Here is a 57,671-nt window from a genome sequence, read left to right on the forward strand (position 1 = left end):
TCTATTTCCGCCCTTAAAAATATCCTGGAAAAACACCCTGAAGATAAGGGCTTGATACATACCCACAGTCATAAGCTGGCCACCTACATCAGTGAAAACCTACAAGATCCACGTATAATCATTTACAGCCCTCAAAGTAACAGGAGACGAAGCCCAAAAAGGGAGGTGGTTATCAGGAAATTTATTGAATCCGACAAACCATTGGTACTGGTGGCTCCCAGTGTGGATGAAGGAGTTGATTTCCCTGATGACCTGTGCCGTTTCCAGATTATATATAAAATGCCATTCCCCTACTTGGGGGATAAACAGATCATGACCCGGATGAGGAGGGATGGGTACTGGTATGCCTATAAGACTGTGGCCAGTTTAGTACAGGCTTATGGTCGTGGTATGAGAAACGAGGATGATTACTGTGATACCTATATCCTGGACCAGGATATTTATGGTGTTATGCGTGATAGATGGCGTAAATGTTTGTATTTCATCCCGGAATATTTTGAAGAAGCTATTGTTTGATTCATTAAATAATTACCAAAGTAACATATCATCCCGTTTTTTAAGACTCTCCTCATAAAACTTCAAATCCACTTCCATCCAGTTTAAATTTACCCCGGCTATCACCTCCGGGGATGGACTTTGACCACGTTTTTCAGCTTCTGTCAATATCCTATTTCCTATTTCTCCCAGATCCCTGGCCAGGGGTAAAGGTTCTCCACGGTAATTACCAGATTCAATTGCCCTATCCATTCTTAAAAGATTCTCACTCCAAACCATAAGAAAGTACAGTTCACTGTCTAATTTGAGTAGCTTACTTACTTCAATCACTTCATCCACACTGGATATTTTATTTTTAACCTGGACAGATATCTCAGAAGACAGTTCTTCTGCCCTTTCAGAGTCACCACCCTCAGAGTATAATTTGCGAAACTCAGACTGCAACAGGGCAATTTCATCCAGAAAATCACTATCGGGGAGGTTTTCAAGGTCACGTTCCAGTAAATCCAGATTTATCCATTCTCTAACATTAGAATCAGGGGCCCTGATACCACTTTTAATGGTGGCTGAATTAAGAGTCTTTAAGGGTTCACCACCCAGTATCTGCCTGTTTTCATTTACAAATTCAAGAACCACATCCTCATTGAAGGTATCAATGCCCACAAGGGAACAGATATTGCCCCGGGAGGTGTTGAGATTTTCTTCTGCAAGTTCTAGATCAGTTATTAGATGATTTTTGATCTTTTCCATAATCTGAGCTAATTCTGCCTCAGATATAGAATCTTTAGAAACCAGACTCTCAAGCTCAACAGTGAGTTTCAAATCTGGATATTCTTGCAAGTTTTTTATGATTTCATTTAAGGCTTCTTTGGTTGATTGAGTTTTTTTAGTTTCATCCATTAAAAAAACACTCCTGTAGTAAAAACTCTCATTAATAGTAAAAAACACTTCTGTAGTAAAAATTCTCATTAATAGTTGAAGATGTTACTCGTCTAACTTAATACAATCAATTGTATCATAACATATTATCTCCCATATAATCATAAAAACTTCTATCATGACGATATTATCCCCTATATAATTATAAAAATAGAATTGAAAAGCTTTAAATTTTTCCGGTGATTTGTGTAAATATAATCATCTAACTGATAGTAAAATGGAATTTTTATAAACAAGTTATCCCTTATTAAAAATATCCAATTAAACTAGGGATTATTTACTAAAATTAAAGGGTAGAAAACAATGTCATACCTGGTCTGCTATAAATGTGATGTCTACTATGAAGTGGAAACTGAGGAAGAAATCAGGGGGCTAACCCACTGTGAGTGTGGTGAAAAACTCTATTTTTTTGAAAATTTAGAAGATTCATACGGTGATGTGGACAGTGAAGCTATTTATGAAGCTTTAAGTGAAGTAGATGACGCATTTATTGATTTAGAAGAAACCAGTGCCACCAAACCAGGTGAAATTAACAATGGACAGGGGCGGGAAAAATTAGCCAATGGGAAAACTTACACCCAGAAGAAGGCATCACAGTATGAACAGATCCAGGATCATGGACAGTTACTGACTTATGCTGGGGTTATAATCTTTATCATATCCTTCCTGGCATTACTAACTACACTTAATTTTATTTACTTAATATCTACCCTGGCCGGGGTTTTACTATCAGTTTATGGTAACAACCTCATCAATAAAGGCAAAGAGGAAGGTTATAGCTGGCAAAAGGGGAATAAGGGTGAAATAATAGTTGCAGACTGCCTGGATACATTGCCTGAAGATTACTTCGTCTTCAATGATGTGAAGTTACCAGGAAAAGGGGGTAACATCGACCACATAGTTATTGGACCCACAGGTATCTACGTTATTGAAACCAAAAACTACACTGGAAAGTACCGTATAAAGGGCAACCAGTGGTTTTACTATAAAAATGGACATCCTACAGAAATAAAAAAGAACCCTGGAACCCAGGTCCGTAAAAACACCCAGGATCTCATTAACTTCCTTAACCAAAAAGATATTTCAACCCGTGGTTCGTGGGTCACTGGCCTGGTGGCATTGATCTGTCCCGATTTCAGGGTACAGGAGACACCCCAAAACTACCGGGTTCTCCTACCCAAAACTGTCCCTGAATATATCATGAATGGTAAGAAAGAAACCAACACAGAATTACTGGGTAAAGCAGCCATGGCACTGGAGCCTTACTCTGTGGAACTTACATTCACACGCGGATAAATTCAATAATTCGTAAAGTGTCCATTACCACTTTGAAATTTAAATAATTATATTAAAGGTAGAATTAATTAAAACTACAGTAAGAATTAGTAAAAATGCAATTAAAAATGTTTTTTCTCGTTTGTACATTTTATCGCCTTTATTGTTTTATTAAATTTATCCATTTTTAATTTCTTTAGATTAATCCCAGTATTGCCATCAAAACATTCCAGAAATCTTCTAATTAGCTCTAATAGTCTTATTTTGTTTAATAAAAAATTTTTAGTGGTTAATTTATGTAATACATTCTTTCTGGACTGCTACTGTATAAACCATCACTGTAAGGATAGAAAATTTTATGGATGGTGTTAATGTTGTAGTACACCTGGAATGCGCTCAATTTTTTGGAAGTGTATTGACTTACATCTTCATCGGTGGTGTTATTGGTTAGGGCCAGTGATGCGGGTCTGGATGCGTGATAGTAATAGATGGGGAACTCCCTGTACTCCAGGTTGGGGTATTTCATCTCCATCATTAACATGCCCTGGTAACAGGCCATGTGGTCACTGTTACCATCCCCTGTAACAGTGTAGAAAACAGTGCATCCCTGGTTCAGGTAGAGATCTTCCATGGTGGTGAATACCTCGGCAGCAGTTAATGTACCATCATCATATCCCTGTATATTGTAATCATCACAACCATAAATGGTCATTACCCTTTTAAACGAATCTTCTCTTATCAATTTTTTAGTGTAGCTGGATGATGAATTTGCAGGAATATCAATTTTATAGTAATTAGTTACATTTAGTAAGGTTGCACCCTGCCCATCACCGGATGCCATTAGTTCAAAATGGATTTTGGTTCCATTGGCCATGAGTTTCCCAATGGTTCCACCAGCACCAATGGTCTCATCATCTGGGTGGGGGATAATAAATGCCACTTTCTCGGCAGATGAAGATGTATTGGTCCCGTTTTGTGTTCCATTGGTTTGTGAAGTATCACTGGCTGAAAGTACGGGGAATAATGTAATTAATAACAGGAGTGGTATGGTTATAAAAAGAATGTGAAATGTTCTTTTCATTTTCTAACCCCATTACATTGATTTTCAGCCGGCTTATTAGAATGAATTAATGATATTTTCATTATTTAACATATAATACGATATTTAAAGTATTTATTCCATATTTACGCCCATTCACACCCAATTCTTTCCCGGATGTTTTTTTAAAAAAAGTACACATTAAAAACAAAAATATATTTACACTAAACCTTTAAAGAGAATGATATAAAAAAAAGTTTTAGTGGCTTTTTTGGAGGGGAAAAACATGCAAAGAACTCTTTTAATCTATGAAAGTAAGTATGGGGCAACTGAAAAGATAGTTAAATATTTAACACCCATTCTGGGTCCTGCTAACTACTGCACCACAGACCAGTTCACTGATTCATATAAAGATTTTGACTTTTTCGTTATTGGATCTGGAGTCTATAGTGGTAAACTGGACCCTGAAATATATGATTTTGTTGATAATAACCGGGACTGGTTAAAAGATAAGCCTGTAGCTCTTTTCTCTGTATCCCTCAGTCTTAAAGATGGGGATGAAAATCTTAAGAATCTTTCAAAAATCATAGGTAGTACAGTCAACCTGAAATCCCTTGGTGTTACTTTAACCCTCAGTGATTTAAGTGATGAAGATTCCTATGCACTGGATATTTTCAGTCAAAAAGTTGGTTTTCCATTAAAGGACATGGATAACTTCAACCTGGAAGAAGTCACCAATTATGCCCTGGAACTTAAAGAAATTAAGGAAAGTTTAATATCCCCGGCTCCTCAAACCAGAAAATTCATTGAAGAGTTCTTAACCAGCCATAATACCTGCACCCTTTCCACCGGTTACCAGAACAGGGTCAGATCCACCCCAATAGAATACAACTACTTCAATGGTTACATTTACCTTTTGAGTGAAGGTGGAGAGAAATTTGCCAATCTCCCCCTTAACAACCAGGTCTCGGTGGCGGTTTATGAGGACTACACTGGATTTTTTAACCTGGCGGGTATGCAGATAACCGGTACATCCGAGATAATCAGTGAAGGTAGCCCGGAATATGAGGATGTTCTCCGGATGAAAGGGCTGAAAATTGATTTTATAAAGCGTAACCCTGTTAAAATGAATATGATAAAGATCACCATTGGTAAGGTTGAATTTCTTTATTCAGAGTTTAAAAAGCTGGGTTATGAAGCAAAACAAATTCAAAACTTTAAATAAACCTATCCCAACGGATTTTTAATTTAATTCCCATAGATTTAATTTAATTCCCGATGATTTAATTTAATTATGATGGATAATCTTAAAGCAGTGGTTAAATGAAAATAATGATTGCATATTACTCATGGCAGGGACATACCCGCAAGGTGGTTGAAGCACTGGCAGCGAAGTTAGGTGCTGAAACTGAAAGGATTGAACCCGTCAAACAATCTAGCATGGCCACCAAGGCCATGAAAGCATACTTTTCTTTAAAATCTGATATTAATCCATGCAGAACCGATCTAAGTGATTTGGATCATCTTATTGTTGCCACTCCAGTCTGGGCTGATCACCCCACTCCTTATGTGATGAAATACATTTCCCTGCTAACCAACACCAGTGAAAAGACTTTCTCAATCCTGGTGGAAATGGGAGGTAGGGGAGCTGATATAACAATAAAGAAGGTTAGAAAAGCATTGGAGAAAAAAGGCATGAAGTTTGTAGCATCTGCAGTGACTGTAGAACGAGATGTTGATGATGATAACTTTGAATCAACAATAACTGATATGGCTGATTTAATTAAAAATATAAGTATAGTTTAGATAATTTTTTTAAAATATCAAATCTTTGATAATATTCTATACTTGATAATAAACTATCTTGATAATAAACTATCTTGATAATAAACTATCTTGAAAATAAAAAGTATAATGGAAAATAAAAAATAAGTAATTTTCAACAGTTATTTGCATAAACTGTTGATTATAGCTTAGTTTCTAATTATAAGCTTAATTACTAGCGATTACTGTTGCAGAATCATCGTGAGCAGTAGGTTGACCTACCCATGCCTGGCCAGAGTAATCAGCATCAACCCAGCTGTTACCATTCCAGACCTCAACAGACCGGTGGTTGTTAACGTAGCTGTTTGCGTACTGAACAATCCGAGCTCTTTGACCGGATGAAGTTAACTGACTGTACATTGCATTACTTACATCCCAGCAGTCACCACTGTAACCACTGCTACTGTAGCTTCGAACAGTAGTTGCATAGGTCTTTTTAGAAGATGTTGAAGTTTTTGAGCCCGTTGTACTGACAGTACTGCTATCTTCACCAGCTGCAGCCTGAACCTGAGCTACATGTTTATCCCATGTTTCCATAGCTTTGGTAGTGTCGTTACCCACAATACCGTCAACTATTAATCCGGATTCTGTCTGGAAATCCCTGACCGCTTTATCAGTGTTAGCACCGAAGTCACCATCAATATTTCCGGAGTAATATCCGTAATCAGTTAACCATTGCTGGATTTGCTTGACCTTGTCACCAGAGGCGCCAAGTTTCATTATTTGTGATTGGTTAGTAGAATTATTAGTTCCCAGAACTTTTGTTGTGTTCTCTCCGAAGGGTTTATTGTTCTGAAGCACATTTTCTGCTGCTTTCACATCAGCACCAGTAACTCCTATCTGAAAACCATTAGAAGAATTTCCTTTATTTAAATTTGTATTTTGGCCATCGACAGCTCCCACAATAGGGACTACTGCGATAACCATGCTTAACATGCATAGAATAGCATAGCTAGAATGTCTATTAATTATATCGCCTCCACGCCCCGAAAATTAGATTTTTTTTAAGGACTCATCTTGACTTAACTAACATGGAAACAACTTCCCTTATAAAGGTATGGAATTTTTTTCAAAAAAAAGGAGACGAGAGACTGTTTTTATGAATTTAAGACCCATTTTAGGATTATCGCTTTAACTGACTACGGATAAGCTGGTTGCGTTACTATTTTTAGCATATGAACTCATTTTAAAGTTCATTTCCCTTGAATAAGGACATTCTATTCTTTTCTATCACTGAATTTCTTTTTATTACACAGTCTAAAAAATAATGAATAGGGCGTTATTTATATAAAGAACCCATAATCACAGAATTTAATCATAATAAACGAGAACATGGGTTAATGTAATTTAAGTGGTTTTAAGGTCTTTTCTCTTCAAATAAGAAAAATTGATATTTTAAAATAATTTTAACACTTTTAGAATCATGAATATAGAATCTCATAAGTCCCATTATTAAACCTGAATTAATTAAAAAAATTATTTACCACAAGTGTCTGGAAAATGTCAGAAATATATAATTCATATTGAAGGTCATCATTCGGATTTATATATTAATATCATCCCCAAATCCACGGTACCGGTCATTGCAATTTAAAACAATCAAATTCTGAAGTGTACGCGTCATGGCGGTGTAAACCACTGAATCCAAGTTTTTATGGCCACCATTCCAGTGTTCAGGTATTAAAAGAATAACATTAGGTGATTCCCAACCTTTAAATTGGTGTATTGTACTTATCTTTAGTCGTTCATCGGTTATGGAGGAGATTTTTTTATTACGCCACCTGGATTCATTTCTGGTAAGGAATACATGGTCACAGGGTATGGAATAATTATCGAAAAATTCCACCAGTTCGGTTCCCATATGATTTTTGGGAAGGAGTATCACAATCTGTGATGGTTTAAACCTCTTTTTCGAATGCCTCATCTGGTGATTGAATGTCTTATAAGCTTCATAAACATTAATAAGCCATTCTTTTGCCAGAATATTTTCCCATCTAAAAAAAGATGAACGATCATTAAAAAGTAAGGCCTGTTCATTATCAAATTGCACTGATGAGGTTAATCCAAACTCTTTGCTGAATTTATTGGCCAGCTTAGATATCTTCCCGGGCAAACGGTGGATGGTGTTAAGCTCGGACCACCTGCCACGGAACTGGACATTTTCCATCTTACCATCAATCCAGGATAATTCACGCCCGTATATATTCTGCTTCTCATCACAAACCAGAAAAAGCTCATTCCGATTATTTAAAAACTTCGACAGGAAATTATACCACTCCCAACTGTAATCCTGTCCTTCATCAATTAATATGGCGTCGTATTTGAATTTTTCAAGGATTTTACTCATAATGGGGTTTTCCATTATTTTCTTAAGTTCCCCTTCCAGTACCGTAACAATATTATCAAACCGGGATGGTGTGGTCAAAGATAATTCATTTAACAGGTCCTTGCAGAATCCATGGAAGTGTCTGAAGGTGATGTTGGACCAGTTGAAATTGTAGGGACTGTCATTTATCATTTCTTTAATGAAATACCATAAATTACGATTGTAGGTAACTACCAAGACTCTTTTATTTTGGGCAGCTAGTTTAGCTGCCCTGTGAGCTAATACCAGTGTTTTACCACTACCAGCTGCACCACGGAGCCTGCGGTGTCCTGGTTTAGGTATGGTGAGTTGTTTTTGTTGTGGTGTAAATTCAATGCCAGTTCTCCTGTCACGGTGGTTGGCTGGATTCAACCATTTTTCCAGTTTTTCAGCCCATTCTGGATTCATAAACCGGTCTTTTCGAAAGTCATAGCCCGGGACAATCAAATAAAGACTATCTTCATCCAGGTCATCATATCCTACCACTGTAAGGTAAGGGTACTCTTCATAGAGAACCTGTGCCGGGTAACTTTCCATATTGTGCAAGTATATGCCGATTTTAAATATTACAAATCTTCTCTGGTCTTCATCCAATTGTTCACTGATTTCCGGCACCAGCTCCTGGATTAATTTGTTGCGATAGTAGTCAAGCTGCTTTTTATTGGCCTCTGCTGTGTTGCTGTCCTGATCATCACCTATAACCTTGTAGATCATGAGCCCACCTTCCGGGTTCAAAAGAACAACATCAGGGTTGGAACCGTTATAAAAAGGACGCCAGTAAATTTTCCAGTAATCTGGTAAGTTATCATCTAAAAAATGAAGAAATGTGAATTCCCCTTCATTTAAAGGTTCTTGCAATCTTTCGAGTTTCTCCCATGATGGAAATAACCTTCCCTCCAATATATAAACCCCCAAATATATTAATCAGTCATTTGGATGTAACTGTGCTACAGAATTATTATTACATAACTTTTATATAAAAATTATTACTAATTTATCTAACTATCCAAAAAAAGGGAGTGGTGAAAAATTTAATTATTAACAATAACATAAAATCTATGTGCATATAAGAAGGTTTATGAAGGATGCCTCGTTCTGGAGTGCATACGAAAAATTAAAATAAAAAGGGGGAATTTGGAATGAATGAGAAGAAAGGTGTGGACACCATGTTCAATGACATGATTAAAACCATTAAGGAAAAACAGGTGGATCTGGACAATGCCATTGCCGAGTACACTGGTGCACCGGTTAAACCAGCCATGGATGTCATGGAAACTGAAGATGATATCACTGTTAAAACTGATCTACCTGGCTTTAATCGTGAAGACATAAAAATCGACCTCACCGAGGACACCCTTGAAATCACCGCTGATTTTTCTAAACAAACCGAAGAAGAAGGTGAAGAAGAGGGAGTAACCTTCCACCGGAAAGAAAGACGGTTTGGATCAGCTGCCAGGACTTACATACTCCCAGCCAAGGTAAAAATTGATGATGTCACCGCCCAGTTCAAAGATGGAGTTCTCACGGTAACCATGCCCAAACTGGAGAAGAAGGAAACCTTCAATGTCAAGATCGATTAGATTATTTAACTACCCTTCTTTCTTAAAAAAAACAGATTGCATTTAATATCCGTGAAACCACTTTAAATAATTATTTAGTACGAAATTAGGTCATTATTAAGTGGGGTTCTATCAATTTAAGTTTGTTCATTTTTTTATTCCCACTAGTGGGTTGCCTTTTTCAATTAAGTTCAGTGTTATCTCCTCAAATTCATCCCAGAGTCCTGGTGCTTCTTCATGGAAACGATTGGATCGAGAAACTTTTGATAGTTTAACTCCACTGGAAGCATAAGTACTGTTATACTCCCTGTCTTTAGCATCTAAATCTATTAATTTAGAATAAATAGATTTAAGAAGCTCTAAACAATTGTTAAATGATGATATGGAAATAATTTCCTTATCAATGAATGTTATTGGTAAAAAAGAGGCCTGTTTTCTCCACATCAAATCATTCCATGATGGCATTGGCATTTTAATCAGCCAATGTGCAAGTGTGATCTTTAATTCCCCCTCCTCAACATCATCTTCTTCAAGTTTGTTTAATTTAAACCAGAAATCCTTTAATAATTCCATATTCCTTTCATTTTCAAGGGAAATTAAGGTACGAGTTGAATTAATTTTCCTTCTCTTAGACCTTCTATCCCTGCGAAGATTACTTATCTCACTTGATGCAAGCCCCATAATTACTCCTAAAATGGTGGATATTATGGGAATATATCCTGTAATATTCAACGTAAAAATCAGCTCCTTAAATAATTTTTTATATAAATACTCTATTTTCCTTGAAATACTCAAAAATTCATTGAAATACTCAAAGCGAATTTAATTCCTTAACTAAAATTTAAATTCATTCACTAAATATAATCCAATGAATAGTTAAATTGATTTTCTTTATAAAAGAATAAATAAATAAAAATTGGACAATAATTAGGATGTCAACATTTTTTTAATGTACGAATCAGAATCTAATGGACTTTTTAAGTAGATTCAGTACTTTATCAATATTTTTTGTACTTCTTAATTAATTTCTGTACATTTCCAGTAGTTTCTGTGGTTTCAAATCAATTAGTGATCCCTGTTCATCACCAGCATTATACTGCTTATGGTGCCTATTAGTTTCTTTTCTGCGCGGATGGTTTTGGCCACTGCCACCTTTTCATATTTAACCAGGGATTCTTTCTTATGTTTAAGCCCGGCAATTGATATTATGGCCATGCCCACACTTAAAAGAGCCCCAAATAATACTACCAAGTGCAGTCCAGTGGTGAGATCTGCTGCTGCAGCCCCGTAAAGCTGACTGGCCTGCATTAGCTCTGGTGAAATTGCAAGGTGAATTAAAAGCCCGGCATAGCAAACTGCAAAGACCATACCCAGATTTCTGGTGGTGGCAATAATACCCGATGCCACACCAGCCTTTTCAGATGGTAACTGGGACATCAATGCCCGGTTGGTTGGTGACTGGAATAGTGCTGCTCCCAGTCCCAGAAGGGCCAGTCTGATGAAAACATCCCCTGCAGTGGAGTTCACAGTTAACTGGGTCATGGAAATTAAGGCCACGGCTGATACGGCACCACCCAGAAAAGCCGGAACACGAGAGCCGAATTTATCGGCTAACATTCCACTTAAGGGTGATACTGTCATCATTACAACTGGTGAAGCTGTTAACACCAGACCGGTGGTGAACTGATCCAGGTGGAGGACTTTCTGCAGGTAGAATGGCACTGCAAAGAACATCATGTACATGCAGAGGTAGTTAAAGTGGAGACTTATATTAAAGGCACTGAAGGTCTTCTTCTTGAAGAGTTTAAGGTCTAAAACCGGGTTTTCACTTCGAAGTTCCTGGTAGATGAATAACACTAAACTTATCAGGGCCATGGCTCCAGTGATGGTGGCAGTACTGTAACTGGCCACTTCTACCATGTTCAGTGTGTAAACTGTTAAAAACAGGCACACAAACTGCAGCACTGTTCCGGGTATATCCCATTTAACCGTGCTTTTCTGGCTGCGTTTTAAGATGGTATAACAGAAGATGAAGTCCAGAATTCCCACAGGTAGGTTCACCAGGAATATGGATCTCCATCCCAGAAATCCAGATAATATTCCTCCAATTGCAGGACCCAGTGCTAGACCAGCAGCTATAGCAACTGCGTATATCCCCAGAGCTCTTCCCAGCATGTGGGAGGGGAAAGATTTTCTAACCAGGGCCATGGACACACTGATCATCATGGCTGCTGCCATTCCCTGCAGGCCACGGAAAATGATGAGTGATTCAATGGAGGGTGATAGACTACAAAGCAGTGAAGTACTGACAAATCCAAGTAGACCTGCCAGGTAAACTCTTTCCTGACCCCAGAAGTCTCCCAGCCTGGAGAAAAATAGTACAAATCCCAGGAGTGTGATGAGATAGCTGGTTAAAACCCACTGGACAGTAGACAGGCCCACTCCAAAGTATACTGAAATGGTGGGTAGGGATACATTGATGATGCTGGCGTTGATGGGAACCATCATGGTTCCCAGAGATAGTGCTAACAGGATCTGCCATTTTTTTTCAAAACCAGAAATGGTATCATGACCTGAAAATGGGATTTAAAGAATAAGTTTTGGATAATCCCTGATTTCCATTGGGTATTCTCATTTCTACAGTTAAAAAAAACCTGCTAAAATATTCTAAAAAGTTTTGTTGCGTTTTATTAATATTAGAATTATATTTACTGGTAAATTTCAATTAAAAATACACCTTCATAATACACTATTAGTACACTATTAAATAAGTTGGTCATCACTTATAAAGGTTGTTAATTAGTTCATGTTGAATCTTTTTTCATATACAACCCGGAGTTGTATTTATTACACCTGTTTTATATTAAATGAGTTGCAGTAAATTATATTATAAGAATATTTCTTAATATTTTAAGAATTAGTTTTATGGGTGTGTTAAATGAACTTGGAAGAATTGTCTCAAATTACTGAGTTGAAACTCCTGGGGATGGGTCAGGCCCTGCCCCACATCCTGCAGAGCATCTCAATGGCAAAACAAAGCATATTGATAGTTGGGCCCTGGCTTGATTCTTATTTTACAGGTGAAATCATTAATTCATTAACCTCCCCTGAAATAAAGTTAAGATTTATTGTCCGTATAGATAAGGATGACTCTATTGATGGAAAGACCCTTTCTGCCCTTAACTTAGCCCGTGAAAAAATCAACGACTTCCAGGCACGAACCCTCCCTAACCTCCACTCCAAAGTTATTCTAATTGATCAGGAAATATTCTACATGGGCAGTACTAACTGGTACTGGTACAGCCTCCATGAATCACTGGAAGTTACTTTAACCGGTGAAACATCCATTATACCAAATATAATCACCCAAATGAATAGTTACTGGGATAAAGCTACTCCCTTAACCCTGGATGATTTGAAGGATTACCATGATCTTGAACCAATTATGAAGGATATTAATGGATGGTTTTTAAAGTAAAGACAGATGAGTGTCGAAAATTATATAAAAAAGACGTTAATAGAATGAATAATTAAATTCGGATGAATAAAGTAAATTGGACGAGTAAGGGAAATTAAGATGAATAAAGTTGGATGAATAAGGGAAATTAAGAGGAATAAAGTAAACTTGGATGACAATGTAACTTTAGATGAATAAAATTTATTGCTAGATCAGGAATTAACATGATTAATAGTAATAAAAAGATAGTTAAATTTATATCTATTACAATCCTAATTATCTGTTCTAATTCACTTATTTAAAACTATTAAAATGATTATGAATTAAATGAAAAGGTTGAATTATAATGTTGGATATCGCTTTTAAAGATTTTAAGGCCAAAAAAGGCCGTACTGCCATGTGTATAATTGGGGTTATGGTGTGTGTTTTACTCATAGGCACCGTAAACCTGGTTTTATATGAAATGGAATCAGGACTCAAAGGAGACCTGGGAACAGTTAACGGAAAATTGTACTTTGAAAAAAACGGAACCAGTTTCCCACCCTATGCCAGTATAATCCCGGAAAGTCTGGGAAATGAAGTCCTGGATCGCTCGGAGGTTAACCATGATAAAAGTACCAAAGCACTCTTTGCACCCATTCAGGGAAGTAATGATACCCGTTACACCATGATCGTGGGGGTCACACCGGGTAAGGAGCAGGCCTTCATAGAAAACACCACTGTAACTGGTAAAAGTTCCTTGGTGGGTGAAAGCGATAATGCAGTTATCATGGGATCAGAGGCTGCCAAGACTTACAATGCCACTGTGGGTAGTGACATAACTGTTCAGGGAAACCAGTACCATGTGATTGGTATTATGAAACAGGTAGGTACAGGATGGCCCCTGACCATTGACAGTTCCATGGTCATGTCTCTTCCACATGCCCAATCTGTCATGGAAATGCCCAGCCTCATATCCACGGTTATCATCATACCCAGTGGATCCATAGACAGTGCAGAAACCAGCCTGCAGGATGCCTATCCCAGCTACAGCATTTACTCACAAAATGATACCCAGAAAACACTGGATGATAACCTCAGCCAGATCCGGATATTCATGAACATGATCAGTCTCTTTATCTTCGTGGTATCGGTGATTATCATCATGATCGTGATGATGATGTCGGTTAAGGAAAGAACCAGGGAAATAGGTACCATGAGGGCTATTGGAACGCGGAAACGATCAATTTTGGCACTTATAATTTATGAATCCCTGATCCTGAGCCTGATCGGTGGTGTTCTTGGAATCATACTCATGTCCCCCACCTTCAGTATACTGGGAGTGTTAATGGGCGCATCTGATGTGAACTTCCTGAGTTTCAACATACCCAGTGCCATCGTCACCCAGGTTCTGGTGATTGTCTTTATAATTGGAACCTTCAGCGGGCTCATACCTGCCTATCTGGCCACCCGTATCAGCCCTATAGATGCCCTGAGATATGAATAGTTGAAAGAAAGGGAGAGTTATCAAATTTAATATTAAGTGAGAAGGTGTTAAATATGAATGGTTTAATTAAGGGAGAAGGACTTTGGAAGACCTATAAATTGGACAGTACTGAGGTCCACGCCCTGAGGGGATTGAATATATCAGTTGATGAAGGTGAATTTGTATCCATAATGGGCCCATCTGGTTCTGGTAAATCAACTCTCCTCAACATGATTGGGGGTCTGGACACTCCCACCCAGGGAGATCTCTTCATTGATGGGAAGAATATATCCTCCATGAATGATGGTGAACTGACCCGGATGCGGGCAGAAAATATTGGCTACATATTCCAGACTTTCAATCTCTTACCTGCTTTAAGTGTCCGGGATAATGTTGGGTTTCCCATGAGGAACCTCACTGGTGATAAGAAGATGGATAAATCCTCCAGAATTAAAAGAGCTGAAGAATGTATTGAGATTGTAGGTCTCACACCCCGAATGAATTACCTCCCTTCCAAGCTCTCTGGAGGAGAAAGACAGCGAGTGGCAATTGCCCGGGCCCTGGTTAATCATCCTAAATTCATCCTGGCAGATGAACCAACAGGAAACCTGGACTCTGAGGCCACAGAAAACATAATCAACCTCCTGCACCAGGTAAATGATGAAGGCACCACCGTGGTCATGGTTACCCACGATGTGGATACCACCAAAAATACCAGGGTAATGAAGATCAGGGACGGAGTTATTGAAGAATAATTCCCCCATATTTTTCAAAATTACCCATTATTAATTTTAAAATTTTACCCATTGTTTATTTTTAAATATTGACTATTTTTTTTAAAAAAAACATAAATATTACATATATTATATTAAATATTATCATTTTATTATTTACACATATCTGACAATACAGTATGGACAGAAATTTGCATTTTTAACCTCCAATATGGTTATAAAATGTTAATCAATATGGTTAAAATTCAATAATGTTTAAAAAGTCAGTTAGTAACCTTTATAGTCATTTTATTAGGGTTAATGAGTAAGTATAAATTCTTCCATGGTTAAAATATTAAAAACAAGACTAAAAAAATAGACACGTGTCTTGATTTAGAATGAGATGTAACTTGAATTAACTATCTATCTTGATTTAGAAGATAATTTATCCTGATTTGGAAGATAACTTATCCTGATTTAGAATAAATTTAAATAAATCACACTAAATAATTGGAAGAGGGATCAAACTATGAGTGAATGGACTGAAGTTAAAAGAGATGAAGAGAAGGTGGAAAAACCCACATTCTGGGAACCAGCAGCAATCGGAGAAACAATACAGGGAAAATACATTGATCTGGAGGAGGATGTGGGTCAGTTTAAGAGCAACCTTTACACTATCCGGACCACTGAGGGTGAAGTTAAGATATGGGGCTCTACTGTCCTGGATGAATTGATGAGAAAAGTGAACCTTAATAATGAAGTCCGCATAACTTTCAACGGCAAACAACCATCCAAGAGTGGTAAAAATCCTTGGAAAGATTTTAAAGTAGAATACCGTGAATAATATTATTTAAAAAGCCAAATTTTTAAAAAATTAGATTTATTTAAGAATACAGATTAATTTCATACATCTATATTCAATAGACATGTTTATTTCAATTTTATTTCAATAGAATGTTATTTCAAAGTAATTATTTGAATAGAAATACTTAAATTAATTTGAATCAAGAAATAAGAGATTATGTCAACTATAATTTTCACAATAGGCCACAGCAACCACCCATTTTCCAGGTTCATAGAGTTAATCCAGAAACAGGGTATCCAGATGGTGGTGGATGTTCGAAGTAGACCTTACAGTAAATACACTCCCTATTACAGTAAAAAACCTCTGGAAGAAGGATTGAAAGAGTACCAGGTTGAGTACCTTTATTTGGGGAATAAGATTGGTGGAAAGCCAGATGATGCCAAATTCTACCATGATGGTGAACTCCTCTACCACCTCATGGAAGAGGATGAAAAGTATCAGGAAGGACTTAAAATACTCCTGGAGATTTCTCGGGACAATCGAATTGTTATTATGTGCAGTGAAGAGGATCCATACCACTGCCATCGCCACCACCTCATCAGCCAATCACTACTTAAAAACAACTTCCAAATAACTCATATAAGGGGTAATGGTAATCTGGAGAAAGTTAGAAGTGATTACCAGACCAGATTATTCTAAATTAACGTGATTACCCTACCAGATTATTCTAAATTAAATAATACGATAAAGGGTTATTAATGGATAATTATGAAATATTTCTTATTTTTTGGAAAATTTCTTTTTGTTAGGAAATCATGAATAATTCCTTTTAAGAGAGAAATTTGAAATATTCATTTAAAGAAGAAAATAGGAATATTTCTTAAAGAATGGAATTATGTGTATAATTTCTTTTAAGAGGGAAAACCGGAAATATTCATTTAAGAAAGAAATTATGAAATTGTTGTTTTTTAGAAAGGAAATTATAATATATCTGTTTTGAAATAGTAGACTAGAGAAAAATTTAGAATACATGTTATTTACTACAAATCCTGATTTAAATGCTTAAAAACGTCCTTGATACACTGGAAGGTAACCGTATCTTTCGCAGGAAAGTGGAACATATTGAAACACTCAATCCACGGAAGGCAGAGTACGGTGAAGTAGAGGACCTCCCGGAGTCAATCCAGAAATACCTCAAGGACAGCCAGATAAGACTTTACAAGCACCAGGTTAGGGCTACAGAACTCATCCGGAATGGGGAAAATATCCTCATCACCACCCCCACTGCTTCCGGGAAAACACTGGCCTTTAATCTACCCATCATGGAAACCATGGCCAGGGATGAGGAAGCCACTGCTCTTTACATCTACCCAGCCAAGGCACTGGCCAATGACCAGTTAAATGTTCTCAAACACCTGGAATCATCCTGTAACCTTAAAATCAATCCGAACATTTATGATGGTGACACTCCCCGAAATATTCGCCCCTGGATCAAGGAAAATTCACGTTTGATTTTAACCAATCCCTACATGTTACACCTTATAATGGGATGGAACCACCAGTGGACACGTTTTTACAAAAACCTCAAATATGTGGTGATTGATGAAGCCCACCATTACCGTGGTGTGTTCGGATCAAATGTGGCCTTCCTTATCCGTAGGTTAAGACGGATATGTAACCATTATGGTAGTTATCCTCAGTTCATTCTATCATCGGCTACACTGGCTAATCCTGATGAGTTCAGCCGCAACCTGGTGGGGACATCCTTCCAGGAAATTAATGAAGATACTTCCCCCAGTGGAAAGAAGCACTTCATTCTTTACAACCCTTACGCCCGGTGGGGTGATCTATCCACCCACCAGGAGACCAGTAACCTGTTCCAGTTAATGGTTTTAAATGACCTGCAAACCCTGTGTTTCACCATCAGCCGGAAAATGGCAGAACTCATAGCTATGTGGGCTAAAAGAGAATTAAATCAACATAACCCCCAGCTGGTTAACCGTATAACCGCATATCGTTCCGGTTACCTGGCCAGTGAAAGAAGGAAAATAGAAAATGGCCTTAAAACCGGTAACCTGGTGGGTGTGACCTGTACCAATGCCCTGGAACTGGGAATGGATATTGGGAGTTTGGATGGGGTTATAATCAGCGGGTACCCTGGAACCATGATCAGCACCTGGCAGCAGGCAGGAAGAGCAGGAAGGGGTGAGAACGAGTCCATGGTGGTAATGGTGGCATTTGAAAACGCACTGGACCAGTACCTTATGAAGCACCCTGAATTCCTGTTCCATAAATCCCATGAAAATGCGGTAATCGACCTGCATAATAAAAAAATCACCAATGGCCACCTCCTGTGTGCAACCAAGGAGTTACCCCTGACTGTGGATGAATTTGAAAAATACTTTGATGCTGATTTTGATGCCCTGGAGGATCTGCGCCAGCAGGGACTTCTCAAGGAAACTGGTGTGGGTCTGGTTTATACCGGACGCCAGGAACCAGCCATGAACATCAGCCTGGATCAAATATCCAGTGATAACTTCAAGGTATTCCATGACCAACACCTGATGGAGACAATGGACAGGCAGCACGCCTACAGTGAAGCTCATGAAGGAGCAGTACTCATCAACCAGGGTGAAACATACACTGTGGATAGTTTTAACCTGGCTAAAAGAACCATCAATGTTAAGAAGATGGATGTGGATTACCATACCCAGGCCCTGAAGAATGTGGATGTTTCCATTGTAAAGGAACTTAACACCAGGGAAATAGGTAACTTCAGGGTCTCTTTTGGTGAGGTGAAGGTTACCCAGGATTTCTACAAGTACAAGGCCATGATCTACGGTAAAACCCTGTCCACCCACAACCTGGACCTACCCCCATTGAAGTATCACACCCGTGGGCTGTGGTTCACCATTCCAGGAGTGGTGGCAGACAGTCTGGAGAACATATTCACCAAGAAAGATGCCTTTGCCGGTAGCCTGCACGGAGCAGAACACGCCCTCATATCCATGTTCCCCTTACTGGTACTCTGTGACCGTTTTGATATAGGTGGTTTATCCACCAATTACCATCCTGAAACAGGTAAGGCCACAATCTTCATCTATGATGCTTATGAGGGTGGTATTGGTTTGGCTGAGAAAGCGGTGGAGGTCATGGAGAAACTGGTGGAAGTCACCAGGGACATGGTTAAAAGCTGCCAGTGCCGTAAGGGCTGCCCCACATGCATTTACTCCCCTAAATGTGGTAATGATAACAAACCCCTACATAAAAATGGTACGATTTTCCTCCTGGAAGCTATTTTGAAGATGATGAAGGGTGAAACAGTTGATCTATCCAATGAACCGGGCTTTGAGCTTATACCTAAAAGTAGTGGGTCATTTAAATCACCTGCAATGGGTAGTGAGGGTTACCAGGAGTTTGAAAACCCTGAAAACTTAAACCGTAAAGGTGAATCATTTTATCTCAATGGAAATCTCAATGAAGCAGCTCGATGCTTCCAAAAGGTATTGGAAATGGATGAAAATAATATCTCTGCCCTGAAATATCAGGGAATTATCCTGGCCAAACAGGAAAAACCTGAAAAAGCACTTGAATTTTTCGAAAAAGTACTCTTAATCCAATCAGACGATCCAGAAACCCTTTATTATCAGGCAGTTTTATTTAACGAAACAGAACAATATGCGGAGAGTAAAAATATATCAATGAAACTACTTAAGGCCCGACCAGACTGGGATGATGCCTGGTCTGTCCTGGCAATTGCACTCCATGCACTGGGGGATAGGGAAAAAGCCATAGAAGCTTACAGCAAAGCACTGGAACTTGATCCACTTAACCATGATGCTGCAATAAATTTGAAAGACTTGCTGGATAGTTAAGCACGTATTAAAAGATTTTTCATTAATAAATGGGTTTATAACATTTAATAAAGGCTAATAAACACTTAAAATAATGGTTAATGTTCAGTTAAATAAATGATTCATAAGAACTAATGCGTATTTTTTTAATCTCCGATAATTTTAATAGCCAACCATTTTAAAAATGTAACCATGAAAATTAAAGGTTCTTCTGAGGCCACAAGTTGTGACTGTATTCTGGAAAAAGATGGTTTACTTCTTAAATACAAAGGTTTTTTCGGAGGGGATAAGGGAGAAGAGTTCATTAAGTACAGTGACATGCACAACATTTCCCTGGAAAAAACCGCAGGTTTAGTTTCATCCCCCATAATAATTATAGACATCCCTAACGGTACTAAAAAGGTTGTCTTGCTTGGTAAACATTTTAAAATGTTCTATGAATTACTGGAAGCAAACACCCCACATATTCCCAGTGAAAAATCCATTGAATACGAAGAACCTGTCGAAAACTCTTCAATTCTTAAATCCATAACTGGAAAAGATAATAAGAAAATAGATGAATCATTAGATGTAGATGAATCAAATCACTTTAAAAGCATTACAGAAGCAAAGAAGCTCCTTGATATGGGAGCTATTACTGAAGAAGAGTATGATTTAATTAAAAGTAAACACTTAAAGAATATGTAAACACACTATTTTTCAACCTTTTTTTAAATAATGTTCCGGTACGTAAGTAATATGAGTAATATTAAGACTTTTTAGGACAATATAAGATAGATTACAATCCATTTAAGACAATATAATCAATTAAAATCTTTAAGATATGTTTAAATGAAAATACCTTCTTAAATGGCAATAAATTTTAATAAAAAACATGTATAAATGAAAAATAACATTTTAAAATAAAAATAGTCTGTTTAAATAAAAATCAATCAAAAGTAAATCTGAAAGTAAAAACGGTCTGAAAATCAGAAATATTAACAATCAATAAGTATAGTTCAGGGAGAGGGATCATAAATGGAACAACCATTAGATTATCAGGAAAAGACTGCAGGGCGGAATATGGTAACGGATGTGCCAGTATTCAGTGAAAATGACACCCTGAAAGATATTGAAGATTTTCTCATTGACCGATCATCTCAGTTTAACAGCCTTGATTATATTTACCTTACTGATAAAATTAACACCCTGGTTGGGGTTATTTCAATCAAAGATCTTCTGGTTACTGTGGATAAAACCCTGAAAGCCAGTAAAATCATGGTGAGTAACCTGGTCACTGCACAGGTAGACACAGATCAGGAGAGACTTGTTTACCTGGCTCTATCTCATGGTCTCAAATCAATACCTGTAGTGAATGAAGAGGGTGGATTTATGGGTGTGGTTCCTTATGATACCATACTACAGATATTCAACCACGAGGTACAAAGTGATGTGTTCAAGTTTGGAGGTATATTCCACAGAATAGGAGATGAGTACACCAGCATACACTCATCAGCCATCCACATGATTCGTTCACGTCTTCCCTGGTTAATAATTGGGGTTATCGGTGGAACACTTGCTGCTTCTTTAATTGCACAGTTTGAAGAACTTTTAAGCAGTTTCATTGCCCTGGCCAGTTTCATACCAGTGATGGTTTATATGAGTGATGCTGCTGGAGCACAGACTGAAGCACTTATAATACGCAGCATGGCCCTGGACACAAAACTCAACGTAAGGAAATATTTAACCCGTGAAGTGGTGGTGGCAACTGTCCTCGCAGCAATTTCAGGACTATTTGCCGCATTTATGGCATACGTCACCAGACAAAACCTGATTCTCGGTGTTATCATCTTTTTTGCCCTTTTTTTAAGCATCATTGCATCAGTTACCATAAATACACTGGCACCACTTATTTTAAGAAAATTCAAATATGATCCTGCACTGGCCACAGGTCCTCTGGCTACCATATTCAGTGATATCGCCACCCTGGCCATATATTTAGCAGTAGCCATGACTTTACTTGGAAATTAATAAATTCAGATTCATTGGACTATATGTAATGTTATTAATGTTTATTTTTTATCAATAGTTTATTCATAAGATGATACTGGATGGCTAGTTATGAGATGACAAAAGTTATAATGTCAAACGAACATAATACTCATATTTAATATGAATATTGAGATGATCCATTTATGAACAACATGGAAACAGTTATTCTCATTGTAATATTTTTCGTGATACTGGTAACTGGCCTGGTAATGTGCATGTTATAAACTAATCTGTATTAACTAAGCTTTTGTCAATTTGCTTGATTGGTAAAGTTGACTGTAATTTCCCAATAAATTTTTTTAAATACATATACTAGTAATATTCCCATATTTTTTGGTGATCCTGGAAAAAAATATTTAATTCATCAAAACAGTGTTAAAATAATCAGGACATATATACTGAACCATTGAAATAGGAATGTTTTGATGTTTTTTATTTTTACAGATATTTTATACCAGTCAAATGAGGTTTTATACCAGTCAAATGAGGTGAATGAAATTAAATAAATAATATGTTCCAGGATTTGAAATGTTTTAATTTAATGAAATATTTAATTCAAATAAAAAAAAATAATTCTATCGTTTCAAATCTTCCTGTTTACTTTTTTCCGGATTCCAGTAAATTTATGAAACTATCTAGCCCATCTTTTCCTGAATCAATTATATCAATGGCAGAGTCCAGTTCATCATCTTTAGATCTCTGGTCAACTATCAATCTGCGGATTATGAAACCTATTATACCCATTACAGCCAGGAATATTAAAAAATAAAAAATCAAAGCGAATGTATACTGTAACTGGGTTAAGTTATCCAGTGTGAGGAAGGTCAGGGTGAAAAGAACTAAAAATGCTGATGTAAAACAGCTAGCAACCACCAGTAACAGTTTCTGGTCATCGTTCTTATCACGGAAGGCTGAATAGGCTGCTATGGATAGGGAAGATCCTGCCAGGCTGAAAACCAGGAATTCTGGTATTAAGTGAATTATATCCATTTTTTTAATCCCCTACTGGTTATAACATTCCAGATTTAGCACATCTTCTTTAGTTAAGGGTTGTGCATAGTTTAAAATGTTTTCGAATGCAGTATTGTAAGTGTTTAATAATTTTTGGTTGCATTTTTTAATTCCCACTGAACCCCGTATTTCTGTGTGACGGTGCGGTTTTTCAACGTACAGATGAGAGTTGTTAAATATCATAAAATGTTTGGTGGGCCTTATTGGTAAAATAAAATATTTAACATTGGGGTTTTGGTCAAGTAAAGTGTAAATCTCAATTTTATCCTCACAGAAGACGTTTGGTCCTGAAATGATCATAATTGACCCAAAATTATGATTTGCTGCATGTTTGACAATTTCCTGGGTGTTTTCACTGAATTCTCCCACAATTACCCGGAGTTCCAGTTCACTGTTATTATCGTAGGATTTTTGATTTTTAAGATATTCAATAAGGTTGAATCTCCAAATTCTCTTTTTATAGCGTTCATCACTGTGAAATAATACGATTTCAGCACCATAACGTTCGTTGCAATTAGGGTTATGCCTGTAAACTAATTTAAACAGGATGAAAACTGCTACTAATGATGTAAGACTTATAATGGCCAGTGCCAAACCAGGGTCAAGGAGAATTTTGAATCACCTTCCAATAATTCACTTTTAGTGTTATGTGTTACACTTGAAGTGTATGTCTTAATGGTATATAAAATCATCCCCCATCAAATTATAAGTTATGATAATAATTCAAACCTCAAAAAGTTAATAAAAACAATTTTTTCTATTAATGCCTGTTTTTCTATTTACATGGGGGTTTAAAAACTAACCAAATTAGATTTAAATCCATATTAATCTGCAATAAAACTAAAATTAGAAATAAGTCTATGAATTTATAATAAAAAATTAGATTAAAGCTTTTTCAAAGCTTCTTTAGCTGCATTCTGCTGGGCTTCCTTTTTACTACCACCCCCACCCTCACCAAAATTTTTCCCATCTATCATGGCCGCCATGGTGAATATTTTTTTATGGGGTTCTCCCTTTTCGTTGAGTAACTCATAAATAATACTGAAGCCATCCTTATTGGATAATTGCTGTAATTCTGATTTATAGTCGTAAAAAAAGATATCTCCATGGTCAATGTGGGGTAGAACTGTTTGTGAAAGGAATTTTTTAACATAGCCCAGGCCTAAATCCAGATACAGTGCCCCTATAAATGCTTCGAATACATCCCCGGTAACTGAATGAAGTTCCCTGCGAGATAATTCTGCTCCTGCACCCAGTTTAACATATTTATTCAGACCAACATCCATAGAATAAGTATAAAGAGCTTTGTTACACACATAATTAGCGCGCAAACGGGTTAATTCACCTTCATCTAAATCCTGATCACTTTCATATAAAAATTCCGATACCACCAGATCCAGGACAGCATCACCTAAAAATTCCAATCTTTCATAACACTCATTAAGGTTGTTTTCATATGAATAGGACTCGTGTAAGAATGCTATATCATAAAGATGGAGATTTTTCGGTGTTATTGAAAATTTTTCCAGGATTCGCATGATAATCTGTATAACTATTAAGTAAACAGTCTTATTTATACTTATAAAATAGTATTAGCTTAGAAAATAATATAATGGATTATATTTAAATCTGTACTGTGAAGTTGAATTACAGTGAAATAAAATCATAATTGTAAAGTCAAATCTACAGTGAATTTTTATTGTAAAGATATTCTACTGTTATTTTTAAATTTACTGGTGACTTATTCCCAAAATACTGTTTAGAATACTGAAAAAGAAGTATATAATGATATAAGGGCATTATTAAACCCCATATCGTCTTTCCCTTTGCTGGTATGATCTTAAAGCCCTTAAAAAGTCTACTTTTCTGAAAGCTGGCCAGTAACTGTCACAGAAATAGAGTTCTGAGTATGATGCTTGCCATAATAAAAACCCACTGAACCTTTCCTCTCCACTGGTTCGGATAATGAGGTTAGGGTCATCCAGCCCTGCAGTGTAAAGGTTTTCATTTACCATTTTTTCAGTAATGCTGGCAGGATCCAGTTTTCCATCCTTAACTTTTTCTGAGATCTTTTTAATGGTATCCACAATTTCCAGGCGCCCATCGTAACCAATGGCTATATTCAGGATCATTTTATCATAGTTGGCCGTTGATTTTTCAGCGATGTCTATGGCCCTCCTAACATCATCCGGTAATAAATCAAGCTGCCCCACAGCTTTTACTCGGACTTCATTATTGTGTATGTTCTTATTTTGAGCGATACCTTCAAAATTTTCTTTAAAAAGTTCCATTAAACCTTCAACTTCTTCTGATGGTCGGTTGAAGTTTTTACTTGAAAAGGCATAAACAGTGACGATCTCAATACCCAGATCAACGCACCATCCTAAAAATTCTTCAAGAGTATTCCTTCCATGTTTATGACCATCTAAAGTACTCATATTTCTTTGAAACCGGGCATATCGCCGGTTACCATCCATAGTTATGGCTACATGCTTGGGCATCTCCTCCAACCGGAGATCCCGTGATATGTACCATTCGTATATCGAATAAAGTGGATCTAAAACAGACATTTCATCTTTCCTTTTTTCTTATTCAAAACAAACTCATTTAATAATTGTACCTTTAACCATAAATGCATGTTGGGTGTATCTTATTTTTTGATTTAAGTTCCTTTTTCAAAAATAAGAATATTTCAATATCTTTCAAAATTTTTAGATTCCAAGAAATATAATTAAATTACGTTAAAAAATGGAATTTTACATCAACTTCGTTATATCATGGTATATTTGATCACAAGTTCGACTATATCAAATTAATATTATTCATTATTTACAATATACGTTAGCATGCACTATATTTTTAAAGTGTAAAAATATACGTATAAATAATAAACGCACATTATATTATAATAATAAAAAATTCTTATTTGATCTGAAGGAGATAATCAATGTCATTTCCACCAGAAGTTAAAGAAAACTTATTTATAGCGTGCCATAGACGTTGCTGTATTTGTCATGAGTTTAAAGGAACTAATATGGAAGTTCATCATATTATTCAAAAAGCCGATGGTGGAAAAGACACAGAAGAAAATGGAATCCCTTTATGTTTTGATTGTCATGCCAATGTAGGCTCATATAACTCCAGACATCCTAAAGGCAATAAATATAGTCCTACTGAACTGCGTAGACACAAAGATCAATGGCTTGAAGCATGCAATAATCTACTTAATGTTATAGATGAATCCCCCAAAACACTAGAAGAGATTGTACATATGGGGATCAAAAGCTTTACAAGAGCTACTGGAAACATGCCCGATAGAACCTTATCTCTTATTGATTTTTTCGACGATAATGGAATTAAAAAAAATAGTGGTTGGAATAAAGATTTATTTAACGTTTTAGAGGAATTTATAAACAAAATTGATCCAGAAAATGCGCATCGAATCCATTTAGAGACACACTTATCCATTGCGTTCGTTGCAGGATATCTTTTAGACTCTAAATCTGGAATAGAGATATATCCAATGCAAAAAACTAGAGGTAGAGGGAAAAAAGATTGGACACCTGAACAAGAGTATACTAAAGATTATCCTAAATTAAAAGAGGAGATCTTAGTTTTTTCATCTGAACCAAAAGATGTCGTATTGGTTTTAGGAATAACGTATAATATACTGGATGCTGTTCAAAATTATATCGATAACAGCGAAATAAGGGTTTCTAAGATAATTAACTGTAATGTTGACGGAAATATAGGACATAATACTATAATAGATGGAACACATGCCATTGAACTAGCAAATAGTATTTTTAAGGTATTAAATGAAAGGAGGAGTATACAAGAAAAAAGGAACAATCTTCACATTTTTGCAGCTTGCCCAGTAGCCTTTTTTTTCTATTTAGGACAGCTTTCGAGAAAAATTGGAAAAATTGAACTATATGAGTTTAATTCAGATAATTCAACATATTTACCAACGTTTAAATTGCCTATTAATCGTTCTGAAACATAAAAATTTAATAGGGGGAAAATATATGGCTCCATTGCCGAGTTATTTTAATAAATTTTTAACTAAAATTACTTTAACATCAAATCAAGTACAAAATTTAAGTAATGGTCATCTTACATTACGAGATAGATTGGAAAATGATGAAAAACTGTCTAAAATTATTAGCAGAAACTTTTTACAAGGTAGTTATATTCGTTTTACAGCAATAAGGCCAATATCTGGAAAACGATCAGATGTCGACGTGATTGTTGTTACAACATTGGATAAGGATAATTGCTTACCGAGAGAAGCACATGACTTATTTATTCCATTTCTTGAAAAACATTATAAAGACAAATATGAAATCCAAGGACGCTCTATAGGAATCTCTTTGACAAATGTTGATCTAGATATAGTCGTGACTGCAGCACCATCAAACAGTGAAGAAGATATACTTAAAAAAATGGAATCAATTTCGGGGTTAAGTCCTTTATATTTAACTAGGGAATTAGAAAGTCCAATTGTTAAAGTTAATTATCAAGAGATAGCATTAAAAGATGATTCAGAAAAAAAAGAAACCCCATTATACATCCCTGATCGAGAAGCAAATGTATGGGAAGAAACTAATCCATTAGAACAAATTAAATGGACTAATGAAAAAAATATTGCAGCTAATGGCTACTATAGAAAAGTTGTTAAAGCTTTAAAATGGTGGCGAAACTTAAAATATCCCGGTGAAAATCCAAAAAGTTATCCTCTTGAACATTTCATTGGTGATTGCTGTCCAGACAATATAAACTCAGTAGCTGAAGGAGTAACATTAACATTAGAAAATATGGCAAATATTGAAAACAAACCTTTCCTAAAAGATCGTGGCGTTCCAGAACATGATGTTTTTGGTAGGTTAACTGAAGAAGAATATAAAGAATTCCATTCACAAGTAGTTGATGAAGCTGTTATTGCAAGGGCAGCATTAGATTCTACAGATAACGAAGAAAGTATAGAAAAATGGAGAGAATTGTTCGGCAACAGGTTTCCGGAATCACTTCAAGAAAGTGGAAGTGGATCTTATAAGAGCACTGGAAAACAAGAGGATCCTGGGGGAAGATTTGCATAATGCAACATAAAAAACTTAGTCCTGAATTAAAAGAAGGGATTAATTCATTAAAATTTATAAATGAAGTAAAAATTTTACAAAAATGGCAATGGGAACCATATTCCTCTAAATGGTTTATGAAAATATGTATAAGTACAAACACAAATAATAGGGGAAAAATACCTGATGATTCATTATGGTGTATTGTGGTTGAGGAAAATTACCCTGAAGGATTACTAAAAATATATCCTGATGCCCATAGTGATTTTAAGCTTACATTTAGACACCAATCCAATAATGGGGAGTTAGCGAAAAATAATTTATGGAGAAAAGGTAATTTATGCATTGAATCCCCCTTAAAATGTTTAGGAAAGTATGATTTTTATTCCGAGCCAATAGAGGCGGAAACTCGTTTGTTATGGAATGTCCAAAGAGCCATTGCTTGGATTCATGCCGCTAATGATAATCTGCTGGTGAAAAATGGAGACCCTTTTGAACTACCAGAATTTAAAATTAACTATCCAATATACTGTGTATTTTCCGAAGATGAACAATGCTTCACTGATTGGAAAAGTTTAGGAAAAAAATTTGGAATTGCTAAATTGGATAAATATAATTCTGAGCCATCCGTATATTTTATTAAAGAGTTTGATGATGAAAATAACAACCTAATTAAAACTGTTAGTTGGGGAAACTATTTATCACATAATTCGGATGAATTTAATTCTAAAAAGAAGTCTAAAAAATTGTTTACAGCACTTTGGGTTTTACTTGATGAGATTCCTGTTGTTAATGAATGGCAAGCTCCAAATTTTTATGGTGAACTTTTTAATGCTTGCAACAAACAAAATATTGACTTAAAATCTTTAATCCAAAAGTTAGCTTGTAATATTAGAGATGGCAATGATCATTTTCTTTTTTTAGGTTTTCCAATACCCAGGGTAATTAATGGCGCAGACTCTGTTATTCAATGGCAAGCCCTTAAACTACCCCTTCTTTCACAAAAAAAGGAAAAAATAAAAAGAACTCATGAAAGTTCAGGAAGAAAAAAAAGTAATGATGCTTCACGTTACACCAAAGGGAGCAGATCTAATAATGAAAAAGCATTATGGAATTTAGATAGGGCAAAATTCAATTCAGAACAAGAAATAGAGTGGTTAAAATCTCAAAATTGGAATATGCAAGAAATAAATAGTCGAGGACAATTATGTAAAGATCTGACTCGCATGAAAACCTTAATAATTGGTGCAGGGACCATAGGGGCTTCAATTGCGGAATTATTTTCCAGATCTGGAATAACAAATATAGGTATTATGGATGATGATCGACTTGAAGTAGGAAATTTGTCAAGACATCCTCTTGGATTAATGCAAATTGGAAAATATAAATCTGAAGAAATGGAGGCTTTTTTAAATTATACTAATCCACATATCAAAGCAGAAGGCATTAATGAGGAGTTAAAATGTTCAGATGAAATTATTGAAAAAATTACTGGATATGATTTGATTATTGATTGTACGGGTGAAGATTCTGTATTAAGGAAGATTGAAAAGTTTAGATTTGAAAGTGATAAAATATTTGCGTCTGTTTCACTAGGTGTTGGAGCTAAAAGATTATATTTATCCTTGCAAAATAGTAAAAAGTTTAAATTATTTAATTTTCGAGAAAAGATGGCACCTTGGATAAAAAAAGAGAAACATGAACTTTCAAAATATGATTTACCACGAGATGGAATCGGTTGTTGGAGTTCTATATTTCCTGCAAGATATGATGATATTTTACTTGCTTCAAGCACAGCAGTAAAAATAATTGAAGATTTCGTTATTAGAAAAGAAAAGGAATTTAATGGAGTATATAAACAATATACAAAAAATGGATTCCTTATAGGTTATATAAAAATTGAGTAGGTATTAATGAAAGTAATTAGATTTAAAAGTGCTGATAATAAGTTTTCTGTATCTTTTACTGATACAATTCTTAGTAATATCCATCATGAATGTATACAAGCTAAAAATAAAGAAACAGGTGGGATATTAATTGGTAAGTACTCAGAAGATAGAAATACAGCTATTATTAGTAAAATAACAGGACCACCAAATGGTTCAAAACAAGGTAAGTGCTCCTTCAAGAGAACACCTGTCAACTTAAATAAGATTCTTCATGATAAATGGGATTTGGGTTATCGTTATATCGGGGACTGGCATTTTCACCCTAATTCCTCTTCTAAACCTAGTACAATAGATAACATCCAGATGAACAAATTTGCAAATGATAAAAAATTAAATTGTTCTGAACCAATTCTATTAATCATTGGTGGAAATCAAAATGAAGGATGGAAAATAAGTTTACATGTTTATACTCAAAGAAACAGAATTAATTTGCAAAAAGAGTAAAAAACAGCAATATTGATAAGTAAAATTATTACATTGTTTTCAGGTGATTATATGAATAATAAAAATAGGAGTTCCTTAGATGACCATCAAAAAAAGGGTAAAAAATTAATTCCACCTCTTAAACAGATTTCTAACCTTGATTTCACATCTTGGCATAATAGATTACCTGAATACTTATATGCAGCCCTTTTAACAGCAAATTTGTCACAAGAGGAATATTTAATTAAATTTAGGTTAATGGTTGAACATTTTGCTTATGTTGAAGAAGATTTAAGGCCTGAAGATTTATCTTTAACTTCTTTAAGCAAATGCGATAAAAGTTTCCTGAGTAATGCACTACATACGCTTTTTGATGATAAAGAAATAAAAAGTATTCTTAAACCTTTACTTTTGTTTGAAGAACTTCCTGCTTATTCAATATGGAAAGATATTATTGGTTCTGAAGCTTCTGAAGAGGATTGGAATATACTTAAGATAGCAATTGGTAAAACTTTATACCATAATTCTCAAGCATCCACTGACATTAGATGGTTATGTGTAGTATATAAAATGGCTTGTGGAAACATAAGGATTAATGAAGATTTAATTGATATTATGAATAATGTATGGGATTATCCATATGAAGGAGATTTAAAAGAAGTTAGACCAACAATTAGAGTTTTGGAAGGTTCTCTCGCATATTGGGCGGAAAATTCTGCAAAATGGGTTACAAAATTTTGGGAGGAATGTTTATTTAGAACTACTCCTGAAGTCCTAGTTAGAAAACGAAACTCGCATTATAAAATAGATGAAGAGCTATCGAAAAGATTTAAAACAATTTGGAATAAGCTTTTCCAAAGATTCTATGATACATTGGAAACTTCAGATGCAGATGCAAAACATGATGCTTCTTTTGGATTAGTAATGTATTCTTTACGTATAATAACTGAATGTGTGAACCGGAATACTGGAAATTATTTAATAGGGCGTATATTATTAAGAAGTTTGGTTGAAAATTATATAACATTCGCTTATTTAGTGAAAAAGGATAAAATTGAGTTATGGGAAAGTTATCGTAGATATGGTGCTGGGCAAGCTAAGTTGGTTTCTTTAAAAGCTGAAAAATATGAGTCTGATCCTTCATTTATTAGTTTTGATGATGTGAATGAAATTGCTAATGAAGATATGCGTGAGGAATTTGTTGATATAGATCTTGGTCATTGGGCTGGAGTAGATCTTAGGAAAATGAGTGAATACAGTGATACTAAGAAAACTTATGATAAATATTATGACTGGACTTCTGGGTATTCACATGGAAATTGGGCAGCTGTAAGAGATTCAATTTATACAACAGATTTTAATCCGCTTCATAAATTAATGCGAGTTCCATCTCCAAAATTAGATTTCAATGATATTATTGGTGATATGATGGAGATTATGAATCTACAGCTTTCACTGTTATCCGAATTATATGAACTCGAAGATTTAACAATTTAATGGAAAGTGTAACTTATGAGCAGAAAAATGATCTACCAATTAAGACTAGAATGCGATAATCCAGATTGTAATCATAGTTATAATCTTAAAGTTCCTGTAAATGAAGAACCACCTCAATATCAACCATTTAAGGACTGGAAATGCAAGAATTGTGGGATAGGTGAACTCATTGTTACTGATATGAAAAAAATAGAATAAAGATCAACTCGACTCATTAAACCTACACATCATGGAAGAATACTATCAACTTCGTAATATACTGATATAACGAAGTCAATTTATTACATTTTTGACTTTATTTTAATATTATTATTTTTGTATATCACTAAAACAAAACCATCATAAATGCTCATATTTCAATGAATTAGGGTATATATGATGATCCTTTTATGTTGATTTTTAAAATTATTATATTATCATATCTACAGATTTTAATCAACATTGCAGTAAAAACGAAATTTACATAGGTTTTTTTTATTTGGATTGCTATTTTGTTAAATTTGTATTTTTTTCTTACTTAAATTGCTCCTTTTATTTGGGGCATATATTTTTCAGGAATGTAATAAAACAATAAATATAAAGTATTATATATGATTACTTATCAATTAATTATTATTAGGGTGATATTATGAGACTAGCAATAAATTTACCAAACGAATTAGTAAAAGAATTCGATGAAATTTTGAAAGAAAATGGGTATAATTCTCGAAATAAAGGGCTACAGGAAGCTATAAATCAATATATGGAGCGCAATAGGTAGAATATTACTTTTCTCCTTTTGGCATAGTCACAAAGAACCCATCAGTATCAGCATAGACAGGTTTTAAACCATGGTTTTCGGCTTTTTCTATGGTTTTTATGAGAAAATCTTTCCCCCATGCAGTAATGGCTTCTGAAGCTTCGACACAATACCAACGATATTGTGGATGGTTATACAAGCCATAAATGGTGGAGATTAGGGTTTTTAGTGCTTCTTGTCTGAAGTTTAAGATTTGTTTTTCTTCAGGATCTGTGGATTCTTTCATCTTAGCTTTGATACGGATCCGTTCGTTTAATATTTGAGCTGTGACCGTGGGAATAAAACCTATGGGCTCTTTTTTGAATTTATATCCAAATTCAGGTGCAATATGGCATGTTTCTTCATCACCATCTTGACATAAGGTTTCTAGAGAAATATTTTTAGCTACAATTATGCTAGGATATAGGCTGCGAAAATCAAAATAGCAAATATTTTCATGTAAGCCCTGTATTGGTTCTTTAACATATCCTCCTACAACGTTTCTTTCAAATTTTCCCGGTTCATTTGGTAAAATATGGTCATATTCATAGGCTTTGCGGATTAAATGCCATTTTACTTGAGTTCCTGTCCCTCTTCGGACAATATCAAATAAGGATTGCCCAACAATTCGAGCAAGCTCAATACTCATAGGCAACATCTGCTCTCCTATTTGAATAATAGCTTTTGCATCTTCTATAGAATATCTAAAAACTGCCTCTTTCCTATCACTATCATTCCAACAATTATAAATCTCCGATGCAGGAAGGTCTATTCGATCAATACCGAAAAGTACCTTGTAAACGCTTCCTACGGTATGGCTATTTAATTGGAGATGTCTGCGTGTAATCCTGTAAAGATCTACATGAATGCGACCTTTAATCATTGCTGCTTTTTTAGGAACGGTTACCAATTTAAGCTTTGATTCATCAACTCCCAATTTTAATGCTACACCTAATCTATCAGCTCTTTCCTTAATATAAGGAAAGTCAAAAGAGTCTGAGTTGTAACCAGTGATTATGTCTGGATTTTCGGCTTTTATTGTTTCCACGAATTTATTTAGCAATTCCTTCTCATTTGGTACGGTCCTTACAAATGCTGAATATGATTTTTTAGTGGAAAAAGTCTTTTCTAGCCCATGGTTACTTGAAAAACTGATTATTACAATAGGGTCTCTTTCTGGCTGTGGTATGCCATTAGGACTATTGATTTCAATGTCAAAACTCAATATTTTAAGTTCTGGCTTTAATTCCAATGCTTTTGGATGTTTTTCCACTTTAAACATACAGATGGAAGATCTTGTGGATAAAACCTTTCCTTGTACACTTACACCATTCATAGGTGATAATCCTTTATCTATAAGATATCTACGTTCAAAAGGAATATCATACTCTCTTACTTCCTGTACTGATTTTAAATTCTCAATTTTTCTTTTAATTGTTTAATATCTTTGGGATGATTAAAAGTTATCTTAAGAACTTCTCTTGTTTTTCCCATATCCCTTTTAGAGACTTTTTCTACCACATTCAGGCCCATATCACTTAATTCATCAATACAAACATCAAAAACGTGAGGTATGACATAAATGTAATGTTTAAAACTATTATCTAGCGCTATTATATGTCCTTCTTTTTCTCCGACAAGTTTACCGAATAATCTAATAACTGCTTCGCCATTCCTAGTGATGTAATCAATGTCTAAGAGCACGAATTTTTTTGTTGTCATCATTTCTTTACTTTAAGTATAGTTGGTTTGTCTTTTTGAGCCCAAAGCCAGTGCGCATATTTCAATATCTCCATTTGGTGTTGATATTTTAACTGTGGGGTTATTTTTAAAACTTTCCTATCAATATGGTACATGTCCCTACCATAGAGCTGTGGATCTCTCATTTTAAACTTAGGATCTATTTGTGAAACATAGTGGTAGGAGAAATCCATCGCTTGCTTGATGTCGAACAGGCTGGCTTGCTTGCTTTCTATCTCTGTTAGTAAGCCGGATGCTAATTTTATATCTTCAAGTTTTATAGGATCCGATTGAGCTTTTATCTGGAACAAACCATCAATATATTCGGTTATTTCGCTGTGCCACTGGTGAAAATCTCTTGCAGGGAATACCAGCAAATCCTCTGTTCGCTGGAATAGCTGTGGCCTATATGCTAGGATTTTCTTCCTGTCAACGATACCAAAACTACGTCTCATAGAATTACAGCCAGTCAGCCAGCAATGAATCTGGTGAGACATTCCTTGCAGATTCTAAAAGGAGATCTTCGGATGGATCAACAGGGATCTCGACATATGTATCTAAATATGCTTGTGAAGGACCTTTGTCCAAAAATAACTCCATATTTACATTAAGAAAATGGATCCTCTCCATAATTCGTGCCCAATAACCTGCCAGCTCCCATTCTCGCTCGCTGTCTATCTGGCTGTATTGCTTAAAAGAATACTCTATGTACTCCCTCATTGCCAGATAATTACGTCGAAACTCATCTCTCGTGTAAATAACAACTTCTTCATGGTTGAAAAACAATTCAGGATGGTATAAATGTACTTTCCGACCTCGTGGAATAGCTTCACTTACTCGCATTATGCATCACCTCGTGGGTGATTTACTATGAAGATTTGATGTTATTGGAGTTGTCCTGAAGAGCAAAAGAGAAGTAATATTATGCAAAAAATAATTTTCATTGTTGCCAAAATTTATCTTTAATGAAGTTAGCTAGAAAGACAGCCAGGGAGCGTTTTACTAAGAGCTGCGATTCATATTATGGGAGGAGATATCGAATCGATAAAAAAAAATCTTCAGATTTGCATAATGGAAATTACCAGTAATTTCTAAATTTAGATATGTAGTTCAATCAAACTGGAAAAGAGAATAAATTTTGTATTATTGCAAAAATATTAAATATGAAGATGTATTACATTTATCTACTTATTGTTATTATCCTATTAAGGGGGAGTTTGGTTGGGATACCTTATTTGTGACAAGTGTGAGGGTTATTATGAGCTGCAAGATGGAGAGTCTCCAGAAGATTTTGATGTTTGTGAATGTGGTGGGAGATTAAAATATGCTGAAAATCTTAATTCTATAAAAAAAGAAAAATTAATCTGCCCTTCTTGTGGAGTTGAGATACAAAACGACACTAAATTTTGTGGAAATTGTGGTAAGTCAATACCCATAGAGGCTAAAAAATCATCACAAAAATCATCTGTTACCAATCAAGGAGTTGGAATATTAAAAGAACTTAAAAAAATAAAAGATAAATTTTTAAATTCCAGTTTTCGTACGAAAATTATCAGTACAAGTAGTGTATTCGTTTTATTAATCTTGGTATTTGTAATTTTATCTGGAAATACTGCTGCTACTCAATATAATGATAATAATATAAGTTTTGATTATCCTAAAGACTGGAAAATTGGTTATCAAAATTCCGGCGAAATCATGTTTGATTATCCATCACAAATATCTAGAGCAGAAATAAAGAGTTATCCACTCGATTCAGACTATTTACAAATGTTAAAAAACGATGGATTTACAAAAAAGACTCTAAATGGTTATACCTATTATGAAAAAAGGTCAACTGGAGGTACGAAAACTCTTAATACAGGTATTTTTGTAAAAGATAAAAACGGATGGACTATAGTAATCGCTGGGGATAAAGATCAAGCCAATAATGCATTTAATATGATTATAAATAGTTTTAGAATTCAATAATATTAGTTGGGTAATCTATCTATTTTTTTTATAGATGCATGATATTTATCTTTAAAGAACGTTACACCAAATGACAGCAAACAAGTCAGCACGTATTTTAGTGAGAGCTGCGTTGAATATTATTTGAGTTTTCTTCGAGTGTATAAATTGAGATCACTGAGTTTTTCTCATCTCGTCATTTATTTGTAAAACTATTTTCCGACTTTTGTAAAACTAAGACCTCCATTATTAGAACTATCTCGTCCGGTATAGTATTTTCCTTCTAAACTTTTTAAATCTGAAGCTATAGTAATCCATCCTGTTCCATCATGCGAATGCATGGTTTCAATATCCGAAGTTGGGACGAGGTTATTCTCATATTGGTATGTTAACTCTTTGGCATTGGAATTTTTAGTGAAAAATGCACCAGTAACAGTTTTAGATTCTGAATTATCGGATTTAAACCTAATTTCCATTTCCTGCCATTTTTGGTTAATATCCATTGTTGCGGTTACAATAGTTCTTTCTTTTGTCTCCGTATCCTTAAAAGAAGAATTGATTATTCCTTCCCATTTCCCATTTAAATTAGGTATATTACAAAAAGGAATGAACGAACAATACTTCCATAAATAATCATTAAACAGCCAAAATAAAATATCATAATATAATATGGCTGAAAAATCTACAATATATCCTATAACAGAGTGAATTTGTCCTAATAATCCCTCAAAATGCAAACTGTGCCATATTGCTATTGAGACCATTGAAAATACTATACTTACTCCTATAAGTATAAGGGGGATGTACTTTCTTTCTTTAGAATCTGTTGAATAGGAGTGCATTTTTCACCACTCCTGCCAAAGATCGATTAATTCTGATAAAAATAATACACCATTTTTTAAATTCCATTGTTTATGTGTATCACCAAAAAGTTTGGTTTGTTCATCCTGACACACGAAATTTTTGTAGTCACCATTTGATAGAGAATCCACAATCCATTTAATGATATTTAAATAAGTAGTTGAATATTGATTTTGAAAAAGAGTGTCAGGGACATTATACAACAAGCATTCAACAAAAAACGAAGGTGCAATATTTTCTTTAATTATTCCTTGATTGACCATATAACTTCTAGCATTTTTAAAAAGTCGCACTGTTGGTTTATACAAATTATTTGTTTTGGATACTGAATTTTTATTAACTCCATTATCATAATGAATTTTAGGATAACTAATAATTTTATCCCCTAATTTTGTATAAAATATTATTCCTTCATAAAAATCTTGATCATTCCAGTTTACATAACGTTTATATTTTCGATACTGATTACAAACTATTACATCAGCATCTAATCTATTTGAGTCTTTTTTAATTTTAATACATTTATTTCCTTCAGAAACCATTGAATATCCAAAATATGCCTTTAAAGCATCAAGTACAGCATTTTTAAATTCCGGAAGAAAGTATGTAGCGTCAATATGCGCAGATTTATAAAGTTCCTGTTCTTTTGTGGATAATTCCAGAGTGTAGGGAGTATATGTTTTATTTAATTGAATGACAACATCAACATCACTTTCTCCACGAATGTTAGTGCTGTTTTTATAAGATCCTTGGAGATAGATTTCAGGATCTATTCCTCTAAGCTCATCACAGGCATCTAAAGCTTTTCTTACAGATTTATGTGTAGTTTCTGCGGTAACTATTGCACCTTTAGACGCCCAACTTTCTAATTTTGCTTCGGGTATCCCAACCATTTTTATATCCTCCATTAACAAATACAAACCTTATTAATAATTTATTTTCTTTAAAACCATTTGTATTACAATAATGATGGTGAATAGTAAATATGTTGTGGTAGTGAGCACTTGAGAACTAATTTATAATCTTGTGGATATGAATTAATTTTTAAGTAAAAAATTATCTATAAAAATATATTTGAATTATAATAATTTGTTGAATCTATTTTCCTCATAAAAAAATGGTTAATATCTATTTTTCATTCATTCTGCACTACTATATTGTAACTAATGTAATAATACCCATTTAATTATACATAATTTTAATACTAAATATGACATATACCAAGATAATTATATAACTTTATATTGGGGAAATGGTGATTGTAAATGTCTGATTCACTTGTAGAAGAATTGCCAAAAATAATAAAGCAGGGAAAACGAGAAGCGCAACGAATTTTAGAAGGACTTTCAAAATCTAATAGAATTACTTTACAGACAAATGAACTAGTTTTACCATCTAAGGATAGTTCGGGCTTGTTTAGAGGCCAAATAAAGGATATTAACAGTAATGAATGGTTTAACAGATTAATATATGGGGATAACTTACTTGCGATGCAGGCGCTACTGGCAGGAGATAATAATTCAGCCTCACTTCGTGGTAAACTTGATTTAATATACATTGATCCGCCATATGATTCAAAAGCAGATTATAGGACCAAAGTAGAGTTACCAGATGCTAATATTGTTCAAAAACCAACTGTAATCGAACAATTTGCGTATTCAGATACTTGGAAACATGGAACAGCTAGTTATCTCCGTATGATGGTTCCTAGATTAGTATTAATGCGGGAACTTCTATCTGAAAAAGGGTCTATTTATGTTCATATTGATTGGCATGTTGGTCATTATTTAAAGATAATATTAGATGACATTTTTGGAAGAGATAATTTCCGAAACGAAATTGTTTGGGCATATAAAGGACCATCGCCCGTTAAATCTACTTTTCAAAAGAAACACGATGTCATATTTTGGTATTCGAAGTCAAATGAATATATTTTTAATTATGAGGATATTTTAATCCCTTATGACGAAGCGACCTTAAAAAGAAGAGGATACTCTGAAACTACAAAAGGTGGCATACAATTTACTGGAAAAGACATCTCTGAATATGAAAAAGGACGAATTCCTAATGATTGGTGGGATGATATTCCATCTGGGGGACAAATTTCAAGAACTGAATTGGTAGGGTATAAAACTCAAAAACCTCAAAAATTACTTAATCGAATCATTAAGGCATCATCAAATGAAGGTTCAATAATAGCTGATTTTTTTGCGGGTAGTGGTACTACGGGTGCTGTAGCAGGAAAGCTCAACAGAAAATGGATAATGTCAGATCTTGGCAAGCCAGGGTGTATGATTACTAGGAAACGTATGGTTGACCAAGATTCTCAACCATTTTTATTTCAGTCAATAGGGGACTACCAAAAAGAGCAATATGAAAAGTCAGAATTTAGAACAATAAGAGATTTAGCCCATGTAATTATTAATTTATATGGTGCCATGCCTTTTCCAGCTAATGAAGGTGCCCCAGCCAACGCAGGATACCTCAAACAATCTAGAACTCTTATTGTGGTTGATTCCCCATCCAAAATGACAGGATACAATACTTTAAAACGTGCTCAAGAGTTCAGGAACTCATATGCAGGTGGGTGGAAAAAAGTAGTTGTTCTTGGATGGAACTTTGTCTCAAACATTGGTGAGATTATCACTAGTTTAAATGATAAAAATCTTGAAGTTCTTGTGATTCCAGCTGATTTACTTGATATCTTAAAGACAAAAGCTAAATATAAGAAATTAATTCAGTCAGGTAAGGTAAGATTCTCTTCACTGCAATATTTAACTGTAAAACCTATTCTGAGAGCAGAATATGATAAAAATAAGGATAAATTAATTATAGAGATGGAAAATTATGTTTTATTGTCTCCAGATGCTCTTCCACTTGATGATAAAAATAAGGCTATGTTAGAGAAGGTAATTACTGAAGACCCTCTTAGTCTTATTGAATATTGGAGTATTGACCCTGATTATGATGGTGAGGTTTTCCGTAGTAAGTGGCAGGATTATAGGCAGAATATTGCCAATGATAACGACCCGTTCAGGGTGGTCCGTAAAGCCGAATTAATCGTTCCCAAGGAAAATAGGAAAAGGAATGTTTGTATTAAGGCTGTTGATGTGTTTGGTTTTGAGAGTGCAACAGTTGTAGAGGTGGAATAGCATGTCTAGAATGACACATCAAGGGACAAAGGATATTCCGCTTCTTTTTGCTAAAGAATTGACAAAGAATGTTAAAAAGGCCTGGAAAGATGGTTCTTTTATTGAAAGTGTCAACCCAATAACTAAAGATTTGTTGAGGTTTTGGTTTGGTGATGCTTTTTGCGATATTCGGAATTTTAATTTTCATGAGGGTCAGAAGCAAGCTATCTTAAACACTATCTATCTCCATGAGGTAATGGGTGTAAGTAGTGTAATGGATATGTATCAATCTGTTAGTCCTGAGTTGCTTGGGGAAATGGACATTTTGGATTTGGAGAAAGAAAAATATAAACATCCTAAGTATGCTATTAAAATGGCTACAGGTACGGGAAAAACATGGGTTTTACATGCATTACTTCTTTGGCAGTTTTTAAATGCTAAAACTGAGAATGAATTTTCGGGAAGATATTCTAAGAATTTTTTGCTTGTTGCACCAGGTTTGATTGTTTATGAAAGGCTTCTTGACGCATTTTTAGGTAAGGAACAAATGGATGGAACTAGGAACTTTGATGAATCGGATTTTAAGATTTTTGAGAAGTTATTTATTCCTCCGGCTTATAAGGATATTATTTTTGGTTTTATTCAGTCCAATGTTGTTCGTAAAGAAGAAATAGGAACTAAGGTAACTGGAGAGGGTCTTATTGCTATCACTAATTGGCATTTGTTAGCTGGTGAAGAAGAAAAAAGTCTCAATAGGTCACCCATTGAAGACCCCAGTGAAGTTATTAAGGACGTTCTTCCTATTACTCCAGGATTAACAGCAGGTAATGCATTAGATTCATTAGATAATCATTATCTCAAAGGTAAGGAAATTGAATATCTTGCGAATTTGCAGGATTTAGTTGTATTTAATGATGAAGCTCACCATATCCATGAAGTTAAACGTGGTGGGGAGATATTTGAGGTGCAATGGCAAAGGAGTTTATTAAGAATTTCGGAGCCGAAAAAAGAGAAGTTTATTCAGATTGATTTCTCAGCTACTCCTTATAGTGTTACGGGTAGTGGTCAGAAACGGACAAAACATTTTTTCCCTTATATAGTAGTTGATTTTGACCTTAAAACTTCCATTAGGCATGGTTTGATTAAAACAATTGCTTTGGATAGGCGTAAAGAAGTTGCTACAATGGAATTAGATTTTAAGGCAACTAGGGAAGGTAATGATGTTGTTGGGTTGTCTGATGGTCAGAAAATTATGCTTAGAGCGGGTTTACAAAAGTTAAATATTCTTGAAAAGGAATTTATTGCTTTAACTGCTGATGAAAATGGTGTTTCCAGTAAACATCCAAAGATGATGGTTATTTGTGAAGACACTAAAGTGGCTCCTTTTGTAACTGACTTTTTAACTAAGTCAGAGGGTTTATCTGAAGATGATGTCATGGAAATACATTCAGACCGTAAAGGGAATATACCACAAAAAGAATGGAATGAAACCAAACAGCGGCTGTTCAATATTGACAAACACCAAAGTCCAAGAGTAATTGTCTCGGTTCTAATGCTCCGTGAAGGCTTTGATGTAAACAATATCTGTGTTATTGTTCCTTTAAGGTCCACTACATCATTCATTCTTCTGGAACAAACTATTGGTCGTGGTTTACGGTTAATGTGGAGAGAACCTATATTTGAAGAGGTTAAAACTGAGAATAGGATAAGGTTACTGGATAAAAAAGAAGAACCCCTTAATTATTTGGATATTCTAAGTATTGTAGAGCATCCTGCATTTATTGAGTTTTATGAAAAGTTAATTGATGAAGGTGCTGTGGGAACTGCTGAAAAACCACCTACTGGAAGAGTGAATATCTTAGGTGACATTATTAATGTTGGGTTAAGGGAAGGTTATGAGAAATATGATTTATATTGGCCTTTAATTATCCGAGAGAGTGAAGAAAACCTTGCACCTACCGAACTATCTTTTGATAATATGGAACCATTCCCTATTGCATTGGAAGACTTGGAGAATCTAATTCCTAAGGAAGGGGATGTTTTTTATTCAGAAGAAGTTACAGTTAGGACCCGATTTGGAGAATATTCAGTTACTGCAGAGATATTTACCGCCACAAGTTATAATGAGTTTCTGTCAAAATTAGTTAGAGGTGTAACCTCTATGCTGATACCCGTTGGTAAAAAAAAGAAAAAATCTTTCCCTAGGCTGCAGGTTAATACTGCAGAAATAGCAAAACTTACAGATGAGTACATACGACATAAGTTGTTTGAACAAGAGTTTAACCCAATGATTGATAATAACTGGAGAATTCTCTTTTTATCTGAGTCCCAAATCCTTTCTCATATCATTAAAAATGTCAGCAAAGCAATTTACGAGATGCAAAACAACGTTGATGTCACAGAAGCAGAAGTAATCAAAAAACCATTCTCAGATGTTGCGGAAATAAAAATGCGAGAAAACTTCTGCCTAGACATTTCCAAGGCCATTTATGAGAAATTAGCATACCCTTCTAATAAAGGAGGATTCGAAAAGGCATTCATAGAATTTGTTGACAAAGATTCAGAAGTTTATTCATTTCTGAAAATTAATGAAATTTACCATGACTTTGCTCACATAACCTATATCCGAGAAGACGGTCTTTTATCTCATTACTACCCTGACTTCTTAGTAAGAACATCTAATAAAGTGTACCTGGTTGAAACTAAAGCTCAAAAAGATGTCAACAATCCTAATGTGCAGCAAAAGCGAAGAGCCACTATTGACTGGATAGATAAAATAAACCAACTTAAACCAGAGGATAGACTATACAGTCAATGGAACTATGTACTGCTTGGAGAAAACACATTCTATGAGCTGAGTGAAAAAGGTGCCGATACCGTCGATATATTAGAGTATGAGAAGAAAACTAGGGGACAAATAGAAGGTACACTTGAAGATTATTTCATATAACTCCTATTTTTTTATTTTATCGATTGGATAAGAATACATCTCGAAATTTATCCATTACTAACGAAAGCCTGCCAGCAAGTCAGTACGACATGGTGAAAGTTGGGTTGATTGGGATCGTTGCATATAGGGTAAGGATTGATTTTTGGTTGGTTTATATTGTTATTTTTATGTATATTACATTTATTACTGTTTTAATGTTGTTTAGACTGTTAAAATGGGATACATTATTATGATTAATACATATTGGATAATAATTTGGCATTATAATCTAGGGTTAATTAACGAATATTTCGATTTAATACTTCGTTCTGCTTGATTGTGAGTAGTGCCAACTATATAATGCCAAATTATCCCATATTAATGCCTAAAAATGTTTTTTTTAGCTTGCTATCCAGAAACTTTACCTTATATAATTTTTTTTAATGAAGTCGATGATTTTAATTATATCCTCATCTGTTTCTATATTTAAATCATATTTGGAGAGTAATGCTTCATTTATTTCTTCAAATTTTTCTTTTTTTAAGTATCCCTTACTAAAAAACAAATTACATATAGATAGTATGACTCTTTTTTTATCTTTTGTTTCATTCCAAGGCTTAAACATGGGTAAATAAGCAACTGTCGAAGCTTCAACATCTTTTTCTTCAGCATATAAAGTTTTATCTTTAGTACGGTAACAGGTCCATGGAGATGTTTTGGTATCTCCAGTTTGTTCTGCGTGTACGTAACCTAAATCTACAAGGCCTCTTTGGTCATCCTTACCCCAAATTAATCTTTTCACAGCATCACGGCTTATATCTAGGGCTTGACTGATTTTTGCTAGTTTCATACCATAGTGCCCGTCTCCTGACCTTAAAGATTCTTTATAAAAGTCCTTATCCCATGTGGGGAGTAATTTTAATAATTCAAAGGCCTTTGCTGGTAAATATGTGGTTTGCATTTCTGAGATGTGTTCCCATAGTCGAGCTACTTCTAGGAAGTCTTCTAATGATGATAATAGCACTTTATCCATTATTTCTATCCTTTGGGATTGATGGATTAATGCTCTGGCTTTTACTAAGTTAGTGAAGTGCTTTATGTCGGTTTTGCTTAGCAATTTAACGTCTATTGCTAGCATCCACGGCACAAAAACTTCATAGTTTGATTCTATTATTTTGTCATAGAGTGCTTGTGCCACTTCAAATATGTCGTCATGTTTTAATGATGTTCCTACTACGTCTAAAACTATGAATTCTTTGGTTTCTAGCTCATGTGCCTCATCTTCATCAGGGTTTAAGTGTAATAAGCGTCGGTTTAGCTCTCGGTCTGTAAGTTGCTTTGCAGCAGTTACTATTACAGTATTTTTGCCTTTAATTTCTAAGGTAACAGCTTTTTTATCATCGGATACTGTCATATGTTTAGGTTTTACTATTTCCGTATCTGTAACGGCTTTAAGTGTTCCAATTGCTTCTTCACTATCTAAAAAGTCATTGATTATCATATGATTGTAATCTTCCCGGAAAGCCTCCTGATGATAATAAGCAGCTTTGGCACTCATGGAACTTGTATTAATTAGGAAACGATTTGGTGTAATCATGGCGGTTTTATTGGCTAAACTCGTCTTACCAGATTCAGTACTACCGACAATAATTACATTTACAGGTTTACCGTTCATCACATGTTTTGTGAATAGTACCAGTACTAAAATTTCTTTGTTTTCTACATCTCCACAATGTACTAAATCCAACACCCCTATAAAATATTCTAATGGGTTACTCTTTAAAATAGAGTTAGCCTGTTCTTTTATAGTTTCATCGTAATCATCAAAACTACTAATTTCTTCTAATTCTTCTGTCTCCTCTTTTGTTGTGCTTTTTGGAAATAGTCCACTTCCTAATTTATTGGCAACTTCAACCATTTCAGAAAGAAATATTGCTACGGTTTCTGACGGAATATCTGGAAATTTATTTTTTATTATTTCTTTCAAAAGCTTATCCCGTCTCATTTTTCGCACATTTATTGGTTCATCATTTACGACTGCAGCACCTACATATCTTGGTGTTCTCTCTTTTTCCATGACTTTCCACTGGCTGTAATTTTTTTTCCCTTCCCTCCAGTGGTCAAGAAATATCTGCAAATTACCCATTTTGATATACCCAAAACTTCGACCATTATGATTTTTTAATGGTTTGCTAGCTCTAATAAACGTCAGATCGTCAAAACTCATTTTATATCACCTATAAAAAAAAATGAAAAGAATAGGCTCCTTAACCTATTCTCATTTCGTCCAAAAAATATTTATATTGCTCTATTGGGACTTTCAATACCACTTCTTCAGGAGCGGAACTTATAAAAGCTTTTTTGTAGTCGGATATGAGAGCTTCTCTATGACATGCTACATAGGAAATGGTAGATGGAATAATCTTATGCCCTAAAAAAAGCTTTATTATTTCATTCGGAATTCCAGCAGAAGTCAATCTATCGACGAATAATTCTCTAAGGTGTTGTGGTTTTATGTCTAGTCCCACTTGATCACCGAAGTTCGTTATATTTGCTGTAACTTCTTCTGGGGTTATTCTCTTTCCATTAAGCCCTACAAATAAAGGTTCATTCTGGTCAATTTGTCTAGAACCTTTCCTAAGGTAAAGAGAGTCCATTATGGCATGAATTGTTTTGGGAGTACTGAATGTAACATAAGGAGCACCTGTTTTTTTATTATATAGTTCCCAAGTTCCTATAATATCATCACGGCTTCTTATTTGCTCATATATCTTATTTATACGGAAGGGACTTGTTGAACTACCCTGGAAATAATCTGCTATGCTCGATAAGAAATCAAAATAATCGAGTTGACATAAGTCAGCAACTCTCATTCCACTGGTTCCCATTAGCCACATCATTGCATTTTTGTGTAAACACTCACAAGTCATAACATCTTCAGTTTCGTATATTTCTTTTTTCATATTTTTTTCCTCCTTCTAGGCTTATGCACTATTGATTCAACCAAATTTGATTTTTAATACTGACAAATGAGTGCATTCCTAGAAGTTTTGTAAAATTAACTAAGTATACACAGAAGGATCAATTTTAAGTGGAATAATTGTGTAAATATACACAAAAAGAAAAAACTGGGTGAAACATTTTGGGAAAAAAACTGAAATTGGAGGATTTTATTAAAAATTTATTGGAAGAAGGCCCACTATCTTATACCGAGATCATTACCCGAACAATAGCGAGTTCTGAATATGTAAATGTTCCTAAACGAGATATGAGTTACAATGCAATTTTCAATAAGCTTTTAAAATTAAAAATCATTCAAATAGAAGAGTATGAATTACCAAAAGATTGGGATCCTGAAGCAATCAATGCTAAAAGATTACAGAGTATGAATATTAAAAATGTAATATTTAGTATAGTAAAAACAGAATCATTAGATATATTTAACTTAATTAAGCAATTAGACACTGAGAACTATAACAAAGCACATAAAGAACTAAAATATTTATTTAAAAAGAAAATTAAGGAATTTGAAGCCAAAAATCAGAATAAATGGGATTCATTAGTTAATCAGATTGTTGTTAGAGATTTAAGAGATGAAGAGTTATTACAATTGGAAGGAGAAACAGAAGCACTTGCTTTTCGAATCGCTCAATCAGAATTATATAATGAACAAGAACAAGAAATTTATGGTATTTTAGAAAAAACAGACCAATATCAGGAAAAAATGCCAGAAATTAGAGAAAAATATAAAAATACATCAGCATATTTCATTAAAAATCCCAAAACCCAAAAAAAAGACATTCCACATTACATAAAAGACATAATTAATACAGTTGTAGTTTTGGACCCATCAGATAATCCCATACGGCTTATTGATGAAGATAAAGAATATGAAGATGTTTATTATGTAAAAAAGGTTTCTTTAGATGGTAAAATTGACAAAGAAATGTATTTGGAATCATTGGGCTATGTAAAGCCGAAAAATATGGATGATAGAAAAATTGATAATTTATTTGAGGATATATTATTCTATATTAATTCACAAGAGCCGAAAAATCCAGCTATGCACAAGTTAGCACGAGCATTAAGCAATCAAGACCAATCTATGGTATTTTTAGAAGAAATAATAAGCCTAGCTACTGGAAATGGATAAGATATACTAATTAATTGAATCTATTTTCTCTGATCTCAAATTAAAAATAATAACAACCCCACCATCTATAAATGTGCGTATCTGGCTTACTGGCTTGCGTTCTGGCATACACACGGGCTAATGAGGTGGATAGGTGAAGGGCTATTTTTTAATATTTATCTTCAAAAGAAAAAAAATATGCCAGCTGCTTGCTGGCTGGCTAGCGTTTAGGAACTCTTTTTGAGTATTTGAATATTTTATCGATGCACAAAGGGCAAAGACCAATTGTTTTATATTCCCAAGCCATGGTGCTGTTCCGGATTCTAAATTTAGATCCACAAAGTTTGCATGTAACTACCTCAAATTCTTCATTTTTGTTTCTATTTCTTAGCTCATAGATCCAAGGAATGCTACAGAATGCTAGGGCTGCTATTAGTCCACATATGTCTCCGAATACATATCCTAAGCTACAGATGAGGCCTGTAACCCCTAGTCCAAATCGTGTATTTCTGTCCATCTTTTCACCTTTTTTTTAAATTATTTCATAAAAAAAAGATTATGGAAAATCCTCATCTGATTCTGAGCTTTCCATGTCATCACTGGAGAATGAACTGGTATCAAAATCATAGTTATAGTCTTCATAGGATTCTAAATCGTAGTTAGTGTCATAGGGTTCTTCACTGCTCAATCCAAATCCTATTAAGCAAATTGCTATTAAAAATCCGATAGCTAGGGCTAGTGCTGCACGAATCATATTATAACCTCCCAAAAAAAGTTTAAGAGAGACTTTCGATCTCTCTAATTATAGCCTCTGCGGTTGAGATTACTCTTTTGCCTCTTCCTCGAAGTTCTTCTATGCCACTACTCCAAGATCGGATATAATATTTTGACTTCTCATTTTCCAAACCAAGATATGTAGTTACTATATAAGAAACAGCTTCAGCTTCAATTTCCTTTAGAGCCTTATTTATTTCTTTACTCACATGACCAAGCTTGTAGTGGGCGATCTCGTGAATAAGAGTAGCTACCATTGCAGCTTCACTATTTTTGGGAGCAACTAAAATGCGATCTTTATTTACGTTGCCATTAGAAGTACCTGCATACTTTACAACAACAGGTAATGGGCTGATTTCTTTTATCTGATCAAAAGAAATATCACCTTTAACCATTTCAGGGTGTCCAAAATCCAAGTTTTCGCCCTCGGTCTGATTAACATCGAAAACATTCACGTATTTGAATCCTTTAATAAGGTAAATGTCTTTTTCAGTCTCTTTGTCCTTAACCTTTCGTGTTAGGGGAGCTAAAATACGAATGCATTTCTCTCCTTTGCACACAGTCCGGCCAAGTTTCTGCCATTTCCTAAATCCAGCGAGCATGCTTACCTGTGGATACTGAGCCCATGCGAGGATGATATTATTTATACTGTATTGATGCAGCCCTAAGTTTGAGCTCCAACGTTCTACAAACTCTAACAGCTGCTCCGGGTCCTGACATAAATTGTCAGCAAGTTCATCCAACTTTTCTACTAAGTAACTGCTCAGTTCCTTACCTTTCAGTTCTTTTCCTATTTCCATCTCATAACACCTCTTTTTTTATTTAATTCATTAATTGAGGTATTAGAGCAAAAAGAGAGCTAGCAAGAAATCTATTGCCGAACGCAGTGAGGCAAGTAGGGGGGATGGTGGTCGGGGGTGGGAGGTGAAAATAGTGAGAAAACAAGAGCCAGCAGTTAAGACAACATAATGACATACACGATTGTCGAGCGACAGCGAGACATAAATCCCAAGCGACCGTCAGGGAGCGCGGGAGTGCTTAAATGCCTAGAAAAAGAAAAGGAAACGGATATTATTCCACAAACATAGAATGCATGACATGAGTCTGTATAAAAAGAGAAAATGTATTATTTAATGTTAACTATTTTTTTGGGTAAAAATCATCAATTTGTTAAATATCTTCATGTTTGGATTCTGTTTCTGTCATTATCATTGAATGTTTAATAATTTGGTCAATATAATCTTCATCCTTTTCATTTGGAACTGTGACTTTATTGATCTTCTTAATGACTTCTTCTCTAAGCTCTTTTAAACGTTCTTTTAATTGTGGAATATCTGACTTAGAAAGATATCCGTCCTCAATTGTTCCATTCTCAAGTTCTGAAATAGCTTCTCTTACCTGATCTATTTCTAGATTTAACAACAAAATCTGTCTGAATTCATTTTTCATGTTCTTAGATTCTTTTTTACTTTCATTTAATTTATCATTAAGTTCTCTAAATTCTTTAGTTTCATAATCCTTGACATTTGCTTCATCTAATGAAAGAGCAGGTAATGCGTCGATATACATCGTTTTTAAATCGTCAGGATTAGCCTGCCAATAAGTTCGATCCATATCAGTAATTTTATGTCCAGCCATAAAATCTGCTATAACTTTTTCTCCTTTTTTGTTGATGAAGGTAGAAATGAAATATTTACGAAGGGAATGGCTTCTCCAGAAGCTATAAGCGTTTTTTTCTTTCTTAAAACCAGCTTTTATTCCTGTATTTCTGAAATTTGTTACAATACTGTCTCGAGACATTTGACCTCCATATTTACTTGCAAAGATGTGCTCAGAATTATTCTCAACTCTTATATTTTCATTACGTCCGTAACAACGTTCTTTAAGGTAATGAATTATTTCTCTAGATGCTTCAGGAGGAATAAATGTAATGTAACTGTATGATGTTTTTTGACGGGTTATATTGAGAGTTAAAATTTCTTGTAGGATTTCATCTTCAAATTTAAAGAGGTCATATACATCGTCAATTTCTTTACCTATTGCACTACTTGCACATTCTATGAATTTTCTTATAGTCAAATCTCGAGCTTCTTGTTGACCCATTCCTGTCATGGCCATTAAATATATTAAAGCTCTTTCACGGACTGCTGCAGAATTAGCTAGTTTTTTAACGGTTTTACGATTTAAAGGTCGACCAATATTTTTTTCTAGCCCAATATCTCCACTATCTAATTTTATATCTGCAAGAGTAATATCAAACGATAAGTAAAAAGATCTAACGGCTGCAAAATATAATTTTGTTGTTTTTTTAGATTTACCTGTATCTTTAAGATATTTTTTATATTTTAAAAGATAATCGTAAACTTTGGATTTTATAGGTCTTACTCCACTTTCTTCTTCATTATCTGCTTCTTCATATAATTCAAATGGAGTCTTACCTATGAGTTCACAATATTGTTTAAAAGCTATTAAATAAGCTGATTGTGTTCCTTCCCCAATGTTACGTCTTAAAAACCATTTTTCAATTATTGCAGCATCTTCCCCATTCATGATTATTTTTATTTAAATCATAATATATAAATATATTCGAACTTATGCTTAGATATATCATGGTTTAACGAAGTAAAATTATTAAACTTTTAATATTTTATTATTATGTTTATTTTTGTGTACTGGTAAAACAAAAATCATTGAAATCGCTGTATTTATATCTTTGAGGCTATATGTACTGGATCATTTACGGTGGTTTTTTAAATTTTAATTTTACCGTGGTGAAACAACTGATTTTTTTTTAAGACACATTTTTTTTGAGATAAATTTTGGTTAAATATTCAATATTCCATCCATAATTATTTGATTCCCTAATTTTTTAATCAATTTTTCATATAACTTTGACAGTAAGTAAAAGATTACAGTATAACTTCATTATGCCCCAAAACTGTGGCAATATTATAATAATAGAACCACAGATAATAAATGGGGTGCACTGGTGTACTTCATGTCTACCTCAAGATATTCCTGCCAGTGCATCCTATCTTATTATGAATTAGTTCCAGTAAGGAAACTTCCTTTGATAGGGTAAATATTAGTCTATTTTAGAGTTCGATTTTCCCATTTACATTTATAGGTTGACCATGGGCCGGGCATACCCATTTGAATTGGTAATGGTTGATTTTATCAATGGATTTTCTGGATAATTCCTCATTCCAAACCATCAATGAATTCATTGGGCTTACTTTACCATGGGATGTTTGAATTAAGTCCCCTGCAAATAACACATCATTATACAGGAAACTTACATGACCTGGAGTATGTCCTGGTGTAGGTATAACTTCCAATCCTCCAATGGTCTCTTCTGGTGAGAATGGAATGATATTTTCCGGTTTTCCCGTACGCATAATGATAGATACCAGTCTTTTTATTCCTGGCCTCTTTTTTTCACCATAAATATAAGGTATATCCTCAGCTGATGCATGTACTTCTGCACCGGTTATTTTCTGGAGAAAAACCAGGCCCCCTATATGATCCACATCGTGATGAGTCAGGAGAATATGTTTTATATCATCTGGTTTTATATCCAAACCCTGTAATTCATTTAAAATACCTTTACCCTGACCAGGACGTCCAGTATCTATTAAAATAGTTTCCTCACCCTGTATTAAATATGCATAATTTCCTTTAGTTGAATCCAAAGCATATACACCATCAGTTACTTTCATAACTATTCCTCCAGTTATTAAGTTTTAATCATGAGTTTATCTCACAAGTTCAATTCCAGTTCCAATTTAGTAGTAATATTCTTTATTAAAGCTATGCCAGTATCATGGCCAGTCCCATTACCAGACTGATGGTCAGTATCACCGGTACGTAGATCTTCTCAAAGGTCTGTGGGTTGATTTTTTTGAGTAATTTTGGTCCGATAAATGCTCCTACTGCTGCTCCTCCAGCCAGGAGAATAATCAGGGTAATATCCAATCTTCCCAGGAGGAAATAACCACCGATACCAGTGAGGGAGTTGAAGATGAGTACAAAGACGGTGGTACCCACCACAGTCATGGCGGGTAATCCTAAACTGTATAGGCCAGCGCTGACTGGTGGTGTTCCACTTATACCGAAAATTCCGGCCAGTAATCCAGATGCAACTCCAAATAATGAAGCAAGAAACTGCCGGGGTCTGGTTAAAACTACGGGGTCATTTTTGGAACTGGTCTCTTTTTTCACTTCCTCCTCCTGATTTTTATGTCGTTTGATGAAACTTCTTAACATAGGAATCATCATCAAAAGCATAAACACCCCTAAAAATCTTCTTAACATGTCCGAGGGTATCAAGTTAGCCAGGTAGGCTCCGATGAGTGTGCCTGCAACTCCACCTGCTCCCAGTATAATCCCAATTCGCAGGTCAACGTTACCTTCACGGTAGTGGCTGAAGGCCCCTACTGCAGTGGTGGGTAGTACTGATGCCAGTGAAGTGGCCACTGCCACCTGAGTGGGTATTCCAAATACCAGAGTTAAAACCGGTACGTACAGTCCACCTCCTCCACCACCCAGGGTTGAAACCAGAAGTCCGATTAAAAATCCAAAGATGGGAATGAAAATTTGACTAAAATCAATCATTCCCTTAAACCTCTCCAGTTATCTCTTCTATTCTGGAATGAAAATCACCGGTATAAAGGCCCCCATGGTAGGTTATCACGTATTCCACATCAAGATCTTCGAATTTTTTAAGGGATTTAACAGCTTGTTTAAACTCTTCATCATTTAAAATCTGTGGATTAGGCCCGGTTAGCTGGCCGTCAGCGATGTTCATTGCATCACCGGCGATGAGGGTATTACCTGCTTCACAGTAGAGGCATATGTGTCCCGGTGTATGGCCTGGTGTGTGTATTACTGTGATTCCGCCACAGCAATCCAGTTTTTCCCCATCACTCAGGGTTCGGTTAACTTCGGCATTGGTAGTGGAGAATATTTCCAGTACTTTTTCCTTCTCATCAGGGTTTAAATGGTTTATACGCTCCATGAACCTGGAATTCAATCTCACCAGTTTCTTTTCACCCTGTATATATGGTTTGTCCAGCGGATGGGAGAGAACTTCCACACCCGGTAATTCATTGATGATTTCTTTTACACCACCAATGTGGTCAATGTCCTGGTGGGTGATTATGATTTTATCCAGTTTTTCGAAGGGAACACCGGCTTTTTTCATGGAATTTTTTATGTTTTCAAGGCTTCCAGGTCCACCGGCATCAACCAGTATCACTGTATCCTCATCCCATAGTAAAGTAGGGTAAACAACGGTTTCTGGCCCGGTGAGTTTCATTGATAACTCTAAAATTTCTATTCCTGGTGCAATATTCACAGTTACACATCCTAAAAATTTTAATGAATTGAATCATTTAATTTATTCAATTTCAAGGTCATCCAATATTTTAAGGGCGTATTCCCTCATTAATTCCTCTTTTAAAAGCACCAGTTTTTCATTTTTTTCTTTACCAAAGACTACCAGGTTATCACCTGGTTTTATATTAAATTTATCCCTGGCTTCTTTAGGAATAACGATCTGTCCACGTTCCCCAACTTTAACCTTTCCAAAAAGATGATTATCCATATAACTTCCCATAAATACATTCCTCCATCATTTTTTTACAAATCCAGTAGAAATTAAATATAAATTTTCGTACAATTCATATTCAAACATGTATTTCATACAATTCATATTTATGTTTTACTGAGGATATACTAAACTAAAAAAGATATTATAAATGAAGAAGAAAAAAATGATATAATAAACACTCATAAATCAATAGAAATGCATAAACTCATTAAAACGGATTTAAAAAGGCAGATATTCCTGTGAAAGTAAACTTGAACTATAATAACTGGATTTGTACATTCAAATCATTACTTTCAGCATATGATTTGATTTACATTTAATGATGAAACTACTTTTTAGAGGTACTTATACTTAAGGCATTTTTAAATAATCATTTATTTGCCTTACCATCTCTACAGAAATATCGTCCGGGTAAAGAGTCTTTCAGTGTATATTCTTTCCAGACATAACATTCATTACATTTACAGACCTTTTTTGTATCAATATCCTTACAAATAGCTTTCCCAGTGCTGCAATAAACTCCGGGAACACGTTCAGCATCCATCCGCATGGGACTGTCCAGATCTTGCTGGGTTATCAGTAACATGATTTTTTGTTTATCTTTAACACATTGGCTTTCTATTTGTACAGCACACTTACCACAAAGGCATTGGTTGATGTTTTCCATTGAAAATTCAATTCTCCCCATATTATCCCCCTCTCCACATTGGTTACTCCTGAAGAATTTTTAAAAAGAGTGAGCTCCTTCAGCTGTAATATTTTCCTCCGTTTAAGTTTTATCTATCTATATATTCTCATTAAAACCTCTTAAATATAATCTGCATCAATCGGTTTGAATTAGTTTGGATGTTTTTTATTTAACCAGACAAATTATATGATTTAAAATAGTAAATAATTATAATGGATTATATTAAGACATCTATAGATTTATAGACATACACTTCAAGTGTAAAACAGTTCATAAAAGGGGAACAGGCGATATAATGAATGGTGAAATAAACTTTGCAACAGATATCAATGGCCATAAGGTTTGTAAATTTGAGGATGACAAAATTGCAGTGACTATTGTCCTTAAAAAAGATTACTCTGATGTTGAAGCTAAGCTCCGAGATGTTGATATACTCAAAGACATCGAAAAAGCCTTAGAATCAGTCACTGTAACTGATGAATTTAAAGAACTAGTAGATAGTTATGGTTATCTATCCATTGACAAAATTGAAGGTTAAATCAATTTACAATTGATTTGAACATTTGATTTACACTTAATTTTTTTTATTTATTTTCGTAATATTTATGAACACCTAATTTTATTTATGTGATATTATACTGGTTTATGTACTCTAAATTCCGATGAACAGTAAATCATCCCCAAAATGGCAATAATTTTTTATTACAATAATTTCTTAGGAGAGAAAGTACTGTTTTTCAGAGGTAAAAAACTACTAATTATATATTGTATGATGGAAAAGGTATGGCATAACCATTAAAAATTCAAAAATATCTATAAAGTAATTTCAAGTCAGGAGCCTAAAAATATGATTAAAGACATTTACGAACGTTCTTTAGCGGGAGAGATCACCAGGGATGATGCACATAAGCTGGTAAACTCCAATCCTTTTGAGTTATTCGACACTGCAGACCAGTTAAGACAGGAAATAGTGGGTGATGAAGTTACCTTTGTGGCTAACCGTAACATTGACATCACTGATCACTGTATCATTGGTTGTACATTCTGTTCCTTCAGAAATAATATAGGATATGAACTAACCACTGAAGAAGTTTTAACCAGCATTAAAGAAGCCGTTGATGTAAATGCCAGTGAAATCTGTCTTTTTGGTGGTGTAATGCCCCACATGACTGTTGAATATTACTGCGATCTTTTCGAAGCAATTAAAGAAAATTATGATATCATGCTTCACAGTATGTCTCCAGTGGAAGTTTTCCATGCTGCCAAGGCATCTGAAGTGAGCACCCAGGAGGCACTGACTTCATTTAAAAGTGCAGGACTGGATAGTTTAACTGGTGCTTCAGCTGAGATACTGGTGGACAGTGTACGGGCCAAACTCTGCCCTAACAAGGTTTCAACACAGGAATGGGCTGATATCATTACTGAAGCTCACAATTTAGGGATTCCCAGCACATCCACCATTATGTACGGTAGTATAGAAACCTGGGAAGACCGTATAGAACACTTAATGATACTAAGAGATATTCAGCGTGAAACCGGTGGCTTCACTGAACTGGTACCAATGACCTTCCTGGGAAAAAACAACATCATGGGACAGCAGTCCAATGGTGCCAGTGGTCTGGATGATCTGAAATTACACGCAATTGCCCGGATAATTCTGGGAAGGGATATTCCCAATATTCAGGCATCATGGATTAAAATCGGTACCAGAATGGCACAGATGGCCCTCTGCTGTGGTGCTAATGACCTGGGCGGCACTATGATGGAGGATCTCATCTCCATTGCTGCTGGTTCATCCCATGGTGAATATTTATCCAGAGAACAGATGCATGCCACTATTGAAGGTGTAGGTCGTATCCCTGTGGAAAGGAATACATTGTATGAAAGAGTGAATTAAAATATCACCTACAATACATTATTTTTTTGAAAAACACATTTTTTATATACTTACTTTTTTTTGATCTGATTATTTTTTTAAGTTATTTTTAACCTATTCTAACCTATTTTCTAACTTATTTTAAGTCTACATTTTTTTATAAAAAATAATTAAATCAGCAGTTAGGGGCATTGTACTGCTGATCGGAGATTTTTAAAGTATTGCTTCATTACTTGCTTCTTTATTAAGCATTACTTGCTATAACGGTTACCGAAGAATCATCATGACTGGTGGCATAGTAACGGTTTGAATAACCATTACCTTTGTAGTCATAGTCAACCCAGCTACTACCATCCCATATCTCAACGGAACGGTGGTTTGCAGAATAACTGTTTGAGTACTGGATTATTCTTGCTGTGTAACCTTCCGATATTAATTGATTGTACAGGATGTTACTGTTTTCCCAACAATCACCGGTTCCTTTTCCACTGCTCCATCCATCAGTACCTGATGTGTAACCAGTGGAGTAAGAACTACTAGAACTACCTGAGCTACTTGAGCTACTGGAACTACCTGAGCTACTGGAACTACCTGAATTGGAGCTACTCAAGCTACTTGAACTAGCAGAAGATGATTTGTTTCCATTATACACAGCTTTATTTGAGTTGTAGTTAGTTTCACTGTTTGTTGAATGGGAATAATCACTTTTATCTCCAATTTTGAGTTTTCCAGTGGATATAGCCTTCATGTAGTGAAGGGAAATATTTCCAACAATACCGTCTTGTTTTATCCCAACATATCCCTGGAAATCTTTAACAGCTTGTTCAGTGTAGTTACCAAACTCACCATCAATGGCACCAGTGTAGAATCCCTGGTTCTTAAGCCATTTCTGTACTTGGGTAACATTATCTCCAGTCATTCCTAATGTCAAATTTTGATCTGTACTGGCATTAGTCACGATGGTACTTCCACTATCTGTACTTTCTGCAGCTCCCACAGCAGGGATGGCTACAAAAAGTGCACACATAACAATCATTATTGTCTGTGTGAATTTTCGCCTAATTATATCGCCTCCTTGTCCCAAACCTTAAAAGAAGTGATTTGGGACTGGTTAACACACACCATTCATTGATCATCTTATTTAAAGATTTCGGTTTATTTTTATTATTAAAGCGATATCTAAGCTTATTTTTTTAAAGTAAGACCATTTAGAAGTTTTATTATTGTCATTAATTGAAAGAGAACAATTTATGCTTAATTTAGAAAAATATTCTTGAAATAGGACTAAATTCATAAAATATTAATTCATATTCACGCATATTAAGAATACTCAGCATTACATTCTTATTTTGATCCTAACTAATCAAAGCACTGGAACCCCATTAGCATTTCCACCTTTTTGAAGTAAAATAAATTCATATT

At 34.9% G+C, this 57,671-nt stretch carries 54 protein-coding genes (1 of these 54 cut by a window edge); 26 read left to right on the forward strand and 28 right to left on the reverse strand.

The features are described 5' to 3' along the window. Nucleotides 1-516, forward strand: the 3' end of a protein-coding gene (locus A994_RS03745; RefSeq protein ID WP_004029954.1) for a helicase C-terminal domain-containing protein. Its footprint begins 1,251 nt before the window's first position; only the last 516 of its 1,767 coding nucleotides appear in the window; the start codon falls outside the window, past its left edge; its stop codon occupies nt 514-516. Between the two features lie 12 nt (nt 517-528). Here the strand turns inward: A994_RS03745 and A994_RS03750 are convergent, their stop codons facing one another. Next, entirely contained in the window at nt 529-1,395 is an 867-nt protein-coding gene (locus A994_RS03750) for a hypothetical protein (RefSeq protein WP_004029955.1), read from the reverse strand. A 342-nt stretch (nt 1,396-1,737) separates the two neighbouring features. Here A994_RS03750 and A994_RS03755 point away from each other — a divergent pair, with 342 nt between their 5' ends. Next, complete coding sequence (locus tag A994_RS03755; protein ID WP_004029956.1) at nt 1,738-2,730, forward strand: nuclease-related domain-containing protein; 993 nt, start codon at nt 1,738-1,740, stop codon at nt 2,728-2,730. A 268-nt stretch (nt 2,731-2,998) separates the two neighbouring features. Here A994_RS03755 and A994_RS03760 read toward each other — a convergent pair whose 3' ends face one another. Then, nucleotides 2,999-3,790, reverse strand: a complete 792-nt coding sequence (locus A994_RS03760) for a PIG-L family deacetylase (RefSeq protein ID WP_004029957.1) — start codon at nt 3,788-3,790, stop codon at nt 2,999-3,001. A 244-nt stretch (nt 3,791-4,034) separates the two neighbouring features. Between A994_RS03760 and A994_RS03765 the strand changes: the two genes are divergently transcribed. After that, entirely contained in the window at nt 4,035-4,973 is a 939-nt protein-coding gene (locus A994_RS03765) for a flavodoxin domain-containing protein (protein WP_004029958.1), read from the forward strand. A 98-nt stretch (nt 4,974-5,071) separates the two neighbouring features. Next, the gene (locus A994_RS03770) at nt 5,072-5,554 is read left to right on the forward strand and encodes a flavodoxin family protein (protein ID WP_004029959.1); all 483 of its coding nucleotides are present in this window, start codon (nt 5,072-5,074) and stop codon (nt 5,552-5,554) included. Between the two features lie 186 nt (nt 5,555-5,740). On the opposite strand, the gene A994_RS03775 is transcribed toward A994_RS03770, so the two are convergent. Continuing rightward, the gene (locus A994_RS03775; protein ID WP_004029960.1) at nt 5,741-6,499 is read right to left on the reverse strand and encodes a peptidoglycan-binding domain-containing protein; all 759 of its coding nucleotides are present in this window, start codon (nt 6,497-6,499) and stop codon (nt 5,741-5,743) included. A 616-nt stretch (nt 6,500-7,115) separates the two neighbouring features. After that, a complete protein-coding gene (locus A994_RS03780) occupies nt 7,116-8,837 on the reverse strand; it encodes a UvrD-helicase domain-containing protein (protein ID WP_004029961.1) in 1,722 nt (573 codons plus the stop codon). A 239-nt stretch (nt 8,838-9,076) separates the two neighbouring features. On the opposite strand from A994_RS03780, the gene A994_RS03785 reads away from it, so the two are divergent. Further along, on the forward strand, nt 9,077-9,517 hold the full coding sequence (locus tag A994_RS03785; protein ID WP_004029962.1) for an Hsp20/alpha crystallin family protein: 441 nt from the start codon (nt 9,077-9,079) through the stop codon (nt 9,515-9,517). Between the two features lie 126 nt (nt 9,518-9,643). Here the strand turns inward: A994_RS03785 and A994_RS03790 are convergent, their stop codons facing one another. Continuing rightward, nucleotides 9,644-10,228, reverse strand: a complete 585-nt coding sequence (locus A994_RS03790; protein WP_004029963.1) for a hypothetical protein — start codon at nt 10,226-10,228, stop codon at nt 9,644-9,646. Nucleotides 10,229-10,561: 333 nt separating this feature from the next. After that, complete coding sequence (locus tag A994_RS03795; RefSeq protein WP_081580324.1) at nt 10,562-12,004, reverse strand: MFS transporter; 1,443 nt, start codon at nt 12,002-12,004, stop codon at nt 10,562-10,564. Nucleotides 12,005-12,434: 430 nt separating this feature from the next. Here A994_RS03795 and A994_RS03800 point away from each other — a divergent pair, with 430 nt between their 5' ends. From A994_RS03800 to A994_RS03835, 8 genes are all read left to right on the forward strand, one after another. Then, nucleotides 12,435-12,974 (forward strand): phospholipase D-like domain-containing protein, encoded by a 540-nt coding sequence (locus tag A994_RS03800; protein WP_004029965.1) that lies wholly within the window; start codon nt 12,435-12,437, stop codon nt 12,972-12,974. Nucleotides 12,975-13,299: 325 nt separating this feature from the next. Then, nucleotides 13,300-14,439, forward strand: coding sequence for an ABC transporter permease (locus A994_RS03805; protein WP_004029966.1), 1,140 nt, complete (start codon nt 13,300-13,302; stop codon nt 14,437-14,439). A 53-nt stretch (nt 14,440-14,492) separates the two neighbouring features. Then, on the forward strand, nt 14,493-15,173 hold the full coding sequence (locus A994_RS03810) for an ABC transporter ATP-binding protein (protein WP_004029967.1): 681 nt from the start codon (nt 14,493-14,495) through the stop codon (nt 15,171-15,173). 487 nt (nt 15,174-15,660) lie between these two features. After that, a complete protein-coding gene (locus tag A994_RS03815) occupies nt 15,661-15,975 on the forward strand; it encodes a hypothetical protein (protein ID WP_004029968.1) in 315 nt (104 codons plus the stop codon). Nucleotides 15,976-16,152: 177 nt separating this feature from the next. After that, nucleotides 16,153-16,635, forward strand: a complete 483-nt coding sequence (locus A994_RS03820) for a DUF488 domain-containing protein (protein WP_004029969.1) — start codon at nt 16,153-16,155, stop codon at nt 16,633-16,635. Between the two features lie 359 nt (nt 16,636-16,994). Next, nucleotides 16,995-19,811 (forward strand): DEAD/DEAH box helicase, encoded by a 2,817-nt coding sequence (locus A994_RS03825; protein ID WP_004029970.1) that lies wholly within the window; start codon nt 16,995-16,997, stop codon nt 19,809-19,811. Nucleotides 19,812-19,982: 171 nt separating this feature from the next. Continuing rightward, nucleotides 19,983-20,477 carry a hypothetical protein gene (locus A994_RS03830; RefSeq protein WP_004029971.1) on the forward strand — a complete coding sequence of 165 codons (495 nt, stop codon included), beginning with the start codon at nt 19,983-19,985 and terminating at the stop codon, nt 20,475-20,477. Between the two features lie 330 nt (nt 20,478-20,807). Next, entirely contained in the window at nt 20,808-21,800 is a 993-nt protein-coding gene (locus tag A994_RS03835; protein WP_004029972.1) for a magnesium transporter, read from the forward strand. 618 nt (nt 21,801-22,418) lie between these two features. Here A994_RS03835 and A994_RS03840 read toward each other — a convergent pair. From A994_RS03840 to uppS, 4 genes are all read right to left on the reverse strand, one after another. After that, entirely contained in the window at nt 22,419-22,811 is a 393-nt protein-coding gene (locus A994_RS03840; protein WP_004029973.1) for a hypothetical protein, read from the reverse strand. A 12-nt stretch (nt 22,812-22,823) separates the two neighbouring features. Next, nucleotides 22,824-23,426 carry a hypothetical protein gene (locus A994_RS03845; RefSeq protein WP_004029974.1) on the reverse strand — a complete coding sequence of 201 codons (603 nt, stop codon included), beginning with the start codon at nt 23,424-23,426 and terminating at the stop codon, nt 22,824-22,826. Nucleotides 23,427-23,716: 290 nt separating this feature from the next. Continuing rightward, the gene (gene rnc, locus A994_RS03850; protein WP_004029975.1) at nt 23,717-24,370 is read right to left on the reverse strand and encodes a ribonuclease III; all 654 of its coding nucleotides are present in this window, start codon (nt 24,368-24,370) and stop codon (nt 23,717-23,719) included. 264 nt (nt 24,371-24,634) lie between these two features. Further along, nucleotides 24,635-25,402, reverse strand: coding sequence for a polyprenyl diphosphate synthase (uppS, locus tag A994_RS03855; protein WP_004029976.1), 768 nt, complete (start codon nt 25,400-25,402; stop codon nt 24,635-24,637). A gap of 377 nt (nt 25,403-25,779) precedes the next feature. On the opposite strand from uppS, the gene A994_RS03860 reads away from it, so the two are divergent. The 7 genes from A994_RS03860 (at nt 25,780) to A994_RS13615 (ending at nt 32,539) form a co-directional block, all read left to right on the forward strand. Continuing rightward, on the forward strand, nt 25,780-26,838 hold the full coding sequence (locus A994_RS03860) for an HNH endonuclease (protein WP_004029977.1): 1,059 nt from the start codon (nt 25,780-25,782) through the stop codon (nt 26,836-26,838). A 22-nt stretch (nt 26,839-26,860) separates the two neighbouring features. Further along, complete coding sequence (locus tag A994_RS03865) at nt 26,861-27,931, forward strand: SMODS domain-containing nucleotidyltransferase (RefSeq protein WP_004029978.1); 1,071 nt, start codon at nt 26,861-26,863, stop codon at nt 27,929-27,931. Further along, nucleotides 27,931-29,817, forward strand: coding sequence for a ThiF family adenylyltransferase (locus A994_RS03870; protein WP_004029979.1), 1,887 nt, complete (start codon nt 27,931-27,933; stop codon nt 29,815-29,817). Before A994_RS03865 ends, A994_RS03870 begins: the two co-directional genes overlap by 1 nt. A 6-nt stretch (nt 29,818-29,823) precedes the next feature. Beyond that, the gene (locus tag A994_RS03875) at nt 29,824-30,303 is read left to right on the forward strand and encodes a Mov34/MPN/PAD-1 family protein (protein WP_004029980.1); all 480 of its coding nucleotides are present in this window, start codon (nt 29,824-29,826) and stop codon (nt 30,301-30,303) included. 51 nt (nt 30,304-30,354) lie between these two features. Next, nucleotides 30,355-31,779 carry a DUF5677 domain-containing protein gene (locus A994_RS03880; protein ID WP_004029981.1) on the forward strand — a complete coding sequence of 475 codons (1,425 nt, stop codon included), beginning with the start codon at nt 30,355-30,357 and terminating at the stop codon, nt 31,777-31,779. A 15-nt stretch (nt 31,780-31,794) separates the two neighbouring features. Beyond that, nucleotides 31,795-31,977 carry a hypothetical protein gene (locus A994_RS03885; RefSeq protein WP_004029982.1) on the forward strand — a complete coding sequence of 61 codons (183 nt, stop codon included), beginning with the start codon at nt 31,795-31,797 and terminating at the stop codon, nt 31,975-31,977. A 430-nt stretch (nt 31,978-32,407) separates the two neighbouring features. After that, nucleotides 32,408-32,539: a hypothetical protein gene (locus A994_RS13615; RefSeq protein ID WP_004029983.1), complete on the forward strand. Its 132-nt coding sequence runs from the start codon at nt 32,408-32,410 to the stop codon at nt 32,537-32,539. Between the two features lie 4 nt (nt 32,540-32,543). Here A994_RS13615 and A994_RS03890 read toward each other — a convergent pair whose 3' ends face one another. The 4 genes from A994_RS03890 to A994_RS03900 are packed head-to-tail and all read right to left on the reverse strand — an operon-like array spanning nt 32,544 to nt 35,140. Next, the gene (locus A994_RS03890; protein ID WP_337465629.1) at nt 32,544-33,992 is read right to left on the reverse strand and encodes a DNA-directed DNA polymerase; all 1,449 of its coding nucleotides are present in this window, start codon (nt 33,990-33,992) and stop codon (nt 32,544-32,546) included. Beyond that, nucleotides 33,968-34,279: a hypothetical protein gene (locus A994_RS13640; RefSeq protein WP_337465612.1), complete on the reverse strand. Its 312-nt coding sequence runs from the start codon at nt 34,277-34,279 to the stop codon at nt 33,968-33,970. Before A994_RS13640 ends, A994_RS03890 begins: the two co-directional genes overlap by 25 nt. After that, nucleotides 34,279-34,752, reverse strand: a complete 474-nt coding sequence (locus A994_RS03895) for a hypothetical protein (protein WP_004029984.1) — start codon at nt 34,750-34,752, stop codon at nt 34,279-34,281. Before A994_RS03895 ends, A994_RS13640 begins: the two co-directional genes overlap by 1 nt. Before the next feature lie 4 nt (nt 34,753-34,756). After that, nucleotides 34,757-35,140 (reverse strand): hypothetical protein, encoded by a 384-nt coding sequence (locus A994_RS03900; RefSeq protein ID WP_004029986.1) that lies wholly within the window; start codon nt 35,138-35,140, stop codon nt 34,757-34,759. Nucleotides 35,141-35,518: 378 nt separating this feature from the next. On the opposite strand from A994_RS03900, the gene A994_RS12835 reads away from it, so the two are divergent. Beyond that, nucleotides 35,519-36,268, forward strand: a complete 750-nt coding sequence (locus A994_RS12835; protein WP_004029987.1) for a zinc ribbon domain-containing protein — start codon at nt 35,519-35,521, stop codon at nt 36,266-36,268. A gap of 191 nt (nt 36,269-36,459) precedes the next feature. On the opposite strand, the gene A994_RS03910 is transcribed toward A994_RS12835, so the two are convergent. Together A994_RS03910 and A994_RS03915 are read right to left on the reverse strand one after the other, a co-directional pair. Beyond that, nucleotides 36,460-37,089, reverse strand: a complete 630-nt coding sequence (locus tag A994_RS03910) for a Cap15 family cyclic dinucleotide receptor domain-containing protein (RefSeq protein ID WP_004029988.1) — start codon at nt 37,087-37,089, stop codon at nt 36,460-36,462. A gap of 3 nt (nt 37,090-37,092) precedes the next feature. Next, entirely contained in the window at nt 37,093-38,001 is a 909-nt protein-coding gene (locus A994_RS03915) for a nucleotidyltransferase domain-containing protein (RefSeq protein WP_004029989.1), read from the reverse strand. A 372-nt stretch (nt 38,002-38,373) separates the two neighbouring features. Here A994_RS03915 and A994_RS03920 point away from each other — a divergent pair, with 372 nt between their 5' ends. Together A994_RS03920 and A994_RS03925 are read left to right on the forward strand one after the other, a co-directional pair. Next, nucleotides 38,374-40,260, forward strand: coding sequence for a site-specific DNA-methyltransferase (locus A994_RS03920; RefSeq protein WP_004029990.1), 1,887 nt, complete (start codon nt 38,374-38,376; stop codon nt 40,258-40,260). 1 nt (nt 40,261) lies between these two features. After that, the gene (locus A994_RS03925; protein ID WP_004029991.1) at nt 40,262-43,189 is read left to right on the forward strand and encodes a DEAD/DEAH box helicase family protein; all 2,928 of its coding nucleotides are present in this window, start codon (nt 40,262-40,264) and stop codon (nt 43,187-43,189) included. 400 nt (nt 43,190-43,589) lie between these two features. On the opposite strand, the gene A994_RS03930 is transcribed toward A994_RS03925, so the two are convergent. Both A994_RS03930 and A994_RS03935 read right to left on the reverse strand, forming a co-directional pair. Further along, nucleotides 43,590-45,395 (reverse strand): hypothetical protein, encoded by a 1,806-nt coding sequence (locus A994_RS03930; RefSeq protein WP_004029992.1) that lies wholly within the window; start codon nt 45,393-45,395, stop codon nt 43,590-43,592. A 40-nt stretch (nt 45,396-45,435) separates the two neighbouring features. Then, the gene (locus tag A994_RS03935; protein WP_004029993.1) at nt 45,436-46,131 is read right to left on the reverse strand and encodes a tyrosine-type recombinase/integrase; all 696 of its coding nucleotides are present in this window, start codon (nt 46,129-46,131) and stop codon (nt 45,436-45,438) included. Between the two features lie 179 nt (nt 46,132-46,310). Between A994_RS03935 and A994_RS03940 the strand changes: the two genes are divergently transcribed. Next, nucleotides 46,311-47,321, forward strand: coding sequence for a hypothetical protein (locus tag A994_RS03940; protein WP_004029994.1), 1,011 nt, complete (start codon nt 46,311-46,313; stop codon nt 47,319-47,321). 199 nt (nt 47,322-47,520) lie between these two features. On the opposite strand, the gene A994_RS03945 is transcribed toward A994_RS03940, so the two are convergent. From A994_RS03945 to A994_RS03985, 9 genes are all read right to left on the reverse strand, one after another. After that, a complete protein-coding gene (locus A994_RS03945) occupies nt 47,521-47,817 on the reverse strand; it encodes a hypothetical protein (protein ID WP_004029995.1) in 297 nt (98 codons plus the stop codon). 39 nt (nt 47,818-47,856) lie between these two features. Then, nucleotides 47,857-48,054, reverse strand: a complete 198-nt coding sequence (locus tag A994_RS03950) for a hypothetical protein (protein ID WP_004029997.1) — start codon at nt 48,052-48,054, stop codon at nt 47,857-47,859. Nucleotides 48,055-48,076: 22 nt separating this feature from the next. Further along, on the reverse strand, nt 48,077-48,874 hold the full coding sequence (locus A994_RS03955) for an ArdC-like ssDNA-binding domain-containing protein (protein WP_004029999.1): 798 nt from the start codon (nt 48,872-48,874) through the stop codon (nt 48,077-48,079). Nucleotides 48,875-49,244: 370 nt separating this feature from the next. Next, nucleotides 49,245-50,624, reverse strand: a complete 1,380-nt coding sequence (locus tag A994_RS03960) for a tyrosine-type recombinase/integrase (RefSeq protein ID WP_004030000.1) — start codon at nt 50,622-50,624, stop codon at nt 49,245-49,247. Nucleotides 50,625-51,169: 545 nt separating this feature from the next. Further along, nucleotides 51,170-51,793: an MBL fold metallo-hydrolase gene (locus A994_RS03965; protein ID WP_004030002.1), complete on the reverse strand. Its 624-nt coding sequence runs from the start codon at nt 51,791-51,793 to the stop codon at nt 51,170-51,172. Between the two features lie 91 nt (nt 51,794-51,884). Next, the gene (locus tag A994_RS03970) at nt 51,885-52,688 is read right to left on the reverse strand and encodes a sulfite exporter TauE/SafE family protein (RefSeq protein ID WP_004030003.1); all 804 of its coding nucleotides are present in this window, start codon (nt 52,686-52,688) and stop codon (nt 51,885-51,887) included. A gap of 4 nt (nt 52,689-52,692) precedes the next feature. Next, the gene (locus tag A994_RS03975) at nt 52,693-53,430 is read right to left on the reverse strand and encodes an MBL fold metallo-hydrolase (protein WP_004030004.1); all 738 of its coding nucleotides are present in this window, start codon (nt 53,428-53,430) and stop codon (nt 52,693-52,695) included. A 42-nt stretch (nt 53,431-53,472) separates the two neighbouring features. After that, complete coding sequence (locus A994_RS03980) at nt 53,473-53,691, reverse strand: AbrB/MazE/SpoVT family DNA-binding domain-containing protein (RefSeq protein WP_004030005.1); 219 nt, start codon at nt 53,689-53,691, stop codon at nt 53,473-53,475. Between the two features lie 364 nt (nt 53,692-54,055). Next, nucleotides 54,056-54,373, reverse strand: a complete 318-nt coding sequence (locus A994_RS03985) for a DUF2769 domain-containing protein (RefSeq protein WP_004030006.1) — start codon at nt 54,371-54,373, stop codon at nt 54,056-54,058. A 295-nt stretch (nt 54,374-54,668) separates the two neighbouring features. Here A994_RS03985 and A994_RS03990 point away from each other — a divergent pair, with 295 nt between their 5' ends. Beyond that, a complete protein-coding gene (locus A994_RS03990; protein WP_004030007.1) occupies nt 54,669-54,911 on the forward strand; it encodes a hypothetical protein in 243 nt (80 codons plus the stop codon). Between the two features lie 309 nt (nt 54,912-55,220). Further along, complete coding sequence (gene cofH, locus A994_RS03995) at nt 55,221-56,270, forward strand: 5-amino-6-(D-ribitylamino)uracil--L-tyrosine 4-hydroxyphenyl transferase CofH (RefSeq protein WP_004030008.1); 1,050 nt, start codon at nt 55,221-55,223, stop codon at nt 56,268-56,270. Between the two features lie 223 nt (nt 56,271-56,493). On the opposite strand, the gene A994_RS04000 is transcribed toward cofH, so the two are convergent. Further along, entirely contained in the window at nt 56,494-57,285 is a 792-nt protein-coding gene (locus tag A994_RS04000) for a peptidoglycan-binding domain-containing protein (RefSeq protein WP_100222248.1), read from the reverse strand. Between the last annotated feature and the right edge of the window lie 386 nt (nt 57,286-57,671).

Origin of the sequence: Methanobacterium formicicum DSM 3637 (assembly GCF_000302455.1) — an archaeon.
Taxonomy (GTDB): domain Archaea; phylum Methanobacteriota; class Methanobacteria; order Methanobacteriales; family Methanobacteriaceae; genus Methanobacterium; species Methanobacterium formicicum_A.

What these genes read in the sequence shown, in the direction of transcription:
- A994_RS03980 (WP_004030005.1), bottom strand. Translation starts at nt 53,691, where the DNA reads ATGGGAAGTTATATGGATAATCATCTTTTTGGAAAGGTTAAAGTTGGG.
- A994_RS03760 (WP_004029957.1), bottom strand. Translation starts at nt 3,790, where the DNA reads ATGAAAAGAACATTTCACATTCTTTTTATAACCATACCACTCCTGTTA.
- A994_RS03935 (WP_004029993.1), bottom strand. Translation starts at nt 46,131, where the DNA reads ATGAAAAAAGAAATATACGAAACTGAAGATGTTATGACTTGTGAGTGT.
- A994_RS03865 (WP_004029978.1), top strand. Translation starts at nt 26,861, where the DNA reads ATGGCTCCATTGCCGAGTTATTTTAATAAATTTTTAACTAAAATTACT.
- A994_RS03920 (WP_004029990.1), top strand. Translation starts at nt 38,374, where the DNA reads ATGTCTGATTCACTTGTAGAAGAATTGCCAAAAATAATAAAGCAGGGA.
- A994_RS03990 (WP_004030007.1), top strand. Translation starts at nt 54,669, where the DNA reads ATGAATGGTGAAATAAACTTTGCAACAGATATCAATGGCCATAAGGTT.
- A994_RS03830 (WP_004029971.1), top strand. Translation starts at nt 19,983, where the DNA reads ATGAAAATTAAAGGTTCTTCTGAGGCCACAAGTTGTGACTGTATTCTG.
- A994_RS03825 (WP_004029970.1), top strand. Translation starts at nt 16,995, where the DNA reads ATGCTTAAAAACGTCCTTGATACACTGGAAGGTAACCGTATCTTTCGC.
- A994_RS03805 (WP_004029966.1), top strand. Translation starts at nt 13,300, where the DNA reads ATGTTGGATATCGCTTTTAAAGATTTTAAGGCCAAAAAAGGCCGTACT.
- A994_RS03895 (WP_004029984.1), bottom strand. Translation starts at nt 34,752, where the DNA reads ATGAGACGTAGTTTTGGTATCGTTGACAGGAAGAAAATCCTAGCATAT.
- rnc (WP_004029975.1), bottom strand. Translation starts at nt 24,370, where the DNA reads ATGCGAATCCTGGAAAAATTTTCAATAACACCGAAAAATCTCCATCTT.
- A994_RS03960 (WP_004030000.1), bottom strand. Translation starts at nt 50,624, where the DNA reads ATGAATGGGGAAGATGCTGCAATAATTGAAAAATGGTTTTTAAGACGT.
- A994_RS03950 (WP_004029997.1), bottom strand. Translation starts at nt 48,054, where the DNA reads ATGATTCGTGCAGCACTAGCCCTAGCTATCGGATTTTTAATAGCAATT.
- A994_RS03900 (WP_004029986.1), bottom strand. Translation starts at nt 35,140, where the DNA reads ATGCGAGTAAGTGAAGCTATTCCACGAGGTCGGAAAGTACATTTATAC.
- A994_RS03955 (WP_004029999.1), bottom strand. Translation starts at nt 48,874, where the DNA reads ATGGAAATAGGAAAAGAACTGAAAGGTAAGGAACTGAGCAGTTACTTA.
- A994_RS03800 (WP_004029965.1), top strand. Translation starts at nt 12,435, where the DNA reads ATGAACTTGGAAGAATTGTCTCAAATTACTGAGTTGAAACTCCTGGGG.
- A994_RS03925 (WP_004029991.1), top strand. Translation starts at nt 40,262, where the DNA reads ATGTCTAGAATGACACATCAAGGGACAAAGGATATTCCGCTTCTTTTT.
- A994_RS03930 (WP_004029992.1), bottom strand. Translation starts at nt 45,395, where the DNA reads ATGAGTTTTGACGATCTGACGTTTATTAGAGCTAGCAAACCATTAAAA.
- A994_RS03885 (WP_004029982.1), top strand. Translation starts at nt 31,795, where the DNA reads ATGAGCAGAAAAATGATCTACCAATTAAGACTAGAATGCGATAATCCA.
- cofH (WP_004030008.1), top strand. Translation starts at nt 55,221, where the DNA reads ATGATTAAAGACATTTACGAACGTTCTTTAGCGGGAGAGATCACCAGG.
- A994_RS03785 (WP_004029962.1), top strand. Translation starts at nt 9,077, where the DNA reads ATGAATGAGAAGAAAGGTGTGGACACCATGTTCAATGACATGATTAAA.
- A994_RS03910 (WP_004029988.1), bottom strand. Translation starts at nt 37,089, where the DNA reads ATGCACTCCTATTCAACAGATTCTAAAGAAAGAAAGTACATCCCCCTT.
- A994_RS03985 (WP_004030006.1), bottom strand. Translation starts at nt 54,373, where the DNA reads ATGGGGAGAATTGAATTTTCAATGGAAAACATCAACCAATGCCTTTGT.
- A994_RS03965 (WP_004030002.1), bottom strand. Translation starts at nt 51,793, where the DNA reads ATGAAAGTAACTGATGGTGTATATGCTTTGGATTCAACTAAAGGAAAT.
- A994_RS03835 (WP_004029972.1), top strand. Translation starts at nt 20,808, where the DNA reads ATGGAACAACCATTAGATTATCAGGAAAAGACTGCAGGGCGGAATATG.
- A994_RS03840 (WP_004029973.1), bottom strand. Translation starts at nt 22,811, where the DNA reads ATGGATATAATTCACTTAATACCAGAATTCCTGGTTTTCAGCCTGGCA.
- uppS (WP_004029976.1), bottom strand. Translation starts at nt 25,402, where the DNA reads ATGTCTGTTTTAGATCCACTTTATTCGATATACGAATGGTACATATCA.
- A994_RS03775 (WP_004029960.1), bottom strand. Translation starts at nt 6,499, where the DNA reads ATGGTTATCGCAGTAGTCCCTATTGTGGGAGCTGTCGATGGCCAAAAT.
- A994_RS13640 (WP_337465612.1), bottom strand. Translation starts at nt 34,279, where the DNA reads ATGACAACAAAAAAATTCGTGCTCTTAGACATTGATTACATCACTAGG.
- A994_RS03750 (WP_004029955.1), bottom strand. Translation starts at nt 1,395, where the DNA reads ATGGATGAAACTAAAAAAACTCAATCAACCAAAGAAGCCTTAAATGAA.
- A994_RS03915 (WP_004029989.1), bottom strand. Translation starts at nt 38,001, where the DNA reads ATGGTTGGGATACCCGAAGCAAAATTAGAAAGTTGGGCGTCTAAAGGT.
- A994_RS03810 (WP_004029967.1), top strand. Translation starts at nt 14,493, where the DNA reads ATGAATGGTTTAATTAAGGGAGAAGGACTTTGGAAGACCTATAAATTG.
- A994_RS03755 (WP_004029956.1), top strand. Translation starts at nt 1,738, where the DNA reads ATGTCATACCTGGTCTGCTATAAATGTGATGTCTACTATGAAGTGGAA.
- A994_RS13615 (WP_004029983.1), top strand. Translation starts at nt 32,408, where the DNA reads ATGAGACTAGCAATAAATTTACCAAACGAATTAGTAAAAGAATTCGAT.
- A994_RS03870 (WP_004029979.1), top strand. Translation starts at nt 27,931, where the DNA reads ATGCAACATAAAAAACTTAGTCCTGAATTAAAAGAAGGGATTAATTCA.
- A994_RS03945 (WP_004029995.1), bottom strand. Translation starts at nt 47,817, where the DNA reads ATGGACAGAAATACACGATTTGGACTAGGGGTTACAGGCCTCATCTGT.
- A994_RS03880 (WP_004029981.1), top strand. Translation starts at nt 30,355, where the DNA reads ATGAATAATAAAAATAGGAGTTCCTTAGATGACCATCAAAAAAAGGGT.
- A994_RS04000 (WP_100222248.1), bottom strand. Translation starts at nt 57,285, where the DNA reads ATGATTGTTATGTGTGCACTTTTTGTAGCCATCCCTGCTGTGGGAGCT.
- A994_RS03770 (WP_004029959.1), top strand. Translation starts at nt 5,072, where the DNA reads ATGAAAATAATGATTGCATATTACTCATGGCAGGGACATACCCGCAAG.
- A994_RS03765 (WP_004029958.1), top strand. Translation starts at nt 4,035, where the DNA reads ATGCAAAGAACTCTTTTAATCTATGAAAGTAAGTATGGGGCAACTGAA.
- A994_RS03820 (WP_004029969.1), top strand. Translation starts at nt 16,153, where the DNA reads ATGTCAACTATAATTTTCACAATAGGCCACAGCAACCACCCATTTTCC.
- A994_RS03875 (WP_004029980.1), top strand. Translation starts at nt 29,824, where the DNA reads ATGAAAGTAATTAGATTTAAAAGTGCTGATAATAAGTTTTCTGTATCT.
- A994_RS03970 (WP_004030003.1), bottom strand. Translation starts at nt 52,688, where the DNA reads ATGATTGATTTTAGTCAAATTTTCATTCCCATCTTTGGATTTTTAATC.
- A994_RS03815 (WP_004029968.1), top strand. Translation starts at nt 15,661, where the DNA reads ATGAGTGAATGGACTGAAGTTAAAAGAGATGAAGAGAAGGTGGAAAAA.
- A994_RS03795 (WP_081580324.1), bottom strand. Translation starts at nt 12,004, where the DNA reads ATGATGGTTCCCATCAACGCCAGCATCATCAATGTATCCCTACCCACC.
- A994_RS03860 (WP_004029977.1), top strand. Translation starts at nt 25,780, where the DNA reads ATGTCATTTCCACCAGAAGTTAAAGAAAACTTATTTATAGCGTGCCAT.